Annotated in this window: 49 protein-coding genes, 3 tRNA genes and 2 pseudogenes (1 of these 54 running past the window's edge); 29 read left to right on the top strand and 25 right to left on the bottom strand. The window is 49.0% G+C overall.

The annotated features are described in order from the left end of the window. A protein-coding gene (locus tag L4C36_RS08180) for a peptidylprolyl isomerase (RefSeq protein ID WP_428477305.1) crosses the window boundary here: on the bottom strand, positions 1–363 show its 5' portion. The gene continues 135 nt to the left of window position 1, outside the view; 363 of the gene's 498 nt are visible here — the first part of the coding sequence; it begins with the start codon at positions 361–363; its stop codon lies off the left edge, out of view. A 317-nt stretch (positions 364–680) separates the two neighbouring features. Here L4C36_RS08180 and cysS point away from each other — a divergent pair, with 317 nt between their 5' ends. Next, positions 681–2,060 carry a cysteine--tRNA ligase gene (gene cysS / locus L4C36_RS08175; protein WP_428477304.1) on the top strand — a complete coding sequence of 460 codons (1,380 nt, stop codon included), beginning with the start codon at positions 681–683 and terminating at the stop codon, positions 2,058–2,060. Positions 2,061–2,148: 88 nt separating this feature from the next. Here cysS and L4C36_RS08170 read toward each other — a convergent pair whose 3' ends face one another. Then, positions 2,149–2,967 carry an ion transporter gene (locus tag L4C36_RS08170; protein WP_428477303.1) on the bottom strand — a complete coding sequence of 273 codons (819 nt, stop codon included), beginning with the start codon at positions 2,965–2,967 and terminating at the stop codon, positions 2,149–2,151. A gap of 266 nt (positions 2,968–3,233) precedes the next feature. Next, a complete protein-coding gene (locus L4C36_RS08165; protein WP_428477302.1) occupies positions 3,234–3,872 on the bottom strand; it encodes a YchE family NAAT transporter in 639 nt (212 codons plus the stop codon). Positions 3,873–4,503: 631 nt separating this feature from the next. Between L4C36_RS08165 and adhE the strand changes: the two genes are divergently transcribed. After that, positions 4,504–7,203 (top strand): bifunctional acetaldehyde-CoA/alcohol dehydrogenase, encoded by a 2,700-nt coding sequence (gene adhE, locus L4C36_RS08160; protein ID WP_428477301.1) that lies wholly within the window; start codon positions 4,504–4,506, stop codon positions 7,201–7,203. A gap of 263 nt (positions 7,204–7,466) precedes the next feature. Here adhE and L4C36_RS08155 read toward each other — a convergent pair whose 3' ends face one another. The 9 genes from L4C36_RS08155 to L4C36_RS08115 all read right to left on the bottom strand — a co-directional run bounded on the left by L4C36_RS08155 (position 7,467) and on the right by L4C36_RS08115 (position 16,711). Then, a complete protein-coding gene (locus tag L4C36_RS08155) occupies positions 7,467–8,153 on the bottom strand; it encodes an SDR family oxidoreductase (protein WP_428477300.1) in 687 nt (228 codons plus the stop codon). A 411-nt stretch (positions 8,154–8,564) separates the two neighbouring features. Continuing rightward, positions 8,565–9,071, bottom strand: a complete 507-nt coding sequence (locus L4C36_RS08150) for a VC2046/SO_2500 family protein (protein ID WP_428477299.1) — start codon at positions 9,069–9,071, stop codon at positions 8,565–8,567. A 107-nt stretch (positions 9,072–9,178) separates the two neighbouring features. Further along, positions 9,179–10,342 (bottom strand): MalY/PatB family protein, encoded by a 1,164-nt coding sequence (locus L4C36_RS08145; RefSeq protein WP_428477298.1) that lies wholly within the window; start codon positions 10,340–10,342, stop codon positions 9,179–9,181. Between the two features lie 210 nt (positions 10,343–10,552). Then, positions 10,553–11,530 (bottom strand): alpha-L-glutamate ligase-like protein, encoded by a 978-nt coding sequence (locus L4C36_RS08140; protein WP_428477297.1) that lies wholly within the window; start codon positions 11,528–11,530, stop codon positions 10,553–10,555. Between the two features lies 1 nt (position 11,531). Further along, positions 11,532–13,037, bottom strand: coding sequence for an inactive transglutaminase family protein (locus L4C36_RS08135; protein ID WP_428477296.1), 1,506 nt, complete (start codon positions 13,035–13,037; stop codon positions 11,532–11,534). A 24-nt stretch (positions 13,038–13,061) separates the two neighbouring features. Then, positions 13,062–13,835 carry an ATP-dependent zinc protease family protein gene (locus L4C36_RS08130; RefSeq protein WP_428477295.1) on the bottom strand — a complete coding sequence of 258 codons (774 nt, stop codon included), beginning with the start codon at positions 13,833–13,835 and terminating at the stop codon, positions 13,062–13,064. Between the two features lie 84 nt (positions 13,836–13,919). Continuing rightward, entirely contained in the window at positions 13,920–14,894 is a 975-nt protein-coding gene (gene cmoB, locus L4C36_RS08125) for a tRNA 5-methoxyuridine(34)/uridine 5-oxyacetic acid(34) synthase CmoB (protein ID WP_428477294.1), read from the bottom strand. 14 nt (positions 14,895–14,908) lie between these two features. Next, on the bottom strand, positions 14,909–15,637 hold the full coding sequence (gene cmoA, locus L4C36_RS08120) for a carboxy-S-adenosyl-L-methionine synthase CmoA (RefSeq protein ID WP_428477293.1): 729 nt from the start codon (positions 15,635–15,637) through the stop codon (positions 14,909–14,911). A gap of 183 nt (positions 15,638–15,820) precedes the next feature. After that, positions 15,821–16,711, bottom strand: a complete 891-nt coding sequence (locus L4C36_RS08115) for a DUF72 domain-containing protein (protein WP_428477292.1) — start codon at positions 16,709–16,711, stop codon at positions 15,821–15,823. 360 nt (positions 16,712–17,071) lie between these two features. Between L4C36_RS08115 and aspS the strand changes: the two genes are divergently transcribed. The 5 genes from aspS to ruvB all read left to right on the top strand — a co-directional run bounded on the left by aspS (position 17,072) and on the right by ruvB (position 22,225). Then, entirely contained in the window at positions 17,072–18,853 is a 1,782-nt protein-coding gene (aspS, locus tag L4C36_RS08110; protein ID WP_428477291.1) for an aspartate--tRNA ligase, read from the top strand. A gap of 197 nt (positions 18,854–19,050) precedes the next feature. Continuing rightward, complete coding sequence (locus tag L4C36_RS08105; RefSeq protein WP_428477290.1) at positions 19,051–19,794, top strand: YebC/PmpR family DNA-binding transcriptional regulator; 744 nt, start codon at positions 19,051–19,053, stop codon at positions 19,792–19,794. 120 nt (positions 19,795–19,914) lie between these two features. Further along, positions 19,915–20,436, top strand: a complete 522-nt coding sequence (gene ruvC, locus L4C36_RS08100; RefSeq protein ID WP_428477289.1) for a crossover junction endodeoxyribonuclease RuvC — start codon at positions 19,915–19,917, stop codon at positions 20,434–20,436. Between the two features lie 119 nt (positions 20,437–20,555). After that, positions 20,556–21,179, top strand: coding sequence for a Holliday junction branch migration protein RuvA (gene ruvA / locus L4C36_RS08095; RefSeq protein WP_428477288.1), 624 nt, complete (start codon positions 20,556–20,558; stop codon positions 21,177–21,179). A 26-nt stretch (positions 21,180–21,205) separates the two neighbouring features. Further along, on the top strand, positions 21,206–22,225 hold the full coding sequence (gene ruvB, locus L4C36_RS08090) for a Holliday junction branch migration DNA helicase RuvB (RefSeq protein ID WP_428477287.1): 1,020 nt from the start codon (positions 21,206–21,208) through the stop codon (positions 22,223–22,225). 99 nt (positions 22,226–22,324) lie between these two features. Here ruvB and L4C36_RS08085 read toward each other — a convergent pair whose 3' ends face one another. From L4C36_RS08085 to L4C36_RS08075, 3 genes and pseudogenes are all read right to left on the bottom strand, one after another. Then, positions 22,325–23,065, bottom strand: coding sequence for a hypothetical protein (locus L4C36_RS08085; protein ID WP_428477286.1), 741 nt, complete (start codon positions 23,063–23,065; stop codon positions 22,325–22,327). A 12-nt stretch (positions 23,066–23,077) separates the two neighbouring features. Continuing rightward, a pseudogene (locus tag L4C36_RS08080) lies at positions 23,078–23,608 on the bottom strand (lysozyme family protein); the annotation flags it as partial. Positions 23,609–23,970: 362 nt separating this feature from the next. Further along, positions 23,971–24,120: pseudogene (locus L4C36_RS08075) on the bottom strand (N-acetylneuraminate lyase); the annotation flags it as partial. Between the two features lie 1,000 nt (positions 24,121–25,120). Between L4C36_RS08075 and cydA the strand changes: the two are divergent. From cydA to ybgF, 11 genes are all read left to right on the top strand, one after another. After that, positions 25,121–26,707, top strand: a complete 1,587-nt coding sequence (gene cydA / locus L4C36_RS08070) for a cytochrome ubiquinol oxidase subunit I (protein WP_428477285.1) — start codon at positions 25,121–25,123, stop codon at positions 26,705–26,707. Between the two features lie 18 nt (positions 26,708–26,725). Further along, positions 26,726–27,862, top strand: a complete 1,137-nt coding sequence (gene cydB, locus L4C36_RS08065; protein WP_428477284.1) for a cytochrome d ubiquinol oxidase subunit II — start codon at positions 26,726–26,728, stop codon at positions 27,860–27,862. An 11-nt stretch (positions 27,863–27,873) separates the two neighbouring features. Beyond that, positions 27,874–27,984, top strand: a complete 111-nt coding sequence (cydX, locus tag L4C36_RS08060) for a cytochrome bd-I oxidase subunit CydX (RefSeq protein ID WP_428477283.1) — start codon at positions 27,874–27,876, stop codon at positions 27,982–27,984. Continuing rightward, positions 27,977–28,279 carry a cyd operon YbgE family protein gene (locus tag L4C36_RS08055; RefSeq protein ID WP_428477282.1) on the top strand — a complete coding sequence of 101 codons (303 nt, stop codon included), beginning with the start codon at positions 27,977–27,979 and terminating at the stop codon, positions 28,277–28,279. The genes cydX and L4C36_RS08055 overlap by 8 nt, the downstream gene beginning before the upstream one ends. Positions 28,280–28,576: 297 nt before the next feature. Next, a complete protein-coding gene (gene ybgC / locus L4C36_RS08050; RefSeq protein WP_428477357.1) occupies positions 28,577–28,984 on the top strand; it encodes a tol-pal system-associated acyl-CoA thioesterase in 408 nt (135 codons plus the stop codon). After that, a complete protein-coding gene (gene tolQ / locus L4C36_RS08045; RefSeq protein ID WP_428477281.1) occupies positions 28,981–29,667 on the top strand; it encodes a protein TolQ in 687 nt (228 codons plus the stop codon). The genes ybgC and tolQ overlap by 4 nt, the downstream gene beginning before the upstream one ends. A 5-nt stretch (positions 29,668–29,672) precedes the next feature. Beyond that, a complete protein-coding gene (gene tolR, locus L4C36_RS08040; protein WP_428477280.1) occupies positions 29,673–30,116 on the top strand; it encodes a protein TolR in 444 nt (147 codons plus the stop codon). A gap of 12 nt (positions 30,117–30,128) precedes the next feature. Further along, on the top strand, positions 30,129–31,193 hold the full coding sequence (tolA, locus tag L4C36_RS08035) for a cell envelope integrity protein TolA (protein WP_428477279.1): 1,065 nt from the start codon (positions 30,129–30,131) through the stop codon (positions 31,191–31,193). A 13-nt stretch (positions 31,194–31,206) separates the two neighbouring features. Then, positions 31,207–32,553, top strand: coding sequence for a Tol-Pal system beta propeller repeat protein TolB (tolB, locus tag L4C36_RS08030; RefSeq protein WP_428477278.1), 1,347 nt, complete (start codon positions 31,207–31,209; stop codon positions 32,551–32,553). A gap of 36 nt (positions 32,554–32,589) precedes the next feature. Further along, positions 32,590–33,120 (top strand): peptidoglycan-associated lipoprotein Pal, encoded by a 531-nt coding sequence (gene pal / locus L4C36_RS08025; protein ID WP_428477277.1) that lies wholly within the window; start codon positions 32,590–32,592, stop codon positions 33,118–33,120. Between the two features lie 16 nt (positions 33,121–33,136). Then, on the top strand, positions 33,137–33,883 hold the full coding sequence (gene ybgF / locus L4C36_RS08020) for a tol-pal system protein YbgF (protein ID WP_428477276.1): 747 nt from the start codon (positions 33,137–33,139) through the stop codon (positions 33,881–33,883). 71 nt (positions 33,884–33,954) lie between these two features. Here ybgF and L4C36_RS08015 read toward each other — a convergent pair whose 3' ends face one another. The 3 genes from L4C36_RS08015 to L4C36_RS08005 are packed head-to-tail and all read right to left on the bottom strand — an operon-like array spanning position 33,955 to position 37,070. After that, on the bottom strand, positions 33,955–35,094 hold the full coding sequence (locus tag L4C36_RS08015; protein ID WP_428477275.1) for a DUF4056 domain-containing protein: 1,140 nt from the start codon (positions 35,092–35,094) through the stop codon (positions 33,955–33,957). After that, positions 35,094–36,221 carry a BamA/TamA family outer membrane protein gene (locus L4C36_RS08010; protein WP_428477356.1) on the bottom strand — a complete coding sequence of 376 codons (1,128 nt, stop codon included), beginning with the start codon at positions 36,219–36,221 and terminating at the stop codon, positions 35,094–35,096. The genes L4C36_RS08015 and L4C36_RS08010 overlap by 1 nt, the downstream gene beginning before the upstream one ends. Positions 36,222–36,239: 18 nt before the next feature. Further along, a complete protein-coding gene (locus L4C36_RS08005; protein WP_428477355.1) occupies positions 36,240–37,070 on the bottom strand; it encodes a TonB-dependent receptor in 831 nt (276 codons plus the stop codon). Positions 37,071–37,348: 278 nt separating this feature from the next. Between L4C36_RS08005 and nadA the strand changes: the two genes are divergently transcribed. Further along, a complete protein-coding gene (gene nadA / locus L4C36_RS08000; protein WP_428477274.1) occupies positions 37,349–38,410 on the top strand; it encodes a quinolinate synthase NadA in 1,062 nt (353 codons plus the stop codon). Positions 38,411–38,522: 112 nt separating this feature from the next. Here the strand turns inward: nadA and L4C36_RS07995 are convergent, their stop codons facing one another. Continuing rightward, a complete protein-coding gene (locus tag L4C36_RS07995; RefSeq protein ID WP_428477273.1) occupies positions 38,523–39,098 on the bottom strand; it encodes a UPF0149 family protein in 576 nt (191 codons plus the stop codon). A gap of 259 nt (positions 39,099–39,357) precedes the next feature. Here L4C36_RS07995 and L4C36_RS07990 point away from each other — a divergent pair. From L4C36_RS07990 to L4C36_RS07965, 6 genes are all read left to right on the top strand, one after another. Beyond that, positions 39,358–39,445, top strand: a tRNA-Ser gene (locus L4C36_RS07990). A gap of 28 nt (positions 39,446–39,473) precedes the next feature. Then, positions 39,474–39,564 (top strand) — tRNA-Ser (locus L4C36_RS07985). Between the two features lie 812 nt (positions 39,565–40,376). Then, positions 40,377–40,637: a FeoA family protein gene (locus tag L4C36_RS07980; protein ID WP_428477272.1), complete on the top strand. Its 261-nt coding sequence runs from the start codon at positions 40,377–40,379 to the stop codon at positions 40,635–40,637. Positions 40,638–40,762: 125 nt separating this feature from the next. After that, positions 40,763–42,766 carry a ferrous iron transporter B gene (feoB, locus tag L4C36_RS07975; RefSeq protein ID WP_428477271.1) on the top strand — a complete coding sequence of 668 codons (2,004 nt, stop codon included), beginning with the start codon at positions 40,763–40,765 and terminating at the stop codon, positions 42,764–42,766. A gap of 9 nt (positions 42,767–42,775) precedes the next feature. Further along, positions 42,776–42,925: a FeoB-associated Cys-rich membrane protein gene (locus L4C36_RS07970; protein ID WP_428477270.1), complete on the top strand. Its 150-nt coding sequence runs from the start codon at positions 42,776–42,778 to the stop codon at positions 42,923–42,925. A 472-nt stretch (positions 42,926–43,397) separates the two neighbouring features. After that, the gene (locus tag L4C36_RS07965; RefSeq protein ID WP_428477269.1) at positions 43,398–43,904 is read left to right on the top strand and encodes a general stress protein; all 507 of its coding nucleotides are present in this window, start codon (positions 43,398–43,400) and stop codon (positions 43,902–43,904) included. A gap of 87 nt (positions 43,905–43,991) precedes the next feature. Here the strand turns inward: L4C36_RS07965 and L4C36_RS07960 are convergent, their stop codons facing one another. After that, positions 43,992–44,738 (bottom strand): BRO-N domain-containing protein, encoded by a 747-nt coding sequence (locus L4C36_RS07960; RefSeq protein WP_428477268.1) that lies wholly within the window; start codon positions 44,736–44,738, stop codon positions 43,992–43,994. A 497-nt stretch (positions 44,739–45,235) separates the two neighbouring features. On the opposite strand from L4C36_RS07960, the gene L4C36_RS07955 reads away from it, so the two are divergent. After that, positions 45,236–46,555, top strand: a complete 1,320-nt coding sequence (locus tag L4C36_RS07955; RefSeq protein WP_428477267.1) for a hypothetical protein — start codon at positions 45,236–45,238, stop codon at positions 46,553–46,555. Between the two features lie 121 nt (positions 46,556–46,676). Here L4C36_RS07955 and L4C36_RS07950 read toward each other — a convergent pair whose 3' ends face one another. The 3 genes from L4C36_RS07950 to L4C36_RS07940 all read right to left on the bottom strand — a co-directional run bounded on the left by L4C36_RS07950 (position 46,677) and on the right by L4C36_RS07940 (position 49,390). After that, complete coding sequence (locus L4C36_RS07950) at positions 46,677–47,837, bottom strand: DUF5666 domain-containing protein (protein ID WP_428477266.1); 1,161 nt, start codon at positions 47,835–47,837, stop codon at positions 46,677–46,679. A 228-nt stretch (positions 47,838–48,065) separates the two neighbouring features. Beyond that, positions 48,066–48,467: a hypothetical protein gene (locus L4C36_RS07945; protein ID WP_428477265.1), complete on the bottom strand. Its 402-nt coding sequence runs from the start codon at positions 48,465–48,467 to the stop codon at positions 48,066–48,068. Positions 48,468–48,469: 2 nt separating this feature from the next. Further along, complete coding sequence (locus L4C36_RS07940; RefSeq protein ID WP_428477264.1) at positions 48,470–49,390, bottom strand: zinc dependent phospholipase C family protein; 921 nt, start codon at positions 49,388–49,390, stop codon at positions 48,470–48,472. Positions 49,391–49,570: 180 nt separating this feature from the next. On the opposite strand from L4C36_RS07940, the gene opgC reads away from it, so the two are divergent. Continuing rightward, positions 49,571–51,163: an OpgC domain-containing protein gene (opgC, locus tag L4C36_RS07935; RefSeq protein ID WP_428477263.1), complete on the top strand. Its 1,593-nt coding sequence runs from the start codon at positions 49,571–49,573 to the stop codon at positions 51,161–51,163. A 43-nt stretch (positions 51,164–51,206) separates the two neighbouring features. On the opposite strand, the gene L4C36_RS07930 is transcribed toward opgC, so the two are convergent. After that, on the bottom strand, positions 51,207–52,556 hold the full coding sequence (locus L4C36_RS07930) for an AraC family transcriptional regulator (RefSeq protein WP_428477262.1): 1,350 nt from the start codon (positions 52,554–52,556) through the stop codon (positions 51,207–51,209). A gap of 872 nt (positions 52,557–53,428) precedes the next feature. Here L4C36_RS07930 and L4C36_RS07925 point away from each other — a divergent pair. Beyond that, positions 53,429–53,878, top strand: coding sequence for an L-alanine exporter AlaE (locus L4C36_RS07925; RefSeq protein ID WP_428477261.1), 450 nt, complete (start codon positions 53,429–53,431; stop codon positions 53,876–53,878). A 78-nt stretch (positions 53,879–53,956) separates the two neighbouring features. Here L4C36_RS07925 and mscM read toward each other — a convergent pair whose 3' ends face one another. After that, complete coding sequence (gene mscM, locus L4C36_RS07920; RefSeq protein ID WP_428477260.1) at positions 53,957–57,253, bottom strand: miniconductance mechanosensitive channel MscM; 3,297 nt, start codon at positions 57,251–57,253, stop codon at positions 53,957–53,959. Positions 57,254–57,485: 232 nt separating this feature from the next. Between mscM and L4C36_RS07915 the strand changes: the two genes are divergently transcribed. After that, positions 57,486–57,573, top strand: a tRNA-Ser gene (locus tag L4C36_RS07915). Positions 57,574–57,671 lie beyond the last annotated feature (98 nt).

Here is a 57,671-nt window from a genome sequence, read left to right as displayed (position 1 = left end):
ACAGTAGCCCCAACCATCAGGCGTCTCTGATTTGAAGTCTAGGAATTTGTTGTCGTTCACGTTGATGAAGAACTGAGAGCTTGCTGAATGCGGCTCCATTGTACGTGCCATTGCCAGTGTACCCACTTTGTTGCTTAGGCCGTTGTTCGCTTCGTTCTTGATCGGTGCACGAGATTCTTTTTCTTCCATGCCAGATGCCATGCCGCCACCTTGAACCATGAAACCGTCGATTACACGGTGGAAGATTGTGCCGTTGTAAAAACCGTCACGGCAGTACTGCAGGAAGTTTTCACAAGTTACAGGTGCTTGTTCTGTATTAAGTTGGATTTTGATGTCACCAAAAGTCGTGTGAAGCGTTACCATGAGCTTGTCCTTTAAATGGATGTTTATTGCTATAAACGTTGGATTCTATCTTACTGGTCTTAGCCGTCAATATTAACTGCTGAGTAACCCCTTTTACCGCCGAAATCGATGAAATAATCAGCGTGACGGAATGGTGAAAGCGTGCCTCGCTTCACGGCTTGGAACGATTGATCTAACTATAGATGATCACGCTGTAATACGGGCTGTCGCGGTGTAATCCGTGACCAATATATTCTCACTGAAACTGGCATCTTGAAGTGGCTTGGGTATAATGACTTTCTTATATCGTAACCCCAGAAAATGAGTATCTAAGAGACATGTTGAAGATCTATAACTCACTGACAAAACAGAAAGAGGCATTCAAACCCATCCAGCCTGGTAAAGTAGGCATGTATGTCTGTGGGGTTACCATTTACGATTTGTGTCACATCGGTCACGGTCGTACCTTCGTATCGTTTGACGTGGTATCCCGCTACTTGCGCTATGCCGGTTACGATTTGACGTTTGTACGTAATATTACCGATATCGATGACAAGATCATTAAACGCGCGGCAGAAAACGGCGAAAGCTGTGATTCACTGACAGCCCGTTTGATCGGTGAAATGCACGCTGATTTCGATGCGCTTGGCATGAAGCGCCCAGACATCGAACCGCGCGCGACCGATTACATCGCTGAAATCATCACCATGTGTGAGCGTTTGATCGAACGTGGCTTTGCGTATGTAGCCAGCAACGGCGACGTGATGTTTGAAGTGAGCAAGTTTGACGAATACGGCAAACTGTCTAAGCAAGATTTGGATCAGCTTCAGGCTGGCGCACGTGTTGATATCGACATGGCCAAACGCAGCCCACTGGACTTCGTGTTGTGGAAAATGTCTAAGCCGGGTGAACCAACATGGGAATCACCATGGGGGCCAGGTCGTCCAGGCTGGCACATTGAATGTTCTGCGATGAACTCAGCGATTTTGGGTGATCACTTTGACATCCACGGTGGCGGCTCGGATCTTCAGTTCCCGCACCACGAGAACGAAATTGCCCAGTCATGCTGTGCAACCGGTTCACAGTACGTGAACACGTGGATGCACAGTGGCATGGTGATGGTTGATCGTGAAAAGATGTCCAAGTCATTGGGTAACTTCTTCACTATCCGTGACGTATTGGCGCACTACGATGCAGAAACGGTTCGTTACTTCCTGATGTCAGGCCACTACCGTAGCCAGCTGAACTACAGCGAAGATAACCTTAAGCAAGCCCGTTCTGCGCTTGAGCGTCTGTACACCTCACTGCGCGGTTTGGACACCAACGTGGCAGCAACCGGTGGCGATGAGTTCATCACGCGCTTTACTGCTGCTATGAATGATGACTTCAACACCCCTGAAGCGTACTCGGCATTGTTTGACATGGCGCGTGAAATTAACCGCCTAAAGAATGATGACTTGGCAACTGCATCGGCATTGGGTGCGCGTATGCGTGAGTTGGCTGATATCCTTGGTCTGCTTTCACAAGAACCAGAAGCGTTCTTGCAAAGTACGGCTGATGCAGAAGACGTGGAGGAAATCGAAGCGTTGATTCAACAGCGTTTAGATGCACGAGCGGCGAAAGATTGGGCTGCGGCTGATGACGCGCGTGATAAGTTGCTGGCGATGGGTATCATCCTAGAAGATGGCCCGCAAGGCACAACGTGGCGTCGTAAGTAAGCCATCGCGAAAGCGCGAGCCATAACAGCTCAAATAAAAAAGCTCAAATAAAAAACCGGCGTTGAATACGCCGGTTTTTTTATGTCTGTTATAAATGCTCGGGCAGTTCAGTACCGCAGTTGCGGCAGTACTTGGCATCCGCCTCATGGCCGCTGGTGGAACAGTTCATGCAACGAATAAACTCTCGCTGGGTTTTCATTTCTTGGCTGAGTTCCGCGGTAATGATCCCGGTGGGTACGGCCAAAATGGAGTAACCCAACAGCATGGTTAAAGAGGCCAGTGCTTTCCCTAAATCGGTTTGCGGCACAATGTCACCGTACCCTACCGTCGTGATCGTCACAATCGCCCAGTAAATACTGATAGGAATACTGGTGAAGCCATTATTCGGTCCTTCAATGATATACAGCAGTGAGCCTAATACCGTGACGAGAATGGCGACGGTACTGAAAAAGACCAAAATCTTTCGCTGTGCCATTTTCAATGATCGCAGCAGGATATTGGAGTCTTTCAGAAAGCGCGCCAGCTTCAAAATACGGAAAATCCGCATGACACGCACCAGACGCACGATCAGCAGATAATTGGAACCGGGTAGCAAGAAAGCCAAATAGCTGGGTAGCACGGCAATCAAATCAATCATGCCATAGAAGCTTTTGGCATAGGCCCACGGTTTCGGGGAGCAATACAAACGCACGACATACTCGATGGTAAACAGCAGGGTGAAGGTCCATTCCAGCACGGTCAGCAGGGTGCTGTATTGGGATTCGACGGTTTGTACCGAAGATAAGATCAGGATCAACTCTGAGCTTAGGATCGCACCGATCAGGATGATGTCAAAATATTGTCCGGCTTTGGTTTGGGTGCCGAAAATGATCTGATAAAGCCGCTGCTTGCGGGTAAGTGTTACCACTGGTTTGCCTTTCCCCTGTTATGCGCGAAGTCAAAATGTATACGCGACGTCGAAATTGAAGCGCCATAGCATATAAAGGATTGACGAGAGGAACAATGCAAGCAAGGTGATATGCAAGGATATCGCGTGGATTCTCAGACTAATGGCACAAGATGATGGGAAAACGAGCGCAACAAAAAGAAAACCAGCCACGGGATGCGGCTGAGTTGGGGTGTCTGTCAGGAGGCTCACGTTCTGTTACTGATAGCGCGAGGCCATCAAAGGGGCTATGCCAGCCCAGGGAAAAGGGCGCGCAAGCCGTTAGCAATAAACTCAATACCTAATGCCGCCAAAATCAGACCCATGATACGGGTAATGACGTTGATCCCGGTTTGCCCGAGCACGCGAACGATTAATGGGGCGGCGCGAAACAGCAGCCAACAGCTGGTGGCAAACAGCACGATGGTCAGGGCAATGCCGACCGTACTGGCCATATCGGGGTGGCGAGAGCCATACACGATCGTGGAACTGATGGCACCCGGCCCCGCCATGAGGGGCATGGCCAGTGGCACCACACCGATTTGTTCACGGCTGATTGATTCTGATCGCTCTTCTTTATTCTGTTTATCTTCCCCCAGCTTACCGCTCATCATTGAAAACGCGATGGTCAATAGAAGTAACCCACCAGCGACGCGGAATGAATCGAGCGAAATGCTGAACATATCCAGCAGCATTTGTCCGGCTAAGAGTGAGACGGTTAAGATCACGGCCACACCGATATTGGCTGTCAGGGCGGTTTTATTCCGCTCTTCTGGGCTCATGTGACTGGTGAGCGAAACAAAGATCGGCATGATGCCGATAGGGTTCACGGCGGCGATCAAGCCGACAAAAAACTGCAAGAAGATGGCAAGTTCAAGTGATGGCATAAATAGACTGTCTGATGATGAGAAAGCACGAAAGAAAGTATCCCTACTCAACAGTGGATCCGCATGCATGACTGTTGATCGGCGATATTTTAATCTAAATGATTGAAGTAGGGCAATTAAAAATAGCCCCAGAACCGGATATTCAAAGTTATTTATGAATTACTTGTTGCTTGACTGTAAAAAGTCGAGATTTTCACGTACCCTCTATGGGGTATATATTGTGCTACACGGCGATGTACTATTCGGCGAGGGCAAAAAAATAACTGTGATTTATGTCTCATTGAGCATTAATTGTGATCGTTTATGTAGGTTTATTACGTAAAATGGAACTGTTGATGCAGCGCTGAATTACATTATTTGAGCGCAATAAAAACACCAAGCTCACAAAGCAACCATGGCTAGGCGTGTTTTTGTATGATTTAGCTCTTGTTTTTACAAAATCGATGTATCAATGGCCGAAAGTGATCCAAATCAATTTTTTTCGCGGTGTGAAAGAATATAATCAGTTTTGAAAGCAATTTACTAAGAATGTGTGTTACCGAGTTGTTTGCATTGGATGCGCCCAGGTAGCTCAAAGGATGTAAAACGTATCCTTACTAAAAAGTTTTCAATATTAAGTTAGGAGTTAACTATGGCTGTTACTAATGTAGCTGAACTAGATGCAATGATTGCACGTGTAAAAGCGGCTCAGAAAGAGTTTGCAACTTACTCACAAGAGCAAGTTGATAAGATCTTCCGTGCGGCTTCTCTTGCAGCAAACAATGCGCGTATTCCTCTAGCTCAACAAGCTGTTGCTGAATCAGGTATGGGTATTGTTGAAGATAAGGTTATCAAAAACCACTTCGCTTCAGAATTTATCTACAACAAATACAAAGACGAAAAAACATGCGGTATCTTGGAAGAGAACGAAGAGTTCGGCACCATGACCATCGCAGAACCTGTAGGTATCATCTGTGGTATCGTTCCAACAACGAACCCAACATCTACAGCGATCTTCAAATCTCTTATCTCGCTAAAAACGCGTAACGCGATCATCTTCTCTCCACACCCACGTGCGAAAAACTCAACGAACGACGCAGCGAAGCTTGTTCTTGATGCAGCCGTTGCGGCAGGCGCACCAAAAGACATCATCGGTTGGATTGACCAACCATCTGTAGAACTCTCTAACGCGCTGATGAAGCACGATGACATCAACCTGATCCTTGCGACTGGCGGTCCAGGCATGGTGAAAGCGGCTTACTCTTCAGGTAAACCTGCTATCGGTGTTGGTGCGGGTAACGTACCAGTTGTTATTGATGAAACCGCAGACGTTAAGCGTGCAGTCGCTTCTGTACTGATGTCTAAAACATTCGATAACGGTGTTGTTTGTGCTTCTGAGCAAGCAGTTATCGTTATGGATGAAGTGTATGAAGAAGTGAAAGCACGTTTTGCTTCTCACAACGGTTATGTATTGACGGCTGCTGAAGCGGACAAAGTACGTAAAATTCTGCTTATCAACGGTGCACTAAACGCAGACATCGTTGGCCAGCCAGCAACTAAGATTGCTGAAATGGCAGGCGTTAAAGTACCAGCTAACACCAAGATCCTTATCGGTGAAGGTGTTGAAGTGAAGTACGAAGATGAATTCGCTCACGAAAAACTGTCTCCAACATTGGGTATGTTCCGCGCGTCTTCTTTTGAAAACGCCGTAGACCAAGCAGTAACCATGGTTGAGATTGGCGGTATCGGTCACACCTCTGGCCTATACACTAACCAAGACGTGAACGCAGATCGTATCCGTTACTTCGGTGACAAGCTAAAAACTGCACGTATTCTTGTAAACATCCCAACCACACACGGTGGTATCGGTGACCTTTACAACTTCAACGTTGCACCTTCTCTAACTCTTGGTTGTGGCTCATGGGGTGGTAACTCTATCTCTGAGAACGTAGGTCCTAAGCACCTTATCAACAAGAAGACAGTAGCGAAGCGAGCAGAGAATATGTTGTGGCACAAACTACCAAAATCTATCTACTTCCGTCGTGGTAGCCTTCCAATCGCGCTAAGCGACCTAGAAGGTAAGAAGCGTGCATTCCTTGTGACTGACCGTTTCCTATTCAACAACGGTTATGCAGACGAAGTGGTTTCACTACTGAAAGCACAAGGCATTGAAGTACAAACATTCTTCGACGTAGAAGCGGATCCAACGCTATCTGTTGTTGAGAAAGGCGCAGAAGCAATGAAGAGCTTCCAGCCAGACGTTATCCTAGCACTAGGTGGCGGTTCTCCAATGGATGCGGCGAAGATCATGTGGGTAATGTACGAGCACCCAGAAACGCATTTCGAAGAACTAGCAATGCGCTTTATGGACATCCGTAAGCGTATCTACAAGTTCCCTAAAATGGGTAAGAAAGCTGAGCTTGTTTGTATTACAACCACATCAGGTACAGGTTCTGAAGTGACACCGTTTGCGGTTGTTACTGACGACAAGACCGGTGCAAAATACCCACTGGCTGACTACGAGCTAACACCTCACATGGCTATCGTTGATGCGAACCTTGTGATGAACATGCCTAAGTCACTGACTGCTTTCGGTGGTTACGATGCAGTAACACACGCACTAGAAGCTTACGTATCTGTTCTTGCGAACGAATACTCTGACGGTCAGGCACTTCAAGCGCTTAAGATGCTTAAAGAATACCTACCTTCAAGCTACGCGAACGGTGCAAACGACCCAATCGCACGTGAGAAAGTACACAACGCAGCAACTATCGCGGGTATCGCGTTTGCTAATGCCTTCTTGGGTGTATGTCACTCAATGGCGCACAAGTTGGGTGCAGAGTTCCACATTCCACACGGTTTGGCGAACGCACTATTGATTTCTAACGTTGTACGTTACAACGCGAATGATAACCCAACTAAGCAAACGGCATTCTCTCAGTACGCGAGCCCTCAAGCACGTCGTCGTTACGCAGAAGTGGCTGACCACCTAGGTCTGTCTCAAGCGGGTGACCGCACTGCTGAGAAGATTGAGCGTCTACTAACATGGTTGGACGAGCTGAAAGTGGCACTAGACATTCCTATGTCTATCCAAGCGGCTGGCGTACCAGAAGCAGACTTCCTAGCGAAAGTGGATACCTTGTCTGTTGAAGCGTTTGATGACCAGTGTACAGGTGCTAACCCACGCTACCCATTGATCAGCGAGCTGAAAGACGTACTAACAGCGGCTTACTACGGTAATGCTTACGTTGAAGGTGAAACGTTCGAAGGTACAACAGTGATCAAGAAGTCTGAGCCTGTTGAAGTTGCTAAGCCTGCAAAAGCAAAGAAAGCTGATAAAGCTGAAGCATAATCCTTGTTTAGCTAGCGCACTGTAAACATTTAGCCCGCCACTTTGGCGGGCTTTTTTACGTCTGGTGAAAAGAGGGAGGCGAGTTTAAAGGGACGAGTGCCGAGGAAGAGCGAAGAAAAACAGGGGTGAGTTTCCGAGGAGAGAGTATCGAGTAAAAGCGAAAGATAAGGGAAGAGAGCAGAGTGTTAAGTCAGCGCGATAGATCGATGAAACTTAGGCCTCAGTGGTGGGGTGTTGTTACACCACTGAGGAAAGGGGGGGAACTAACTGACTTCGGCTTCGATCATCCGGCCGTTGAAGTAATCGTTCGCGACAATGTATTCCGCGCTGCGAACAATTTCGTACTGCAACGGTGAGCTAATCACCGTGTGAGCCGTCATCTCGTCGTGATCGCGGGTCAAAGGGACGACGCCGCCGACGCGGATATTAAATTCGGCCAGTTCTTTGGCCCAGCTGGAGGTCAACCCAGAGACCATGGCTTTGGATCCGCTATTGAGTGACGGATGCAGGCTATCATCATTTAACGCCAAGTTGATGATCACGCCACGACAGTGATGCTGTCGCATGTAATGGGCGGTGTGTTGGCCAAACAAGAAAAACGGCGCCACGGCGTCAGCCAGTGATCGGCTGAATTGATCCACGGAGGTCGGGCTCAATAAGGCAGGTAAAGGCGTACTGAGCCAGCAGTTGAGTAGCACATCAATTTTGCCAAAGGTTTGATGAACATTGGTGATTAACGTTGCAATGGTACTCTCATCATGATCGTCGATCAGGTAAGACTGACAATGGGGCTGAATGGCCTGACATGCCATGAGCGTATTGTTGAGTGCCCGTTTGTTGTGATCCACCAGTGCCACTTGTGCACCCAGTGTTGAAAAATGCATGGCAATCGCTTTGCCTAATGGGCTGCCTGCGGCGGTAACGAGTATGACGGATTGTGCAATATTCATAACGTTTTTTATCCTTTCAGGGTGATGCCCAGGTACCGTGCATAAGGGAGGTGATGGGGAAAATCGGTATGTGTCAGGCGGTGTGTTATACCTGTCTTCATACGGTGGTGTTTTCTCCTGAAAATCGCCATAACGGCCCCATTTTTCTACTGTTTCATCTGACACTACGGGGTTGTGGCGCGAATAACTGTGAAAAAGCCCCCATTCCCTGAAGGCCCGCTATAAAATGTTAGCGAACTGTGATCATCGTGCGGGATCGTGATGACAAAGCTATGAAGGCGGTCACGAAATAAAAATACCCCTAAAGCGCATGTGTATTTCTTTGGCGTATAAATGGATTGAGAGGCTGTAGTGAGGCTATAGATGAAAGCCTAGAACGCGGAGGGTGTTGTGCGGGGGGAACGTGCAATATCAGGCGATGTACATTTCAGAGAAACGCTTGGCCTGCAGCAATGACAAGTAAAGATCTTGTGGTGAAGCGGGGACACGGGTGGTTTCGGTGGGTGGCAGCAAGCGACGTTCATGGCCTGAAAGGTTGTGGTACAGCTCTTCCGGCATACCTTTCGTGCCTTGTGGCGGGTATGAGAGTGCAGTTGGCTGCAAGCCGCTTAGCAAACGCACATCAGACAGGCCGCTGTCATGGAAGGCTTGGGCTTGTTGTGCACCGTGTTCATAACACTGTTCTGTGCTTGATAACGGGGCAGCGGGTGGCAGTTCGAAATATGCACGTAATTCACTTTCGGTTTTCCCCTGTGCTGGCGGGGTATCGAGCGGGGTCGTTTCCAGTAGATCCGGTGACAGCATGGCAAGCATTAACGCAAAGTCAGCACGACGTCCGCCTTCAACCGCATGGCTGAGGTGGCTGCCGAGCTGAACTTCGTGTATCAGCTGCGCTTTGTCTAAGGTATGGATCTGCATGTTTGCCCGTTCATCTCGTTGCTTTGCGAATGGCCTTTTGCCTTCGTATAAAGCGTATCGGTTCGAACAAACATTTCTTTAGCGCAAAGCCATCATTTTTTTCGTGCTTACGCTGGTGCCTGCTGCTTGGCCAATGTGCTTACCGCATGCGTAATACGGCGCAGTGCTTCATCCAGCACGTCGGTGTGACACGCGAAATTAAGGCGCACAAATTGCGGATTACCAAAATCAGCCCCAGGAGACAGGCCGACACCCGCTTCTTCAAAGAACTTGAAGGGGGACGTGACCGGTAGCGCACTGGCATCAATCCACGCCAAGTACGTGCCTTCAATCGGGTGTAAGGTCAAATACGGCAAGGCGTTGATGGTTTCTTCTAATTTTTGTTTATGTTGGCGAAGCACCTCAAGCTGGTCATCCAGCCATGACTGACCGTGTTCATAGGCGGCTTCGGCAGCGGTGTACGCCAACACATTCACATCCGGCACAATGCCAGCTTTGGCTTTCACGAATGCACGGCGCAGGGTCGGGTTGGGAATGATCGCCATTGACGCGCCCAAACCGGCAATGTTGAAGGTTTTGCTTGGGGCGATCAGCGTGATTGAGCGTTGCGCTGCGTCTTCGTTGATGCTGGCAAACGGAATATGCTGACATTGAGGATCCAAGATCAAATCACTGTGGATTTCATCGGAGCACACCACCAAGTCATGTTTTTCCGCAAAGTGACACACGGCTTCCAATTCATGGCGGCGGTAGACTGTGCCACCCGGATTCAGTGGGTTACAGAACAACAGTAATTGGCTGTCTGGTGTCACCGTGTCATCGTCTAGCGACAGTAACCAGCGTTGGTTATCCAGTTCAATCGGCAGGGGCTGATAGGTGCGTTCGCCCAATTTGACCGCTTGTTTAAACGGCGGATAAATCGGGGTCGGGCACAACACGCCTGCGGTAGCCTCGGTTGTCGCACGCACACTCAGGTTAATGCCGCATACCAAGCCCGGTAAATACACAATCCATTCTGGCTCAATGTGCCATTGGTAGCGATGGGCCATGCGCTCAACTAGCAGATTGGTTAGGTGTACTGGTGCGCAGCCATAGCCAAAGATCCCATGGTCAATATGGTTATGCAGAGCATCGGTAATCGCGCTGGGTACCGTAAAGTCACTGTCGGCAATCCACATAGGCAGAATGTCTTGGTCTTTGTATTTATTCCATTTAATGCTGTTACTGTTGGTGCGATCTACCGGCTGTGCAAAGCTTGGAGGAAGAGACATGATCGGATCCTTGAACGAAAAAAGTGAGCAGGGTAGAGACCCTCTAAGAGATACTCACCTATATTATGCGGTTCTCTGGCGTGACGCTATGTGAAAGCGCTGCCGAAGCGGCGGCGATGTAATGGTGGGCGAGCAGATAAGAAAAAGCCCCAACCAAAGGTCGGGGCTTGAAAGTAGCCATGAAGACGGTCATAAAACCGATAGGGGGAATTAGAACTGTGACTTGCTGCCAAATTGATCGGCCGCATACGCCACGCGCTCTTCCGGTGTCGGCGGTTTAGCCGGCACGCCGAGGTGTTCAATATGCTGGAGGCGCGGTAACAGGCCACACCCGTTGGCAATTTGAATGGCTAAACCCGGACGGGCGTTCAATTCCAGTACCATCGGGCCTTTGGACTTGTCGAGTACCATGTCAGTACCCATGTAGCCCAGTCCGGTCATTTCCCAAGCGCTGGATGCCAGCGTCAGCAGTTTGTGCCAGTTTGGCACGGATAACTCACTGAGCAAGCGATCCGTATCAGGGTGACGTTCGATCGGCTGGTTAAACTGTACCGCACGAATAGCTTTGCCGGTGGCGATATCAATACCGACCCCGACCGCGCCTTGGTGCAAGTTGGCCTTGCCATCAGAGGCCGCCGTCGAGCAGCGCATCATCGCCATCACTGGGTAGCCTTTGAAGACAATCACACGCACATCCGGCACGCCTTCATAACTGAAGCCATCGAACACATCATCAAATTGGATCAGGTTTTCGACCATGGCCACGTCATTTTTGCCCCCCAGCGAGAACAAGCCCGCCAAGGTATTGGTAATGTGACGTTCCACATCTTGTTTGTTGATCTCAGCGCCTGACGGCTTCACGTAAACGCCGTCTTTGTGGCGGACGATCACCAGAATGCCTTTACCGCCGGAGCCCTGCGCGGGCTTGATCACAAAGCCCGGCCAGTTTTTCACCATGTCGTGAATGGTTTTCACATCCACTTGGCTGCCGATAACGCCAATCAAGTCAGGAACGGTTGCTCCGGCTTGTTGGGCAAGCAACTTTGTTTTGAGCTTGTCATCAACCAATGGAAACAAATGGCGGCTGTTGTAGCGACCAATGTAGCTGTGGTTACGCTTGTTCATGCCCATGATGCCGCGTTGGTGCAGCTTCATGGGGGAGGTGAACCTGGACAGGAATGACAACATATCAATCCTCCGTTAGCGGCTTGAAGCGACGCAGTTCACTCAAGCGGTAACCGGTGTAGTTACCCAGCATTAGAATCACAGCCAAGATAATGAGCTGTATGCCGATGAAGTTGAACGTCAGGTGACGAACCAGCGGGTTGGTCATTGCCAGGTAAACAATGATCGCCGTTAAGAGCGAGCCGCCCCCTTGGATCAGCACTTCTTTCGCGCCTTCTTCTTCCCACAGAATAGACATACGCTCAATGGTCCATGACAAGATGATCATTGGGAAGAAGGTGATGCTTAAGCCCTCCACCAAGCCAATCTTAAACGCCACCACGGTGAAGACGGAGATGATCATGATCACCGTGATGATCACCGCGGATATTCGCGCCACCAGCAGCAAGTTCAGTTTCGACAAGTAACTTCGAATGATCAAACCCGTACCGACAATCAGCAAGAAGCCGAGCACGCCGGTCACCAGTTGGGTCTGTACGAAGGCCACAGCGATCAGCACGGGCATGAAGGTACCGGAGGTTTTCAGGCCGATGATGATCCGTAAGAAGACCACGATCAGCGCACCAATCGGCACCAGCATGATGGTCTTGAACATGGCTTGCTCTTCCACGGGCAAGCTGTGGATGGAGAAGTTCAGCAGATCTTCGGCTTGGACTTTCTCACGGGTCGCTTGTTGTGGTGTGATATCTTGCGCAATGATCGAGAAACTGATGTTGGAATTACGGCCGCCGACCACGTCGAGCAGTGAGTGACCTTGCTGGTTCCAGATCAGGACATTGTCCGGCTGGCCTTCTTGACCGGTTTGCAGATCAAAAAGTACCCAATGGGTGCCATCCCACACTTCCACCATCGGGGTGATGCTTTGGCGACGGCGTCCGTCTTCCAGTTGCAAGCCCCCGACAATACGCGCGTGGATTTTTTCCAGCGACAGCAGGTTAATGATCGCTTGTTCACGGCTCAGGCTATTGAGCAGCAGTGCTGCGTTCTGGTTGTTATGGTCGTTAAATTGTTTGATCAGCTCACGGGTCAAGGTGATGTTGTCAGAAGAGAGACTGCGGGCTTGATCAAGCAGTGCTTTAGCGGCGGTTTGCTGCGGGTTATCCAAGCTGACAGCCACCGTGTCGCCTTTCGGTGGCACAGGGGTGTAAGAGGCTTGGTTATCGACCAGCATTTGGGTTTTGTAATACAGGATTTGCTTACCGGTGGCTTCACGGATAGACCATTCGGCACGGCGGCCTTTGCTGGTGTCAATCAGTGCGACACCGTAGCCAGGTGAAGAGGTACTTTCATCAATCTGGGTAAACCCTTGCTGTGTCTCAGGCGCAGCCATGGATACCTTGACCGGATCGCCAATGGCATCAAATTCAATGCGGGCTTCGAGTTCCCAAAGAGCACGTTCTTCACCGGGGGTCCAAGGCACGCCGTAAACATCATGGCGGTACAGGCTAAGGGCCGACCCGACAATCACCAGCAGCGTAATAAGAAAGTAGAACGGGATTCTTGATGTCATGACATCCTCATCATTATTTTGTTATTAGTTTTTTTTGACTTGTCGTGCCTGTTGTTCATCCATGCCTTGAACAAACTTTTTACCCACATCAACGAGGGCGATGTCTTTAAAAAATTCACGGCCTAATAATACTGGATAGGTCATTTGTGTGCGATCTGCCAAGGTAAATTGCGTTTTTTCATGCAATTGACCGAGTTTAACCCAGATTTCGATCACAGGACGGCGTACCGGGTCTTCGGTGCTGGCTTGACGGATTTTCACCCAACGCACGATGGGTGCTTCAATCACACCGGCATCAGCAGGCACTTCATCATTGGTGTGGTTTAGGTGAAAACGGGCCCATTCTCTGCCGTCACGTTCAAAAATTTGGATATCCGTGGCGCTCAGTGACGAGGTGGTCGCGCCAGTATCAACCCGTGCCTTGAAGAAGGACTGCACAGTATCAAGCCACACCCATTCTTCCTCACCCAAAATGACTTTACCGTGTGCGATGCGTGGATCGGCATTGGTTTCTTCTGGGATCGGTTGGGGTTTGCTTTGTGGTACAGACGCTTGTGCCAAACGCATGGCTGCGTTGGCTTGCACTAACTGCTTAGACACAGTCGTGAGCTCTTTTTCGAGGTTGCCAATCGACGACTGTTGATCATCGATTTGTTTAATCATAGTGGCTAGTTGGAAATTGACCCGATCTTCCATGGTGTTAATCGCCAGCATAGTTTTGTCGTGTTCTTGCTGAGGGGTCATCGTACAGCCAGATAGAATAGCCAGAGTCAGTAGTGGTACACAGCGGTGAAGCATTGTCTCTCCCGAAGTACATTTTTTCTTTAAGCGGCAATATATTAACGTACAAAAAGGGATGCGAACAGCATCCCTTGTCAGTACTTAGTCAGGATTTCGAGCAACCAGAATGGCACGTCTTGGCGCAGGGTAACCTTCGATGGTTTTCGATGGATCCGCAGGGTCAAGGTACTCAGGCAACGAGTTGTTGGTCATCCAGTTGGTTGAACGTTGTTCATCTGTTGTGGTGACACACTCATCCACAATACGCACGTCCACAAGGCCGCATTTTTCCATCCACACTTTCAGCGCCTTGGCTGACGGGAAGAAGTATACGTTGTGCATTTGCGCGTAACGGTGCGTCGGTACCAGTACCGCGTTCTCGTCACCGTCAATCACCAAGGTTTCCAAAATCATTTCGCCGTCTTTGCGCAGCTGGTTCTTCAATTGAATGATGTGATCCAATGGAGAGCGGCGGTGGTACAGCACGCCCATGCTAAAGACCGTATCAAAGGCTTTCAGCTCTGGCAGTTGTTCAATGCCCAGCGGCAGCAAGTACGCACGGTCATCGCCGCCCATCAAACGCTTGATCGCTTCAAACTGGATCAAGAACAGGTTCGACGGGTCGATACCCACGGTCAGTTTCGCGCCTTCACCCAGCATACGCCACATGTGGTAGCCGTTACCGCAACCCACATCCAGTACGGAGCGGCCTTTTAACGGTGTGATATGCGGCAGTACGCGATCCCATTTCCAGTCAGAACGCCACTCGGTATCGATGTGGATATCATGCATGGTGTACGGGCCTTTACGCCATGGGTGAAGCAGACGCAGCAAGCTTTCCAGACGCTTTTGTTCGCCTTCGGCAATCGGCGTGTCGTTACACACACTGACGGCGTTTTTGATATCAATCGTATCGGGCTTGTCAGTCGGAAATTTATTCAGCGCACGCATCCAACGGGCCATGTCGCCGTGGGCTTCAGCTTCCCAGTCGCTCAATTGCTGCGGCAGGGTGTTCAGCCACGGACGTAGGGTGTCGTGCTGGGCAATGAGTTGGTAAAACTCAGAAAAACTAAACATAGAAACGGGTAACCTTATTTAATCGCAAACATCGAGCCAAAATTGAAACACTGGAACCAGACTTCAGAGCTGCTAAAGCCAATGGATGCAAAGCGTGCTTTGTGGGTGTCGATGCTATCAGGGCGCATGACATTTTCGATCGCGCTGCGTTTCTGGCTGATCTCTAATTCACTGTAGCCATTGGCGCGCTTGAAATCGTGGTGCAAATCAATCAATAGATCGTGCGCACGTTCATCGTCGAAAATGTATTTTTCAGACAGGATCAAAATGCCGCCAGGGCGTAGACCTGTATAGATTTTTTCCAACAGTTTATAGCGATCTTCGGGTACGAGAAACTGCAAGGTGAAGTTCAGCACTACGACGGAGGCGTCAGTAATGTCGATATCACGGATATCGGCTTCAATCACCTGAACAGGGGTGTCAGAGCGGTAAGCATCAATGTGCAAACGGCAGCGTTCCACCATCGCGCTGGAGTTGTCGACCGCAATGATCTCACACCCTTCTTGCTGAATATGGCGACGCATTGAGAGCGTGGCAGCCCCTAAAGAGCAACCGAGGTCGTAGACATTGGAGTGCGGTTTGGCAAAACGCTCGGCCAACATGCCAATCGCAGAAATAATGTTGCTGTAACCCGGTACGGAACGTTGGATCATGTCCGGGAACACTTCGGCCACACGCGCATCAAAGGTGAAATCACCCATCTTTTCGATAGGTGCTGCAAAAATATTGTCGTGACCTGCCATTCTCACGAACCTCATAAATGGATAAAGAACTGGGATTCCAATAATCGAGGTATGGGCATTTTAACGCTTCTTTAACGTAGCACGCATACCGGGTGATCCATCACCGCAGAAAGGTCGCGTATTGTAGTGAAAATGTGCCCATTTGTCTTTAAGGATTTTGGTTACGCTGGGTGTGTAGTCAGCTTACAGTAAGGAAAATTGTGCACTATCGGCCGGTTTGGGTAATTCTACCGTGGGCAGGGCTAAATCTGGCGCATGGCGCTGCAGTTGTTGGTACAACCGGATGGCCAATTCAGGGGCGGCATTGTTGTCTGGCGTGTGTACAAACAGATAGGGCTGTTTACCTGCGCGTAGCCACACTGGCAGGCGAGCGAGCCAGTTAGCAAAGAAGGCATCATTACTGGCGTCATCAGGGTGACCAATAAAGCGGATCATCGGTTGGTTCGCCGTCGCAATCGCATGCACCGGAACATGCGGTTTGTTTTGGTGCGCCTCAATAACGGCAGGGGTCGTCGGTGGTGCGGCAAACACAGGGCGACTGTCCATGATGATGCGATTCGCGCCGTGTTTGATAAGTAAGCGATTCAGTTGCTGCTCGTCTTCCCCTTTGGCAAAAAAAGCCGGATGACGCACTTCCACGCCGATCGGATACTGACGAGGAAAGCGGGCGAGCACACGCGCCAGGGCGGGTAAATCCGCGGGCCCAAACTGCGCCGGTAATTGAATTTTCCACAAGCCGACTTTGTGCGCCAGCGGCGACAGCGTCGTTAAAAAATCCGCCAACAGCTGATCGCAATGTTGCAGCTGCTGCTGGTGGGTGATGGTTTGCGGCAACTTGAAAGTAAACCGAAACGCCTCCGGCGTCGCTGCGTGCCAATTTTTCACCGTATGCGGGCTGGGCGTGGCATAAAACGTGGTATTGCCTTCGACGGCGTGAAACACCTCGGCATAGCGCGCCAATCGTTCACCGCTTTTACAGCCTCGACCATATAGGCTTTGTTGCCAATGCGGGTGTGACCACATGGCCAAACCGAGCTTGAGCGCGGGTGGGGAAGGGATGGCGGGTGCGGGCATAACGACGTCCTGTGCGGTGGCAATGAGGGGGCGATTATCGGCTATTGTGGCGAGTCGTTTTGGGTGCGGTCAATCTTTCTTGGGGCTTTCTGCCGGCAATAGGGTAATTTTGCTTGATCACTGACGTCGCTTTTTTCTACAGTGTTCAAACTAATCCCGCGTTTACCTGACGATGTAAGATTCATCTTCCGGTAACTTGGGTATATAATGGTTCGTTATTTTTGTCTCTCGGCCCCGTTATTACATGCTGCTGTGTGTAATTTAATCAATGCGGCCGGGAAGGATTCAGCCTGTGCGTGGTTCGGGGCCGCTTGCTCCCCATGGACTCAGGAAAGTTAGTAAACAGATCGGGAATTTCATATGCGCACCCAATATTGTGGTCACCTGAACAAGTCCCTAGCAGGGCAAACAGTAGAGTTATGCGGCTGGGTTAATCGTCGCCGCGATTTAGGCGGTCTTATCTTTATCGATATGCGAGATCGTGAAGGTATTGTTCAGGTAGTTGTTGATCCGGATATGACAGAGGTATTCGGTATTGCCAACCAACTGCGCAACGAATTCTGTATCCGTTTGGTTGGTGAAGTACGTGAACGTCCAGAAAGCCAAATCAACAAAGACATGGCAACGGGCGAAGTGGAAATTCTGGCAACTGGCCTAGAAATCATCAACCGTTCTGATGTACTGCCGCTAGACTTCAACCAGAAGAACTCTGAAGAGCAGCGTCTAAAGTACCGTTACTTGGATCTACGTCGTCCAGAAATGAGCGACCGCATCAAACTACGTGCAAAAGCATCAAGCTTTGTGCGTCGTTTCCTTGATGACCAAGCGTTCCTAGACATCGAAACACCAGTACTGACCAAAGCGACACCAGAAGGTGCTCGTGATTACTTGGTACCAAGCCGTGTACACAAAGGCAGCTTCTATGCATTGCCACAGTCACCACAGCTGTTCAAGCAGTTGCTGATGATGTCTGGCTTTGACCGTTACTACCAGATCGTAAAATGTTTCCGTGACGAAGATCTGCGTGCTGACCGTCAGCCTGAATTTACCCAGATCGATATCGAAACGTCATTCATGTCTGCTGAGCAGGTACGTGAAGTGACAGAGCGTATGATCACTGAAATGTGGAAAGAACTACTTAACGTAGACCTTGGCGCATTCCCAATCATGTCATTTGAAGAAGCGGCACGCCGTTTCGGCTCTGACAAGCCAGACCTTCGTAACCCACTAGAGCTAGTAGACGTGGCTGACATCTTGAAAGATGTTGACTTCAAAGTGTTCTCTGGCCCTGCGAACGACGAAAAAGGCCGCGTAGCCGTAATTCGCGTACCGGGCGGTGCAGCACTGTCGCGTAAGCAGATCGACGAATACACCAACTTCGTGAGCATCTACGGCGCGAAAGGCCTAGCATGGATGAAGGTGAACGACCTTGATGCAGGCTTTGAAGGCGTACAGTCTCCAGTGGCTAAGTTCCTGAACGAAGACGTGGTTGCACAGCTACTTGAGCGCACTGGCGCACAAACTGGCGACATCATCCTGTTCGGCGCAGACAGCAAGCGTGTTGTAACTGAAGCGATGGGCGCACTGCGTCTGAAGCTGGGTACTGACCTTGATCTGACTGATAAGTCAGCATGGAAACCGCTATGGGTTATCGACTTCCCAATGTTTGAAGAAGACGAAGAAGGCAACCTGCACGCGATGCACCACCCATTCACATCGCCATTGGGCCTAACGGCAGAAGAGCTAGCGGCTAACCCTGCATCAGCAAACTCAAATGCTTACGATATGGTTATCAACGGCTACGAAGTGGGCGGCGGTTCTGTACGTATTCACAACGCAGAAATGCAGTCAGCGGTATTCAGCATTCTTGGCATCGAAGAAGATGAGCAGAAAGCGAAGTTTGGCTTCCTACTTGACGCACTGAAGTTCGGTACACCACCGCACGCAGGCCTTGCATTCGGTCTAGACCGTCTAGTGATGCTACTGTGTGGTACAGATAACATTCGTGATGTTATTGCGTTCCCGAAAACAACTGCAGCGTCATGTCTACTGACGAATGCACCTAGCCTTGCTAACCCTGCATCGCTAGAAGAATTGTCAATTGCCGTTGCAATTGCCAAGAAAGAAACAAACGCAGAATAAGCCTCTTATTTTGTTGACTGGCTAGCGAAAAGTACAAGCGTGTACTGGCCGCTAGCCGGTTTTTCCATTCTGAAATATTTTTTGCCGATTCAGGCGAATACTCCCTTCTTCATTGTTTTTCTCCTTGTGCCTTTTTATCCGATGAATTGCATGTTTGAATGATGATGCAGATGGGTATTAATTAACTGGAGTATGTCATGGCTGGCCACAGTAAATTCGCTAATATTAAACACCGTAAAGCCGCGCAAGATGCCAAGCGTGGAAAAATTTTCACAAAGTTGATCCGTGAAATCGTCGTTGCGGCCAAAGAAGGTGGCGCAGAGCCTGAAAATAACCCGCGTCTTCGCGCTGCCATTGATAAGGCACTGTCGAATAACATGACGCGAGATACCGTCAACCGTGCGGTTAGCCGTGGTGCGGGTGGTGAAGGCGATGAGAACATGGAAACCGTGATCTATGAAGGTTACGGCCCTGCAGGCACTGCCGTGATGGTGGAATGTATGACCGACAACCGTAATCGCACGGTGTCAGGCGTGCGCCATGCGTTTTCAAAAGCCGGTGGTAACTTGGGTACCGATGGCAGCGTGAACTACTTGTTCGACAAAAAAGGCGTGATTTCTTACGCGCCGGGTCTGGATGAAGACGCGGTGATGGAAGCAGCACTGGAAGGCGGTGCAGATGACGTTGAAACCAACGATGACGGCTCGATGGACGTGTACACTTCGCCAGCAGAGTTCGGCGCGGTAAAAGATGCGCTTGATGCTGCAGGCTTTGAAGCGGTGAACGCAGAAGTGACATTAGTGCCTTCTACGCGCGCAGAATTGGATGCGGATACGGCACCGAAGTTGTTGCGTTTGATTGACGCGTTGGAAGACCTGGATGATGTGCAGGAAGTGTATCACAACGGTGATATTTCCGATGAGGTTGCAGCGACCCTATAGTATATAGGCTTGCTTTAATTGAGTGTTTTATCAACGTCTGACTGTGAAAGGTTTGCAGTTTGGTCGGCACCCGCAATAGAATAAATAACTGTATATTTAATCAGGTGTAACTGTTCATCTATGTCGATAATTTTAGGGATTGACCCTGGTTCACGGATCACCGGTTATGGCGTGATCCGACAGGTGGGCCGCCATCTTGAATATCTGGGGAGCGGTTGTATTCGCACCTCAGAAGCGGCAATCCCTGGGCGCCTTAAGCAGATTTATGCGGGCGTTTCAGAAGTGATCACCCAGTTTCAGCCTGATGCGTTTGCGATTGAAGAAGTCTTCATGGGTAAAAATGCCAGCTCTGCGCTGAAGTTGGGGCAAGCCCGTGGCAGTGCCATTGTGGCGGCAGTGAATGCTGACTTGCCGGTCAGTGAATACGCGGCCCGTTTGATTAAGCAAGCGGTCGTGGGTACGGGTGCAGCAGATAAAGCCCAAGTGCAGCACATGGTCTGCTCGGTATTGAAATTGCCGGGCAAACCGCAAGCGGATGCCGCCGATGCCCTTGCGGTGGCGATTTGTCATGCGCACACGCATAAAACCTTGATCGCGATGGCCGGACAGGCACGCGGTGCACGACGTGGGCGCTACCGCTAGTGTTCCTCTTCGTTAAAGCAGCCTTCTGGCTGCTTTTTTTTCAGCAAAAATAGCTGGATATACATCCAGCACTTGACTATCCTAGAGCCAATTTCGTCAATCAATAAAGAGATGTTGCTGTGATAGGCCGACTACGTGGAACAATTATAGAGAAACAACCGCCAGAGATCGTGTTAGAGGTGGGTGGCGTAGGCTATGAAGTCCAAATGCCAATGAGCTGTTTTTATGAATTGCCTGAAGTTGGTCAGGAAGCGATTATCTCTACGCACTTTGTGGTGCGTGAAGACGCCCAATTGCTGTACGGTTTCAACAAGAAAAGCGAACGCGAACTGTTCCGTGAAGTGATCAAAGCGAACGGTGTCGGGCCAAAATTAGGCTTGGCCATTTTGTCTGCCATGACCGCCAGCCAGTTTGTGCTGAGTGTAGAAAACGGCGATATCACTACACTGGTGAAAATCCCGGGCGTGGGCAAGAAAACCGCTGAACGCTTGGTCGTCGAAATGAAAGATCGCCTGAAAGGCTGGGGCGAGGGTGACTTGTTCACGCCAGCGCTGGATACCGCCGCATCAAATGCCCCTGTGCAAGATACTGCAGCCTTGGCGCGCGCTGAAGACGAAGCGGTGAGTGCCCTGATTTCTTTGGGTTACAAGCCACAACTTGCTGCGAAAGTGGTCTCGCAAATCGCCAAGCCAGATATGACCAGCGAAGCCATCATCCGTGATGCGCTGCGTTCTATGGTCTAACGTGTTGGTGTGATAGGTAAAACAGAATGATTGAAGCAGATCGCTTAATTGCCAGTGATTTCCCTTCGACCCGCGAAGAGGACATCATTGATCGTGCTATTCGCCCGAAGATGCTGGACGATTACAAAGGGCAAGATCATGTGCGTAGCCAGATGGAGATCTTCATCAAGGCCGCTAAATTGCGCCACGAAGCCTTGGATCACTTGTTGATATTTGGTCCGCCAGGACTGGGTAAAACCACGCTCGCCAACATTGTCGCCAATGAAATGGGCGTGAGTATCCGTACGACCTCCGGGCCGGTATTGGAAAAAGCCGGCGACTTGGCCGCGTTGCTGACCAATCTGGAAGAAAACGATGTGCTATTCATTGATGAGATCCACCGCTTAAGCCCGCAAGTGGAAGAAGTGTTGTATCCCGCGATGGAAGATTACCAGCTCGATATCATGATCGGCGAAGGCCCCGCGGCCCGTTCCATCAAAATTGATTTGCCGCCGTTCACCTTGATTGGCGCGACAACCCGTGCCGGTTCATTGACGTCCCCGTTGCGTGACCGTTTCGGTATTACTCAGCGCCTTGAGTATTACAAGGTGGAAGATTTGAGTGGCATTGTAAAACGCAGTGCCAATTGCCTGGGTTTGTCGATGGATGAAGCCGGTGCAATGGAAATGGCCATGCGCGCCCGCGGTACGCCGCGTATCGCCAACCGCTTGCTGCGTCGTGTGCGTGACTATGCGGAAGTGGTGGGGGACGGGCATATCTGTCCAGAAACCGCCGCGAAAGCCTTGGATATGCTCGATGTCGACAGCAGCGGGTTCGATTACATGGACCGTAAATTGTTGCTAGCCATTATCGATAAATTCATGGGCGGCCCAGTGGGCCTCGATAACCTTGCTGCCGCGATCGGTGAAGAAAGGGATACCATTGAAGATGTGTTGGAACCGTACCTGATCCAGCAAGGCTTCCTGCAGCGTACCCCGCGTGGCCGTATTGCCACCCACCGTGCGTATTTGCATTTTGGTTTTGACATGCCAGAGACCAAGGCATAAGCGTTAAGCTATATATCTGATAATAAAAAACGAGGCTCAGAGCCTCGTTTTTTTATGGTTGTATATTGCGGTGATTTTACTTGATGGTTATAGGGTATTTTAAATTTCTTCGATGACAGACCATTCACGGTTCTTATTGAATGAGAGGATGAATAATCGAAGATTGAAGTAACTGCCCCCCTCTAAACTATCACGAATGACAACGATAAGATCTTCAACCTTGTCATGATTGACATCCCCACGACCGACTATGTCTATTTCTTGATATCCACCGTCAAAATGATAAATGGCTTTACTCTCCGAAATAGATTCAAAGCGAATGATTGGCCTGATTTCACCCCAAAACGTCAATGACTCATCGTCCATTGTTCTTTTATATTCATTTGTTGAGGTTTGCAGTGCTATTTCTTTCGGTAAGGCGAGAGGTAACGCTTTGTCTAAAGGGGAGGTGGGTAAATAGGTTACCTGAGAGGGTTTAGCATCAATGAGGTATTTGGCAGCCTCACACATCACTGTAATATTGAGAAAAGGATTTATGTCATAGTAATTAACAGTAGTAAGCGGCTTTCTTTCCAAATAGTCCTGGCACGAATCAATGTTTATTACATCGTTATTTTTGTTTTTAACAGTAAAAGAACCATACCAATTAGCCGTTATAAGGTTTGGTATGTCGTTAATACTATTTAAAGTGATAGGAGATATTAACAGATTAGAAAGAGTGAATCCGGTACTCCATGTGACAGTGTTGTTGTTAATATTGTCATGGCCTACGGACGAAGTACAACCTTGCGAGGCTAAGAGTAAAAACAAAGCAATGAATTTTTTTTGTGTAATATTCATAATATTCGGCCTTTATATTTTATTTTTTGATTTATTACTTTTAGCTTTATTTAGTAGATCCCTGACATATTTATTTCTTTCTGCATTTATTGGTGGCTTTCTATTTGATTCTTTTGCTGCTACTGCCCACTCATTGTTTTTTATTGCTTTTTTGAATTTAGGCCACTTGTTGTTAAGATCGGTCATTCCAACATTAAATATTATATCAAATAATGCAAATTTCACTTCGATGGGATATGAGTTGAATTTAGGGAATAATCTTTTTAATTCACCTTCAAATGTGTCTATATGTTTTCTTGTCAGAAAATCAATGTCAGGTTCTGAGATTGTTAGGTTTGAAAATTTCTTATAATATATAGCGTAGTTACCTTTCTTTTGTTTTTTTACAGATTCAAAGGCAGATTTCACTTCATCTCTTTTTGCATGAATATTACTTATTGCTATTTTGAAGTTTAGGTTCATGGCACTTTCTATATCTTTAATTAGATGACCAACACCAATAGTCACATGTCCTTCTGTATCAAGATACATATAATTATGCTTACCTTCATACTCTTCTAGTTTTTTTTATTAGTTTCGACTTTTCTGTTGCAGTAATCATCTATATAAATCCGTTTGATTAAAATAATTGTAAAGGTATTATTTTCAATAAAACAAAATAATATTCTATTAAAACGTCATAATTGACGGATTTCTACGTCATTAATGGTTATATTTTAAAATTTGGATTTATTGTTGATTTTTATGCAACCACGAATGATTTGATACAAAGTGATGTAGGTGTGCTGAGTCTTCGCGTTGTTTATTCACGCAAAAAACATGAGTCGGAGTCAATGAAAAACGAGGCGCGAGGCCTCGTTTTGTTGTGCTGTTGTTTTTAGATACGCGCTTGGTATCTGCGCAAATTACGCTTTCAAGAAACCGGCATCACGCATGCGCGTCGCGACGATTTCTTTTTGTTCTGCCGTCAGGGCTTTCAATGGTAGGCGTGGGTCGCCCGCATTGATGTCGTGCAATGCCATTGCCGCTTTACCTGCTGCAACACCACCGTACTCTGTGCAAAGCACAGAGACAAAAAAACGAGGCATATATGCCTCGTTTTTTTATGCCCACTCGAAAGGGGAGGGCCGCATTGTGTCGTGAACATGTCGCTGTGCGTTACATGATGGTGACAATCTCAGCGGTGAATGCGACATTTTTGACGTTGAACATTGGTGTTAAGTGACATTTTTGTCGACTTATTCAGCACGTTTTAGCAATTGCTTTTAAACATTTCTGCAAAGCTAGGTTGGTAAAGTGCAATAATTTTTTCAAAAATACGAGTCATAACTACTTCCTCAAGGATCAATTCGGGTCTGGGGAAACAGCCTACAACCCGCCAAAATAATGACTTTTCTCGTCTGGGCGGCCTAATCTGTTTCTGGCGCTGATTATAGGAATTTATCGCGCACAGAAAAGCGAGATAAATTCTTTTTTCGGATTAGTTTTTGTAATGATTTTTTTGGGTGAATGACACGCGGTAGCCTGTATATCAAGGTGTTTATGTATGATAAAAGGCACGAAATCGTACTTGTCAAACATCTGAGGGCTCATTTTTCTAACGAATAATGTTCGGTGGATATGAGCATTTAAAACAGAATATGAAGTGGTGTGAAAGGCCAGATTCAGGATGTGTTAAAGGTCAGGTTTGTGCAGGCCATGCCAAGCAGGGAAAGAGACGGGTTTTGTTTGATCTACATCAATCAAAAGCGTCGGGTATAAATATTGAGCAGTGTTTTTTGATATTTATCAAAGCAAATTGTGCGATAAATCCATTGTGACTCTAGACGATTGTCAGTAATATTAGCAATGACTTTATTAGCTGTAGCTTAACAACAAATTAACTAATTTGGTACAGTCTCGCAACATATCAAGGATACCATTAATTGGCTTTAGTAATGGTAACCAGGAAGGTGACAAGTTTGCGGTAATGTTTGGTTACATTTGGCTAAGCCCAACCATTAGTACACTGCGGTGTACTGTCGCCAGTCAGCCTGGCGAAAAAAGGAGTTCTCAATGTTTACTGATATCGTCGAACTATCGCGGTTACAGTTCGCATTAACTGCGATGTATCACTTTTTGTTCGTCCCACTGACTCTAGGTATGGCATTCCTGCTTGCCATCATGGAGTCTGTTTATGTAATGACTGGAAAGCAAATCTACAAGGACATGACTAAGTTCTGGGGTAAGCTTTTCGCCATTAACTTTGCGCTAGGTGTGTCTACAGGCCTAACGATGGAGTTCCAGTTTGGTACAAACTGGGCATATTACTCTCACTACGTGGGAGACATTTTCGGCGCGCCATTGGCTATTGAAGCCTTGATTGCCTTTTTCCTTGAATCCACCCTTGTCGGCCTGATGTTCTTTGGCTGGGATCGTTTGTCTAAGCGTCAGCACTTGACTGTCACTTGGCTGGTGGCTTTGGGTTCCAACTTTTCGGCGCTATGGATTCTGGTGGCAAATGGCTGGATGCAAAACCCAGTCGGTGCTGAGTTCAATTTCGAAACCATGCGTATGGAAATGGTGAGCTTCGCGGACGTGGTACTTAACCCGGTTGCGCAGGTGAAATTTGTTCACACCGTGGCATCTGGTTACGTGACCGGCGCGATGTTCGTTCTAGGTATCAGTTCTTACTACCTATTGAAGGGCCGTGATGTGCCGTTTGCACGTCGCTCTTTTGCGATTGCAGCCGCCTTCGGTATGGCGTCTATCATCTCTGTGATCATCCTAGGTGATGAATCAGGTTACGAGCTAGGTGACGTACAGAAAACCAAACTAGCGGCCATTGAAGCAGAGTGGCACACCGAAGAGGCGCCAGCGGCGTTTACGCTGTTTGGTTTGCCAAATCAGGAAACCATGGAAACGGATTACGCGATTAAGATCCCTTATGTGATGGGTATCATTGCGACGCGTTCGCTAGACACGGAAGTAACCGGTCTGCGTGATCTGAAAGTGGAGCACGAAGCGCGTATCCGTAACGGTATGATTGCTTACGGCTTGCTAGAAAAACTGCGTGCGGGTGATAAAACACCGGAAAACATTGCAGCCTTTGATGCAGTGAAGCATGACCTTGGTTACGGTTTCTTGGTGAAGCCGTATGCTGAGAATGTGGTTGATGCTACCGATGCTGATATCGCCAAAGCCACTGACGACTCTATCCCTACGGTATGGCCGCTGTTCTGGAGCTTCCGTATCATGGTGGGTGTCGGCTTCTTGATGCTGGGTATCATTGGTGCGGCCTTCATTCAGTCTTGCCGTCATAAAATCACAGAAAAACCGTGGGTACTGAAAGCGGCATTGTACGGTATTCCATTGCCGTGGATCGCGATTGAAGCGGGTTGGTTTGTGGCAGAGTACGGCCGTCAGCCATGGGCTGTGGGTGAAGTACTGCCGGTATCGATGGCGGTATCTAACCTTCAGCCGTCAGATGTCATTACCTCACTGCTCGCGATTCTTGCGCTGTACACGGTATTCCTGATTGCTGAAATGTACCTGATGATTAAGTTCGCACGTTTAGGTCCAAGCAGCTTGAAGACAGGCCGCTACCACTTTGAAACCACCGATGCACCACAAAATGTGGTATCGCGTCAGGTTGAAGCATAATTCAGGGAGAGCTAAGCAATGTTTGAATATGAAGTATTGCGATTCATCTGGTGGGCATTGATCGGTGTGCTATGCATCGGCTTTGCGGTCACAGATGGTTTCGATATGGGCGTAGGTGTCCTGACCAAGATCATTGGTAAAACGGACAACGAACGCCGCGTGATGATTAACGCTATCGCCCCACACTGGGACGGTAACCAAGTGTGGCTAATCACCGCAGGTGGTGCCCTGTTTGCGGCATGGCCATTGGTTTATGCAACGGCATTTTCTGGTTTTTACTTTGCGATGATCATTACGCTTGCGGCGCTATGGTTACGCCCGATCGGTTTTGACTACCGTTCTAAAATTGAAAACCCACAATGGCGTGAAGCGTGGGATAAAGCGATCTTCGTGGGTAGCTTTGTACCGCCTGTGATCTTCGGTGTGGCATTTGGTAACTTGCTACAAGGTGTACCGTTTGAACTGAACGAGTTCTTGGTACCGACGTACAAGGGATCCTTCTTTGCGTTGCTTAACCCATTTGCGTTGCTATGTGGCATCGTGAGCATCCTGATGATCACGACACAGGGCGCGGCATACTTGCAGATGAAAACAACAGACGCACTGCGTGTTCGTTCACGTCGTGTTGCGATGATCACATCAGTTGCGACAGCGGTGTGTTTTGCGATTGCCGGTTTCTGGGCTCAGAGCATCGAAGGTTACTTGATCACGTCTGAGATCATTAAAGATGCACCGTCTAACCCACTAACGAAAGAAGTGGTTCGTCAAACTGGCGCGTTGTTCGCGAACTTTGATGCGTACCCACTACTGTGGATTGCACCAGCGCTAGCGGTATTTATGCCTGCGCTAACCGTATTGGCTTCACGTGCTGACCGTGGTGCATGGGCGTTCATTACATCAAGCTTGACCATGGCGGGTGTGATTCTGACGGCAGGTTTTGCGTTGTTCCCATTCATCATGCCGTCAAGCTTGGTGCCGAACCACAGCTTGACCATGTGGGATGCAACGTCATCTGAGCTAACACTGAATATCATGACGGGTGTGGCAGCAGTGATGGTGCCTATCATCTTGGCTTACACCTCTTGGTGTTACTACAAAATGTTTGGCCGTCTTGATACGCAACATATCGAAGACAACAAGAACTCACTGTACTAAGGAGACAAACTATGTGGTATTTCGCTTGGATCCTGGGTGTGCTTCTGGCTTGCTCATTCGGTATCATCAATGCGCTGTGGCTAGAAGCTACTGAGAACATGGATAAAGAGAACGTTGAGTAAGCTTAATCACTGGGTAGAGCGTGTTCACCAGTGGATAGACTACCGTCTACTCCGTTGGGTTGCGCTGGCAATGTCACTCGCAACCACCGGGCTGGTGGTATGGGATCCGACACACTTTGCTCAGATGATTGGCGGATTCGGACCGATTATCTCGCCAGCCATGATATGGGCAACCTGTGCGTCAATGGTCTTTGGTGTGGGCTTTGTGCCTCGCCGATGGTTCACGCAGTTACTGCTGACACCGTATGTGGCCTTGCCGATCCTTGTCTATATCTTGAGTTTACGCTTACTGTGACATCCCGCTATCGCGTGTAACGTGATTAGCCAAAGGATGACAACACACTGAAAAAGCCCCGGGCAGTCTGCTCGGGGCTTTTTTTATACGCAGGTTATCTCATTGATCAGGTTGAATTTACCCCGCATAGCAAAGTTTTGGCATAGGCACAGTGAGATACGCGGCAAAAAAGTGAATGTTTGTGTAACAGAACTTATTGTGTGATTCCAATCTAGTGGACAAGTTAGGTATAGTAAGCCCCTGAGAATCTGTCGGTATCCGGGTATACCGACCACTGATTGATAAATGGGACAAACCATGACCGAAGACAATGCCTTTGAATGGCCGATCACGGTGTATTACGAAGATACTGATGTGGGTGGCTTGGTTTATCATGCTAATTACATTAAGTTTTTTGAGCGTTCGAGGACGGAACTCTTCCGCAGCCTCGGTGTCAGTCTTAATGACTTGTTTGCAGATAAGGTCAGCTTTGTTGTTCGCCGAATTGAAGCGGACTACCTCAAAGGCGCGAAATTGGACGATCAACTCATCGTCAAAACCTGGCCACAAAGCTGGCGCCGCGCCTCTATCGAATTCTGTCAGGTTTTAGTAAACACTCATGGGCAAACCTTGTGCAAAGCCGTTATTCAGGTAGCCTGTGTCCACCCTGACACCCTAAAACCCATTAAAATTCCAGAAAATATTATGTCGGAGATAACGAAGTGACCGCTGAACTTTCCATTTTAGATCTGTTTTTGCAGGCCAGCCTGCTCGTTAAGATCGTGATGCTGATCCTATTGGGGATGTCAGTGGCCTCGTGGACCATGATCATCAAACGCTCCCAAGTGTTGTCGCAGGCAAAAGCCAAAGCGACCCGCTTTGAAGATCGCTTCTGGTCAGGTGTAGATCTGTCTCAGTTGTTCCAAGAAGTGCAGGCCCGCAAAGACAGCCTGACCGGCAGCGAGCAAATCTTCTATGCAGGCTTTAAAGAATTTGCCCGTTTACACCGCAACAATGGCAAGGCGCCGGCAGCGGTGATGGAAGGGTCAGGGCGTGCCATGCGTGTGGCGCTGTCTCGTGAAGTCGAAGAGCTGGAAACCAGCCTGCCGTTTTTGGCGACAGTGGGTTCAATTACGCCGTATATCGGTTTGTTCGGTACGGTATGGGGCATTATGCATGCCTTTATCGCACTGGGTGCGGTGAAGCAAGCCACGTTGGCCATGGTTGCGCCGGGTATCGCAGAAGCCCTTGTCGCCACCGCGATGGGTCTGTTTGCCGCGATCCCTGCGGTGATGTTCTATAACAAACTGACCAACCAAGTGTCGAAGCTAGAGCACAATTACGCGACCTTTATGGAAGAGTTTTCAAGCATCTTGCACCGCCAGGCATTTGCTTCTGAACAGGAGTAAGTCAGATGGCTTATCAACCTAAAAAACGCAAAATGACGGCGGAAATTAACGTCGTCCCTTACATTGACGTGATGTTGGTGTTGCTCATCATCTTTATGGTGACGGCGCCGTTCGTGACGCAAGGGGTCGACGTTGAGCTCCCTTCAACGGTTAATGCCAAGCCGGCAGCCGAGCTGAATGAAAACAATGATCGTGCACCGATCATTGTGGAAGTAAGCCAAGATGGTCACCTCGGATTGAGTGTGGACAATCAGGACATGGTACGCGGACTGGGCGTGAACGAGTTATTGACCCGCGTGCGTGCAGAGTTGCAACTGAATCCGAACTCGTCAGTGATGGTGGGTGGCGACTCGCGTGCGCCTTACGCCTATATCATTGAAACACTGGATGCGCTGAATCAGGCGGGTGTGAGCTCAGTAGGCTTAATGACTGAACCGTTAGAGCAGTAGGTGGCGAGCAGGATGAAAAACAACAATTATACCGCTGCGATCATCATTTCGTTACTGTTGCATGGTTTACTGGTAGCGGCGTTGTTGTGGGGGACGGATTTCTCCATGAACAAATCACCAACGGCCGGTAATACGATCAAAGCGGTGGTGGTGGATCCTGCCCTCGTGAATCAGCAAGCGCAGCGTATTCGTCAGCAGCGAGAAGCGGCCAAACAAGCCGAACAAGATCGCCTGCGCCGTCTTGAGCGCCAAGCGGAATCGTTAGAAAAACAGCGTCAGGAAGAAGAACGCCGTTTACGCCAACTGAAAGCCGACAAGCTGAAAGCGGAAAAAGCCACCCGTGAGGCAGAGAAAGAACGCCAGCGCGTGGCGCAAGAACGTAAAGTGGCGGCAGAAGAGAAACGCAAGGCGGATGAAGCCGCGCGTGTTGCGCGTGAACAAGCCGCCAAGGCGGAAGCGGATCGTAAAGTGAAGCAAGAGGCGGCACGTAAAGCAGAAGTCGAGCGTCAAAAGCAAGTCGCCGAGCAGCGCAAAGCGGAAGAAGCCAAACGCCAAGCCGAAGCGGCCAAGCGTAAAGCGCAAGAAGACGCCAAGCGTGCAGAAGAAGAACGTCTAGCGAAAGTGGCAGCAAAGAAAAAAGCGGAAGCCGAAGCCCGTAAAGCAGAAGCTGCACGTAAAGAAGCCGAACGTAAAGCCGCAGAAGCCCGTGAACTGCAACGCCAACAAGAAGCCGCATTGAACGATATGTTTGCGGGGTTGGAAGCGGAAACGGAACAACGTGGTGGCGCGAAAGGTCAGTTCATTGCCGATGAAACCGCCCGTTATGGTGCTATTTTTAAAGGCATGATTGAGCAGAACTTGCTGGTCGAGCAAAGCTTTATCGGTAAACAGTGTCAGATCCGCATGCGCTTATCAGCCAATGGACTGTTGCTGGATGCGTTTGAAGATGGGGGTGACAGCAACTTGTGCCGCGCAGCGAAAGCGGCGGTCGTGAAAGTGAGTCAGTTCCCGATGCCAGATGATCCGGCCGTCGTGGAAAAGCTCCGTGATATTCGACTGATTGTCAGCCCACAATAATAAAGGAGTCAGAATGAAAAAGTGGTTAATGGGAGTGTGTATTGCGCTGATGAGTTTCACTCAGCTTGCACACGCCGAATTAGAATTAGTGATCACCGAAGGGGTGGACTCCGCACGTCCTATCGGTGTTGTGCCGTTTAAATGGGAAGGGCCAGGGCAACTGCCGACTGACATTTCGTCGGTCATTGCATCTGACTTGCGCCGCAGCGGTAAATTCTCGCCAGTGGCGACCAGTAAAATGCCACAAACGCCGTTTAATGAAACGGAAGTGGATTACAACGCATGGACTTCAATGGGCGTCGATGCGTTGGTGACGGGCAGCGTAACCCTGAATGCTGAAGGCCATTATGTGATCCACTATCAATTGGTGGATGTGGTGCGCGGTCAGTTGACCAGCGGCCAAAGCAAAGGCTTGGCAAACGGTGAGTTAGTACTGACTAAAGATCACCTGTTGATCAACAACCAAGCGACCGTGAAAGCGGATCGCCTGCGTCAGTATGCACACCGTATCTCGGATGTGGTGTACCAAGAACTGACTGGTGAGCGTGGCGCGTTTCTGACCCGTATCGCGTATGTCGTGATTGACGATAAAGCCAAGTTCCCTTACCAGTTGCGTGTGGCCGATTACGATGGTTACAACGAGCGTTTGGTGCTGAAATCGCAGCAGCCGTTGATGTCACCATCTTGGTCGCCAGATGGCAGCAAGTTGGCGTATGTGAGCTTTGAAAACAAGCAAGCGCAAATATTTATCATGGATATCTACAAAGGTACCCGTGAAATGGTGTCGTCATTCCCACGTCACAATGGCAGTCCGCGCTTTTCACCGGATGGCACCAAGCTTGCGATGGTGTTATCGAAAAGTGGCAGCTTGCAAATTTATGTAAAAGATTTGCAAACCAAGAAATTGACACAAATTACCCGTGGCCGTTCCAATAATACAGAAGCGTTTTGGGATCCTAACGGTGACTCTTTAATCTTTACCTCAGACAGAGGTGGTAAACCACAGATATATCGAGTAAATTTAGCTGACGGTTCGACTAACCGCCTGACGTGGCAGGGCAGTCAGAACCTCGGTGGTCAATTGACGCCAGATGGACGATTCTTGGTGATGGTCAATAAATCAGAGCAAGGTTACAACATAGCTAAGCAAGATTTAAAAACCGGTGCCGTTCAGGTTTTAACCAAAACATTTCTGGATGAGTCACCGAGCATCGCACCAAACGGTGGCATGGTGATTTACAGCTCAGTGAATAATAAATCAAACGAGCTGTCATTAGTGTCGATTGATGGACGCTTTAAAGCACGATTACCTGCAACTAACGGTCGAGTAAGGGCTCCTTCTTGGGGACCCTTCCTATAACGTGGCTGCATATTAGCGATTAGAAAGGAAAAATAAATGCAACTTAACAAAGTTTTGAAGGGGCTGGCAATTGCGCTGCCAATGTTTACCCTAGCGGCATGTAGTTCAAGCGATAGCACTGAAAATTCAGCGGCGACAGAAACCAACACGACGCCAACCACTGAGCAAACCACAGTGGTAACGCCGGTTGAGCCTGCAGCGCCAGCACTGTCTGAGCAAGAGCTTCGTAACCAGCAGCTACGTCAAGAGCAAACCATTTACTTTGCGTTTGATACCGCTGAAATTCAGCCTGATTACCAGGACATGCTAGCGGCACACGCGGCTTACCTGCGTGACAACGCGAACGTGAACGTGATCGTTGAAGGTCATGCTGACGAACGCGGTACGCCAGAGTACAACATCGCACTGGGCGAGCGTCGTGCAAATGCCGTTGCTAAGTACCTACAGGCGTTGGGTGTATCATCAAGCCAAATCTCTCTTGTTAGCTACGGTGAAGAAAAGCCACTTGTGCTTGGTCACAGCGAAGCTGACTACGCGAAGAACCGTCGTTCGGTTCTAGTTTACTAATTAATAGGTAAACATTATGAACAGTAACACAATGCGAAAGCTCGCATTAACGTTGCTGGTTGGTGCGGCGACCCAAGTGGTCGCCGCACCTGCTCCTGTTACTGAACTCAATGGAAGTAGCAGTGCGCAGGGCGGTAGCCTAGAACGTCTGGAAAGGATGATTGAGGCCCGTAACCAGGTGCAGCTGGATATGCAGCGACAACTGGACCAGCTTGCAACCGAAATGGATGATCTACGTGGGATCGTCGAACGCAATAGTTATGACCTCAGCCAGATGCTAGAGCGTCAGCGTGAACTCTACCGTGAAGTGGATGCGCTGAGCCGTCAGCCCAAAGCCCCCGCGACGACACCAGAGACAAGCAGTACCTCAACGGAAAGTTATGCGGCTAACGTCAACGAAAATGAAGCCTATGAAACCGCAGTGAATCTGATCTTGAAAGAGAAGAATTACGCCGGTGCCATTACTGCCTTTAAAGGCTTCCTTACGACCTATCCGGAGTCGGTGTATAAAGCCAATGCGCATTATTGGTTAGGTCAGCTGTATTTCACGCAGAACCAATTGGCAGATGCAACGGTGCACTTCCAAGCCGTGGCGAGCGAGAAAGATTCCAATAAGCGAGCAGATGCATTGCTCAAGCTGGGGATCATTGCTGAGCGTGATAAGAATGTGGAGCAGGCGAAGAAATTGTACCAAGAGGTGATTTCTACCTATCCGGAGTCGACCAGTTCACAGCAAGCACAGAAGAACCTCAAGCAGCTATAAGTGGTTCTTAAAAGATTACGATGCCGCGCATTGCTTTGGTTAGCAATGAGCGGCATTTTCGTACCTAGAACCTAGCGCTGCGCCTTCATGGTGGCTAATGCTTGACGGTCTTGCTGTTGGGCAAAGTCTGCCAACGGTTGGAACTGTTCAACCGTCCACACGGCGTCTTGCAGCAACGCGTTTGGTAAGTCGGCAAAGGCGGCTTCTTCTTTTGCTGCATGCAGTTCGATACGTACCCAATTTTCAATGGCTTCACCGTTGACGGACTGCGCCGACAAGGTAAGGGGAGTGGTCGCCCCAGGGTAGTGTGGGGTTAATGTTAAACCAAAATGGTAGTCACGAAAGAGTACCGTCCACTTGTCCGGTAAACGCTTGCTACTGTCCCACCATACTCCGTCTAACGCGGTAATTTTTGCATCTGCCACGGCGGCAGGTTGCACGCCTAATACGGTGAGTTGCTTATCTAATGCGTTATCCATCGCTCGCCCAAACTCGGCCACGGTCAGATCTGGCTGCGCCAATAAAATGCCATTCGCCAGCTTGGCGCCGAGCATATTGGAATACAGATCTTCGGACGAAAACGCGGAGGCTAACTCTTTAAAGCCGCTGACTGACACCATGCCAAACCATTGGGCTATTTCATGCCATTGCGCCAAGCGAAACGCCAGCAACGCGGCCGCATCGGCACTGAACTGAATACGTTCTTCTGCGGTCAACGGTGTGGTATGGGCTTGCCATTGAATGCGGCGTAGGCGCAGTTCAGCCGGTAAATCCATCGTATAGTCAGTGCCTAAACGCTGCTGCATGTGTCGGAACAAGTAGTAGGTATAGTCAGCAGTATCACGGACATGGGCGGTATCAATAAAGCCGCCTTGCGTGGTAAACAACAGGCCATTTTTTTCCCCGCTTAAGCCAAGGAAATTGACGGCAACCGGGCTGGAACCGTCGTTATAGCGATGCTGGCCAATGTCGTCGGCTGCGAGAATATTACCGACCGAAACAAACGGCACGGGAATAGTGCCAACCTGTGCTTTCAGATCTTTACCAAACGCACAGCAGGGGCGTACACCGACCGGTGCTCGGGGGGCGGCTGTTTTCGTGGTCGGGTAGTCTTTTGAAAAAGGGTTCACCAATATTTCGGCATTGGCCGCATGGGTCACCACGCTGAACATCAGCGTAAAAATAACGGATAAACGGAACATGCGGACCATTAAAATGCTTCATTAACGTGRAAATAGAAACCGGTACTGTCTTTACCGACGCCAAGATCCACCCGAACATTGATACGGGCTTTAAAGGCAAAGCGGTAGCCGACACCGATGGTCGGTAGCCAGGTTTCGTCAAAAATCGCGTCCACTGCGGGGGCGACATTACCCGCCCCAATCCATGCCACCATGCCGTGGCGATGGGTAAAGCTATGTCGGACCTCTAATTGCGTCGACAACTGTGCACGATCGCGGTATTGGCCTTCATAGTAGCCGCGCATACGTTGCGCACTGCCCATTTCACTGTAGCCATACCAGGGCACATCGCCCTCCACCGCTTGGCCATAACCTTCGACAGCGATAATGGTTTGTGGACTAAAACGCCAGTAGTGACGGGCATTCACCGTCCAACGGTCAAAATCGAAATCACTGCCAAAATGCGGGCGGTACGTGACCCATTCTACGCTCAACAGGCTACCCGACTGAGGGTTCGGCTCGAAATCACGGCTGTCGTATTCCAGTGCGGTGATCAGGCCGCTTAATTGGCTGTCCGATAAATCTTGTGACGTAAAAACGCCAACCTCGGGATCCAATTTAGACACGGATTGGTAGCGCCAACCGGCACTGATGTAGGTACTGTCAAACACTTGCAGTGCCACTTTGGGCGCTAAGCGAATAATTTGGGCTTCATACTGGGTTTTATTGGCCTCATTGTCGGCCGCATCACGACCGATCCCCCAGTAATAGCCAGGGGTGTGGCTGATCCCACCATCTACCAGCAAACGGATCGTATCATCAGCGAGGTAGGTACGGTTTTCGACCCCCAAGCCGAACGAGCCGGATGTTGACGCATACGACGTTAAGGTTAACGTTGAGAAGTGGTCGCCTTGCGTCCAATCGTATGGGGTGTATAAACCCACCGCCGCGACACCAATCCCGAGCCCTTGTTCCGGGTTCACAAATGGGCCGGGCAGCACACCCCAGTCGATTAACTTGCTGGTATCGACGGTATCGCTTGAACCCAGTGAGACCAGCAGTTGGTCAACCCAGCCTTTTTCTTGCTCATCGGCGGATGCCGCGGCGAAGGCACTGGTTGAGGCCAGTGTCGCCAATAGCCAAGGTAATGAACGCATCATACGAATCCGCACTCCTTAGAATCGACGTTCCAGTGACACAAACAGGCTCTGGCGATCGCCAAGGCCGACTTCACCCAGAAGATTCCAGTCTCTATTCACCGTATATTGCATGCCGAGAAGAGGATTCCATGGCGTAGTCAAATGTTGCTCCACATGGAACGTGGCGTCTTTAGGGATCAGAAAATCGAGTTTATCTAACTTAGCAACGTCAGACATTTTTCCAGAAAGTGACTGCTCTACGTCTTGGTACATGGCTCCGGCCCAGACGCGCAGAGGCATTCCGTGTGAGGCAAAGTCGTAACCGATACGTGGGGAGATCACCCAAGCATTAATTTCACCGTCAATCACGGTTAAGGTGCTTTGCGAAAAACTGGCATCGACCAAACCAAACCATTGTTCATGGCCGCCCGCTAAAACGATACCCACGCCTTTGGTGTAGCCTTCGAGGTCTAGTTTGAATGGGAAGGAGACGTTCAAAGGTTCGCCTTTCCTTGTTGGTGTCACATCAACTTGTGAATAGCCATCAAGTTTTCCTACCATCGCATAGACATTTAGAAACGGAAATAACCACATATCCGCACGAAACGACAGGACATCCGTTTTTTGCATCCCTTTATCGGCTTCCATGCCGATTTTTAAAAAGTCGAGTACTGGTGCGTCTTGTAAATGGATCGAATCCACATTGATCCCTTGTTCCATGCTCATGTAACCGAGGCTAAAACCGATCGGCTTGGGTAATTCATACCCCAGTGCTTCGGCTTTTTCTTTCCAAATCGGCAGGGAAAACGAGGTCGCGTTGGCGCTCGATGACAAGGCAGCGAGTAGCAATAATAAATAGCGTTTCATGGGGGATATGAGCAACAAAGATGGTTTCAGATGAATAATTTGCGTCATCATACACAGGCTATTTTATAAGTAAACTCAAGAGTGTACTTATGTGCAAATAAATAATGCGTAATAGGTATTCACGGTAGAAAAGGCATGAAAATGGCGATTAGAGGTAAAAACGTGCTTGTAACGTGCGAGATCGTCGAGCGTAATAACGGCGATTATTGCGCCATGAAATTTGCCGGTAGGCGGTGTATAATGCGCCAATACAAGGACAGCAATAGAGCAAGCGAGCGATGAGTCTAACATTTGACCCTTCAGAAATGGTGTATCCATTTCCTCCAAAGCCAGCACCGTTAACGGTGGATCAGCAGCACGCCCACAAAGCGAACATCAAAGCATTATTAAAGGATAAAAATGCCGTGCTGATCGCCCACTACTATACCGATCCCGACATCCAAGCCTTAGCCGAAGAAACCGGCGGCTTTGTCGGTGACTCCCTTGAAATGGCCAAATTTGGTAATCAACACCCTGCCGAGACGTTAGTGATCTGCGGGGTACGCTTCATGGGGGAATCCGCCAAAATCCTTACACCCGACAAGCATGTATTGATGCCGACATTGGAAGCCGAGTGTTCGTTGGATCTCGGTTGCCCGGCCGATAAGTTCACGGAATTCTGTGATGCCCACCCTGATCATACGGTCGTGGTGTATGCCAACACCTCGGCGGCGGTGAAAGCCCGTGCCGATTGGGTGGTGACGTCCAGTATTGCCCTTGAAATTGTTGAGCACCTCGACAGTGAAGACAAGAAAATCATCTGGGGCCCTGATCGCCATTTAGGCTCGTACATTCAAAAGCACACGGGCGCGGACATGCTACTGTGGCAAGGTGAGTGTGTCGTCCATGATGAGTTTTCGGCCAAAGCGCTGCGAGACATGAAGCACCTGTATCCGGATGCGGCCATCTTGGTGCACCCTGAGTCACCGGCCAGTGTGGTGGCGTTGGCGGATGCGGTTGGCTCAACCAGCCAGTTGATCAAAGCCGCGAAGACCCTGCCGCAGCAAAAGCTGATTGTCGCAACCGATAAAGGCATTTTCTTCAAAATGCAGCAGATGGTGCCCGAGAAAGAACTGGTGGAAGCCCCAACGGCGGGTGCCGGCGCGACATGCCGAAGTTGTGCGCATTGCCCGTGGATGGCCATGAACGGGTTATTGGCCATTGAAACCGCGCTAGCAGAAGGCGGTGAGCAGCATGAAGTGTTTGTGGACGACAGTTTGCGTGAAAAATCGCTGATCCCACTGAACCGTATGCTGGATTTCGCGGCGCAGTTACAACTGCAAGTGAAAGGCAATGCTTAACCGATAATCTGAGCATGAAAAAAGCGACGTAGAGGCCATCTCACGTCGCTTTTTTGTTGTCGTTTTTTTGTTTTTGCCGCGATGTCACCTAACTGTCTGCAAGTGCAATCAGTTAGTCAGCATTCACCAACTCATAAGCACGCATGCTCAGGCCACACAGCATGGTCGGTACAGACGCGAAGATTTCTTCAAACTGTGCCAAACCATCAGCGCCTTCTTGTGCAAGCGCCTCAATGGCGTTTTCAGGATCGAACAGCAGGCTGAAGCAAAGCAGCACGCCACCCAATAGGGCGTTGTTTTCGCTTTCTTCTGGCATCACGGTTTCCCAGTCATCGCGGGATAGCTGCCAGCCTTGCAGTAGACCTTCAGAAAACTCACGCGTTTGCTCGGTCACTAATTCTTTGTCATCCAATGCGCAGTCTTCTGGCCATTGCCATGTGCCCGTCAGCAGTGACTCACGGCTTTCGTTCCACATATTGACGACAGCATTGGCATAGGCTTCGAGTTCTTCTTGGCTGGTAAATGGCGAGGTTTCTTCGCCGCCCCATAAGAAAGCGAGCCATTCTGCTGGATCAAGCAGGTGGGGTGCCGCCGCCATCGCGGTGACAAAGCCGCGGGTTTGCGCTTCAGAGAGCAGTTGCTCCGCCAGTTGTGGATTGGCTAGCAGATCACGTAAGGGTGAAGACATAAGACTCTCTCACTTAAGGAATTAATTAGGCAATATATAAATAGGGTGATGCCCGGGTTGCCGGAGCTTGCGGGTAAACCCAGTGTTGTGGCTATTGTAGCAGGGCGATAGAAACAGTGTCAGTAGTCGTGGGGGATAATCGTGGGATGGTGAAAAAGTCATCGCTTGAGTTTGATTATCAAGATTTTTTATTGACCTGTCTGCGAAGTGCCCTTATAGTAGCGACCCTGTTGAGGCGATAGCCTTGACAGAACAATGTGGTGAGTTGTCCGAGTGGCTGAAGGAGCACGCCTGGAAAGTGTGTATACGGCAACGTATCGAGAGTTCGAATCTCTCACTCACCGCCATATCTCTTTTAAAGAGATATAAAAATTAGGAGAGATGGCTGAGTGGTTTAAAGCACCGGTCTTGAAAACCGGCGTGGGTTTATAGCCCACCTAGGGTTCAAATCCCTATCTCTCCGCCACATTCAAAGAAGCCGCTGTTTTTACAGCGGCTTTTTTACGTCTGGTGTTTTTGTGGCAACGGGATTTCAAATCCCCCTATACCTCGGTCTGGCTCCACCACATTCAAAGAAACCGCTACGCTGTTAGCGGTTTTTTTACGTTTGGTGTTTCGGTGTCGTCCGTCGCTGTGCTTAACCCTATTGGTGGACAGGCATACTTTGTGTGAATGTCATTATTTACGCACATAGTTAACGTGTTGGACTTTGGCGCGTTCACGCTGCTGAGGGCTAACATAGATATAAATAGCATGTTTGATAGTTATGACTTCCTTAAAAAACTGCTAATTCAATAAACTAAGCCTCCCTAAGATATAGCCTTCCGATATAAAGAATTATATTCATATACCAACATCTAAATATTTGAGGGTGTAAAACATGAAGCCCAATACAGTCTGGCTATTTATCCGTGGTTTTCAGCTGTAAATTGATTTCGCGCAACTTTTGCAATGCGATATTCAGGGAAAATTAAAGCTTAATAACAATGATTATCATTTTGCGTGTCCGTTACGATGATGTGGACTCTGCGTTAAGTGAGTGGGTGAGTAAAACGGTCACATTCCCGCACCTCAAAGTGCTAATCATTGTTTTTAACGAGCATCATCGATGGTACGCCATGAGAATCCTGAGCACGTTTACCTTCATGTTGACTTGCAGGTTGGGTTTCTCATTTCACCCTTCGATTATTCTCAAAGAGTAATAATTATTATTCAGGATGCATGCGGTTGGCCTTCAAGGGCATCCGTGCGTCCTGAACCATTGAGGAACGTGGACAGATGTTTGGTTTTTTTAGAAAAAGTAAAACACAGCACAACGATTGTCATTCGCTGATCAGCGCCACAATCAATCAAGAATACACCATCAAAAGCATTGGCCAAGATGACAAAGAAATGGCGCATTTCCTCAATACATTAGGGTGTTATGCGGGCGAGCCGATCACTGTCGTTTCTGTACTGTCTGATACGTATGTCATTTCAGTGAAAGATGCGCGTTACAGCATTGATTCCGATTTAGCGAAAACTGTCCTTCTGAATTAAACCGTTTTTATATTAATCACCCATTTTACCCTCGGTACAGAGTGACAGACACTCAGTAACCTGGCGCGACACAAGCCGGCACATTGCAAGTACGTGAGGGGATCTTTTGGCATGGAGATAGATCTGTGAAAATTTCATTAGCGGGTAACCCGAATAGCGGTAAAACGACCCTATTCAATGCCCTCAGTGGTAAGCAAGAACGCGTCGGTAACTGGGCAGGTGTGACCATCAGCAAAAAAGAAGCCCCGTTGAAAAAAGAGTTGAGCGGGACTCATGGCGAGGTCACCGTGGTTGACTTGCCGGGTGCTTATTCCATGTCACCGTTTACGCTGGAAGAGACCATCACACGCGACTATGTGAAAAGCGAAAATCCCGATGTCATTGTGAACGTTGTGGATGCGACAAACCTGAATCGAAGCCTCTTTTTTACCACGCAACTTTTAGAATTGGGTATTCCTGTCGTTGTCGCGTTGAACAAGTGTGACTTGAACAAAAGCAAGAAACTGACGGTAGATGCGGCACAACTGAGCCAGCTATTGGGTTGTCCGGTGGTTGAAACCGTGGCTGCAGATGCGCGCAATGCGTCGCTATCGACGCTTGTGGCTAAAGCTGCAGAAATGAAAGGGCAGCCGCAAACGGCACCGTTTACTCAGCAATACGATGACATTAAAGATGCCGAATCGGTACAGGCGATGGATGCGGATCGTTTCGCGTTCGTTAAGCAGCTTGTCGCGAAGATTGAAACGCGCCAAGTCAGCAGTGCTGAGCCAACGATTCACGACAAAGTGGATACCGTGCTGGCGCATAAGTGGCTGGGTTTACCGATTTTTGCCTTGATCATGTGGGGCGTATTCTCGATTTCACAAACCTATGTGGGTCCGCTGTTTGCCGACACGCTTGTTGGCTGGATTGATAGCTTCTATGGCGCCGTAGAAGGGGCGATGGGAGCGGATGTATCACCGCTGCTGAGCGCACTGTTATTGGACGGTATCATCGGCGGTGTGGGTGCCGTTGTTGGCTTCCTGCCATTGATCATGGTGTTGTTCTTCCTATTAGCATTGCTGGAAGACAGTGGCTACATGGCGCGTGTTGCTATCATCATGGACCGTTTCTTTAAAAAAGTGGGCTTGTCAGGTAAATCCATCATCCCAATGATCATCGGTACCGGTTGTGCGATTCCAGGCATCATGGCTACACGTACTATCCAGAATGAGCGCCAGCGCCGTACAACGGCGATGCTGACACCGTTCATGCCGTGTGGCGCAAAACTGCCCGTTATTGCTTTGTTTGCCGGCGTCTTTTTCCAAGATGCAGCATGGGTAGGCACCAGCATGTACTTTGCTGGTATTGGCCTGATTATTCTGGGCGCATTGCTTATCGTCCGAATTACCGGTGAAAAGAGCACGCGTTCATTCTTCATTCTTGAACTGCCTGAATACCGCGTACCGAGCGTGAAACTGGCGCTGAACACAACGTTGTCACGTGGTAAAGCGTTCATCATCAAAGCGGGTACCATCATCTTGCTGTGTAATGCTGTGATTCAAATTATGCAGACATTCACATGGCAGTTTGACATTGTGGCGGAAGGCGCAGAGAGCACCAGTATTCTTGCGGGTCTGGCTTCACCGTTCGCCTTCGTACTTATCCCACTGGGCTTTGGTGTCTGGCAGTTGGCTGCCGCTGCAATCACGGGCTTTATCGCGAAAGAAAACGTAGTCGGTACGTTGGCTGTGGTGTATGGCATCACTAACTTTATCGATACCGAAGAGCTTGCGTTGGTATCGGGCAGTGCAGACGTGGCAACGGTGATGGGCTTATCTTCTGTCGCGGCACTGGCATACTTGGTGTTTAACCTGTTCACACCACCATGTTTTGCGGCGATCGGTGCGATGAATGCCGAGTTGGAAAACAAAAAATGGTTGCTGGGTGGTATTAGCTTACAACTGGGCATTGCATACGTTTGTGCGTTTACCATCTACCAAGTGGGTACCTTTGCCACAACAGGCGCGTTGGGCGAAGGCTTTGTTTATGGTTTGGCTGTCTGTCTCGCGTTGATAGGCTTCCTGTTTAGCCTACTGAGAAAAGGTTCGCTCAAAGAGCAGCAGAAACTGGGCTTAAGCCTACAGTAAGGAGTCGAAATGACGAACATACTTGTGTCGCTATGCATACTGATTATTTTGGCTTTAGCGATTTATAAATTAGTCGCGATGAAGCGTAAGGGTGGGGCATGCGCGGGTTGTTCGCAAAGTAGCGGATGTTCTTCTTCTAAGAAGAAAAACCAGTGTTAGCCTAACACCTCATTTTTTCAATACAAAGCCCAGCCGACCCGCTGGGCTTTTTTCTTTTTTGATATCATGATTTGCTCTCTAAATGCGAAATTGCTTATATTTCACTCAGTCTTTTTGTTGGTTTTCCTGTGTCACCATCGTCAACTGAGTGACATTGTTTGTTTTTATCGTGCAAAAATGGGCATATAACAGGATAAACACGCCTGCATGATTATTCATAATGCGCAGTTATGTGGCTTTCCCCTCTCTATATTCATCGCAATCACGTGCCATTAAGTGCGCCTGTTTGCATATTTTTTTATTTACCTTTATCTGCTTAGTTATTTGCTGGTGGAATAATTGCCCCTGTTGTTATCGCTCAAAAGAGTAAACCTAGTAACCAATTCTGGTGGTAGGCACGAAAAAAAAGAAGGCATAACATCAAACCAGCGAATAAAAATAAACAAATCAGTTTTCAAAATGGGGATGTATTATGAAAGAGCAAGAGAAAATAATCACAATCGTAAATACTCATACAGAAGCAGAGGCCGTGATTAAGACGCTACAAAATGCGGAATTCGATGTCTCTAAAATCTCAATTTTGGGTAAAGGCTATCACAGCGAAGAAAACGTCGCGGGTTTCTATAATACCGGCGATCGCGTTAAAACATGGGGTACCACCGGCGCATTGTGGGGCGGTGTATGGGGTGCACTATTTGGTGCCGGTTTGTTCTGGCTACCGGGTGTGGGTGCCATGATGGTCGCAGGTCCAATCGTATCTACCGTTGTCGGTGCGATTGAAGGTGCGGTCGTGACCGGCGGTTTGGGTGCGGTAGGCGGTGCATTAGCCAGCATCGGTATTCCAAAAGACAGCATCGTGAAATACAACGCTGCGATTAAAGCCGATAAATTCCTTGTGATTGTTCACGGTGACGCAGAAGAAATGGTAAAAGCGAAAGCGATTCTTGCTGATCAAGAGATCGAGCATGTTCAGGGCTAATAGACTGAATGATTACAGCTAAATAAAAGGTAACATCTATCCGTTTTGATGTTACCTTTATTACTTCAGTTGATCTTCTTAAAGATCTTAAACTGTTTTAGATTTTATTCTGTTACTATGCCAAATATTGTATGCTTCATCGATGATATGTGACTTGAATGCTCTGTTAAATTGGCTAGAAGACTTTATTTTTTGTGAATCACCACTGGAGCAAATGTTAGTACACCAAATAAAAACCTCATACATTACGTCATGTGGTAATGATTGAGTTATTGAATAATTTTCAACAGAATAAAATTCTTGTTTATCTTCGAGTGATTGTACGCGACCTTTTAATCCTGATACATCAGTTCTAATTTCAGCTTCCGCTCTTTCTCTATCTTCCATTCCCTTTAAGAATAGCTTGGTAAGCGTTACTATATCAGAGTCACTATTTTGGATTGGTAAGTTGTATTGTCCTGTTTCCATAATAGCAGGTAATACGTCATCTAAAACCCATTTCTGAAATTTACGACAGGCAGGGCTTTTATCTTGGAGTATAACCCTAAATAATCCAGCTTTAGTGACATAGCTTTCACGGTGAGGCTCATCAATATTTTTAGGTAAGCTCTGAGGTATATATATTTCATCAGGTAAAAGATGAGTAGCATGAGCTTTTAAAAGTCCAATGAGTCTTTTGCTGGGAAGTTCTGGAGCTAAAATTCTATTCTCTGTAGATATTGCTTTTGTTACATCAAATAGTGAAAAGTAAAGCTCGCCATCAATTGTTTGTGTTCTAACTGGCGCTTGGCCAGCTTCACTGTTGTATGACAGTACTAATTCAGACAGATTCACGACATATTCCACGACAAAAAAACAGTCGAAAATGTAGCATATCAATCAGTTGCCTATCAAATTGTATTCACTAAAAAAGCGAATATAGACGCCAATATTTCCTACTTGGCGTTCAAGGATCCCATTTCATCGACAAATCAGTGAGCGATCATCATACCGATGGCAATGCCACGCCCCAGTTCGACTGGGGCACGACATAACAAACCCTTATTCCTCTTTTTGCTTCACGCCTTGGAAGCGAATAATCAGATCTTGCAGACCTTTCGCTTTCGTTTATTTCTGTGTTTGCTCAAACAGTGGCCGACGCTGGAGAGAGGTTATCCTTGTTATTTGAAATCATATAATCGAGCTGATGCGAGATCTCTCACCGTATTTTATCTGGCTATCGCGTATGTTGAGGGCAATTTTTCTACGGATAGACCTGAAACATGAAGATCAGCAACATACAATTTTTTGATAGTACGAACCGATGCTTTACTGATATTGAGAGCATTGAGGTGGAACGTCTTGATCGGGATGGCGCGAGTCTCGCTGGCGAACTCGTTGATGGCGGCTATCTGATCCCCGCACTGACCGATATTCACACCCACAGTGATTTCTATTTTGATTCAGATACCGCCAATCAGTTCGCCAAGAACATGGGCGTGGCGGCTCAGGTGGGAGGATTGTGTGGATTTCACGCGGTGTTTGATGAAACACAGGTCACACGAGAAGCCTTTGAAGAATACGCGGCCTTCCTTGGCACCAAAGGCTCGATTTTCACCAGCTTTGATGCGCTGTTTGCCGCGGCTGAAAACGCTGGCAGGGTGCATGCCCAGCTGTTGGGGCTGAACGCCTATCTGTTTTCGTATCCGGTCACTGAGCAGACCGATCTGGATGCCTACGTTGACACGCTAGCGGCTGTTTTTGAGGCGTATCCGTTTGCGGGGATCAGCGTAGGGCTCGCGTATCATCCGTTGAAAACCCTGCCAGAAGCGGTGTTCCAAACACTGCTGCGTAAGCTGGTGGCCAGAATTCCTACCGTGTACAACTACCATATCCGTAATCAGAATGCGCAAGTGTTTGAATCACTCGACGAAGTCTTTGCGTGTCACCGAGGGGCCAATGCCCACTGCCACATCAGCCATTTGAAGTTTGCAGGGGCGACGCATATCGGTCAGGTGAAAGATCGCTTTGCCCGTTTTCAGACTTTGATTGAGCAACAGGATTTTCCGGTAACGTGGGATGTGTATCCGTTCAGTTTTGCCTGTACCACCCTGAGCCAGTTCCTGCCGGAGAGTGATTCATGGAGCAAGATGACGCAAGCGGAAGTGATCGCATACCTTGAGCAGAACCCGCCGTATGACTTTGCCAATGTGGTGATTGCCTGTCGTATTCCTGCTTACAATGGCTTGCAATTACACGAGATAGCAACGAATAAAGGGATGTCTGTCGAGCAAGCGTACTATGAGGTGGTACGTGAGCTGGAAGGCATTGGCGCGTATTTCCGCCAGTTCTGTACCGATGCGGATTTGGCTGAGTTGGTGTTTGCCAAAGACGCCATTATTGCCTCTGACAGTTTCGGGGTAGAGAACGTGCATCCCCGTTGTACCCATACTTTTACCAAAGCCTTGGCGTGTGCGCATCAATTGGGTGACGCTGCTTTTACTGACATGGTATGCAAACTGGTGGAAGGCCCGCAACGGGTATTCCCTGATTTATCGGCACCGAAGGCGTATTTGTATATTGCGTTTGATCCGGATATGACGGTGGATTTAAGCAGTCCAGAAGCGCTGATTGATCAGAAAATCACGCAGTGTGTGTTGGTGACATTGTAGTGATACGGTCTGATTTGTAGGGGGAATTATCTACGGCTAACACGAAGGGCTGAAAAAATGCACCACTGCGGATAATAGCAGTGGTGCGTTTTCATGTTAAAGCGATGACGCGTGACGAGGATTAATCGTCTGCATCTTCGATCTCAATTGAACGGGCGATGCGTTTACCGTCAATCCACATGCCTTCGACTTCGACGTATTCTTGGTTTATGTTGCCGAAGTTTGCACCGTCTTCGTATTCTGTGCGTGCATCAGTGTGAATGGTGATGTCGTTAATGGTGAAGGTCTTGTTGCCGTAGTGGTAATCACCCACATAACCTTCGATTTCAAACTCCAGCGCGTCCCAATCACCATTGTCATCATCACGGCCTTCAAATTCGATTTCTTCGGCGATCAGCTTGTTCTGGTTGTTACGCAGTTCGACTTCTACCCATGCGCCCGGCTTCAAATCGTTTTTGTTGCCGTCATCAAACTCGGTCGCACCGTTCACTTTAATTTGCGCGCGGTAGTTGAGTTCAAACGCTTTTTTGTTTTTGGCAACCCACGTCACGATCCCTTCAATTTCACCATCATGAGTGATGTGAGAGTAATCTTCATGGGTGATCGTTTCTGCACTCAGCTCTGGATCGTGTTCTGAGTCATTGAATGACCCCATCACTTCGACCCACATGCCGTTACGCAGTGTGTCGAATTTATTGACATCAAATCGCACAAGTAACGAGTGGCCAATTTTGAAGGTGCCGTTATTCTCGTTCAGTTCGCTAATACGACCTTCAGCTTCTGCTAGCTGGCCAAATTCATTGTTGAATTCAATCACAGACAGCACTTTGTAACCGGCATTGGCGGTTGGCAGAGCAGACACCATGACCCAGTCACCGTTTTCAATATTCTTCGACAGGCGGTCAAATTCCAGCTCAACACCGTTCACTAAGAAACGGTGAGGTTTTTCTGGCGTGGGTGGGGCAAACATGATTTGGCCGGTAAACGTTGGCTCAAGCTCAACCTGCATACCGCCACGGCGACTGTTGTCACTGCCAAGGCGTACCATCATGTTTTCTTTGCCAGCAAGGAAGGAAACCGACTCTGATAGGCCTTGGTAGTTAACCGCATCAACCGGGTATTCTTTGCCGTTGACCACAATGCCCGTCTCTGTCACACGTTCAATCGTGCCTTCTACTGAATAAGCCGTAGATGGAGAGGTGGTCTCACCGCCATCGCTGCTGCCGCCACCACAGCCAACCATTGCTAAAGAGAACAGAGGAAGCATTGCGTATCGTTTCATTGTTATGCCTATTTTTAAAAGACTGCCCCATTGGCGAAGCGGAAAATAGCATAGGTGTTTAGCGGGAAAATCTGGCGAATGTCAGGAAAATGCAAAGCATGATCTTGCTTCAAGTAATGCTTTTTAGTCACAGGTAAAGGGTAACGAAATGTAAGAATTGTCAGGCTCTCTGGGCAGTATATGCCCAGAGAGTCCGGCTTGGCCGTTTGCGACCTCAAGCGGTGATGTTTACTCTGGGCAAACCGTTTGGGCATCTAAACGTACGGAGCAGGTGTCGCTTTTGGGATCTTGCCAATACGGCGTGTCGAAAGCGGCATTGCAGCCTGCATCTTCCATCAATGCCACATCGTTATCACACAGCAGCATCACCGCATGGTCGCCTTGAATGGCAAGCTGAAGTTGATAAGGTTTGAGCGCGTCGAGTTTTTGCGGATCAGACGCCATGGCTTGCTGGATGATCTGTGCGTGCGTGAGGTTAGCGATATCACCGAACTTGATTTCCCCATCGACAGCTTGAGAGACATCTTTCAGGTGGGAAGCCACGTCATACATGGTTTCATCGGAATAGGGGGCGCGCGCCATGCAGGCGGTGAGTAGCAATGTGGTGATAAAGAGAATACATCCTTTCATGTTCAGCTCCATGCGGTGAGTTGACCATCTTCACAGTGGCCGGTATCGAGGTTCCAGTTTTTAAAGGCGGTTAAGGGTGCATCGTCATACACGGCAGCGGCCACCTGTTCCCACAGTTGATGAATGGTGCCAATGGCGCGCTCAAAGATGGCGTCATAGTGTTGCGTGCCCTCTGGGGTCGCTAAGTCTTGAATAAACGCCATGTCGACTTCATCGGATTGCGGATACGTCAGGCCGAGCTTGGCGGCCACATGACGTGCCCAAGCAAAAAGGTTGTCTGACTCTTCTGCAAGATCAACCACAAACAGAAACCCGTGATGCCACGCGTTGATATTGGGAGGCGTTGTTTGGGCAACGTCGGCATGTACCTTTGATAGCGCTGTTGCCCAAATGTGGCACAGGGTGGGATCCAGCGCTTCCTCATCGTTTGGATCGCTACAGGTGCCGATGTTGGCTTTTACCCTGTCGGCATAACCCAACTCGCCAAGGTTCATGTGTTTGACCCACACATAGGCGTCCTGATGCATCTCGCAGATCCGGTGGTCGTTTTTGTTTTCTGCATAAGGTCCGACTTTCAGCTCCACCACCGGATGAATGGTAATGTCGGCCGCGACATGGGCGACGAAACCACACAGCCAAGCAAAGGCTTTGTCTTTTTCTTTCGCATCACAGGCTCTCACCTGTTCTACCAATTCAGCCAGTAACTCGCCGACGGCGTCATAGTGCATGCGATCGGCCCACAGGCTTTGCGTGGTGTCGGTGACGGTTAAATAGGGGTAGTCCGGACTGACGCTGCCCAGTTCGATATATTTTTTGTGTTGCGACAACACGCGTTTGGCCGCTCTGGGCATGTTGAGGGTTCTCAGGGCTGAGTTCGCGGCTGCGACATTCACCGCCGTGATGTGAGCAAAAGCACCGGGCATAGTCATCTCCTTGTATATACCCCGTGCATTCTACACAGAGGGCCAAGGGCGTTTTGCGAGTGATCACGCTGTCTGCGGGTTGATTTTGCTGAGCCCGTGAGAGGGGGAGAGCACATACGGTCAGATCTGGGTCGGTGAGTTACGCCACAATAAGGCAATTTCGTTATGAAGGAACTCACCATGAAAAGGATACCTGCGTTAGACAGTTTACGAGGCGTATTACTGTTATTAATGACGTTCAACCACCTCATTTGGATCAGTGGCGGCTCGACCTTTTTGCAAGGCTTCACGCTACAGCCATTCGGCCAGTTTGGGGCGGCAGAAGGTTTTGTGTTTATTTCCGGGCTGTTAGCTGGTGCGATTTACAGTCGTCCAGCGCATTCTAATCAAGAACTACGGCAAAAAGCCCATCACCGCGCCTTAACCATCTATGGCTATCACCTCGTGTGTTTGGGCGTGATTGTGGTGTGGTTAGCATTGGCGTATGCCTTCTCCCCCATGGCATACGGTGTACTGAGTGCCAATGCCAGTGGGTTAGTCAGCGATCCGTTGCCCGCGCTGTTGCTGAGCGTGTTATTGATCAACAAGCCTTTTTATCTCGATATATTGCCGCTGTACGTGATGTTTATGTTGTTGCTGCCGTTGTTGATTGCGGCGTACCGACGGGGCTGGATGCTACTTGTGGTGGCGGTCAGTGTCGGCTGTTGGTTGATGAGCGATTGGGCCAGTGATGTCATGCTGGTGCCGTTATACGCATGGATGGCGCCGAGTTTGACGGTACAAACGGGCTTTTTTGATCCGATTGCGTGGCAGCTACTCTTTGTGCTGAGCAGTGCGTTGGGCTTTGCCTGTCAGAACCGTACGTTCCGGTGGCAGCATCCAGCCCTGACGGTGCTTTGCGTATTTATCGCCGGCTTTATCATGGCGGCGCAAAACGGATTATTCTGGGATTGGGGGCTGAAACCTCAAACACTCTATCAGTTAGGGAATAAGACGGAGCTTGCGTGGATCCGATTGTTGAGTCTGGGTGTGTGGGTCTATTTGTTCGCCGTGGTGATCCAGCGCTTTCCGCGCGCCTTAGTGTGGCATCCACTGAGTTATATCGGCCGTTATTCATTGCAGGTGTTCAGCTTTCAGACCGTGTTAATTTATCTCTGTGCCCCCATGCTCTTTTCTTTGCGTGCAGAGGGGATGTATTTGCCTGTTGTCGCACTATGTTGTGCGTCATTGTGGTTGCCGGCATGGTATTTGGCCGCGCGTCAGCAGCCTGATGTGAAGCCGATATTGGCACGGAATATCAAGAGGGGGATATGTGCTGCTGGTGTGTGCGCAGTGGTGGTCGCCATGAGTGTGCTGCCGAAAAATGATGTGAGTGAACTTGAAAATCTGGCACACAATACTGCTGAGGGACATTATCCATTGATGATACAAGTCAACGGGGTACGTGATGCCGATGCGCCTGTGGTGGTGGCGGTGTATGCCGAAACGGATAATTTAATGGGAGCGGCCAGTGTGCATGAACAGGCCTACTCACCCGCGCAAGTGAGCGAAGGCATTATGCTTGAAGGCTTAGCCCGTGGACACTATGCCGTGTTTGTCTATCAAGACAGTAATGGTGATCAGGCCCTGACCAGAGACAGCAATGGGATGCCAAAAGAAGGCATGGGGTATTCGAATAATCCCATCTTGTCGGGACCACCGTCGATGCCGCAGGTGAAATTTGCCCATACGCAAGCCCAGCGACAAACCTTACGGCTGGCGTATTTTCAGTAATCGCTCTCTTAGAGTGAGATGATCATTGACGGATAGACGACGTTTATCCTCCTCGACGAGATTTCACCGGGGTGAGCAACTCAAACGCAATCTGATCATTCTCGATGGTCAGATTGCGGATTAATTCAGGCCCTGGCGCATAATAAAAATGCGGGTCATGGTGCATTGCGCCGTAAAAGCGCTCTATGGCGTTTTCTAATTCAAAAATGTTTTTTCCTTCCCATACCGTCCGCAAAAAAGTCCCGCCAATGTTAAGAGGACGCGTGCTTAGATGATCAGGCGGTGTTTGCGTGGTTTGTCCTTCCGCTGTTTCACTAAATGCCACACGATATTGCTGATTTGGATCCGCTGCGGGATCCCCAAAGGCGATCAGTCGGGATGAGCATTCCGCTTTCATCAGTCTCTTAATCTGTTTTGTGTAATCCGACCATAAGGTATGCAGACGGCGTGTGCCTGCCCATTTACTGCGAGGCAAGGTATGCCAGTGGACGGGAACGGTTGATGGCGGAAGATGAACGAGCTCTGGCTGAGAGTGGGATGCAGGTATGGCGGTGTCATGAAGACCAAAGTTGGCATGAAAAGTACGCTTGTCATCACTGTAGTGCCAGAGAGTGGGTGCTTCGATCCGTTGAAGAGCGGGATCGGTGCCCATTCGCACGGCTAAGTGATAATACAGCGCGGGAATATAATCGATCGAGGGCATCGAGATATGCAGTTCCATGCGAGCAGGTTGGTGAACCTCAAACATGACGCTGGGCAAGGGGGTATCGGCGTTCACAGCAAAAGCGATGGCTAATGGAAAGGTGGAACTGGCGTATTGGTGATGCTCATTCAATTCCATGATCACGTACGGAAAAGCCATGAAGGGTTGGGCAAAAGGTTGGCGAAAAAAGGCCTCGACCCCTTGTTGAACGTCATGTGCCATACGTGGCGTGCGGTGTAGATTATCTTGTCGGATCGCATAGCAGGCCCAGCGACGAGCTGGGGCTGGGTGGATGTTAGCGGGACAGTCTCTAAGAACGGCTAATTGGTGCAACAGTGCCGCATCTAAGCGAGAAAAAAGCAAGCGTTCAGCCCAGACTGGCTGTTGGCGCAGATTTTTAGGGGCGACAAAGGCAAAACGCTTAAAAGCGCGGGCAAAGGCTTCTTGCGATTCAAAACCGGCTTCCACGGCAATATCTAAGATCCGCTGGTCACTTTCTCCCAGCTGTTTGGCTGCCAAGCTGAGCAAACGGCAACGCTGGTACTGACTGATCGATAACCCTGTCGCATGTTTAAACTGACGATGCAGATAGTGGCGGCTGTATCCGCACCGCTGGGCGATGGTTTCCACACTGACGTTTTCTGTTAGGTGAGATTCTATAACATCAATAACGGCGAGGATCTTATCCATGTTGGTTCATGCGTTCCTTCGCAGGTGAGAATGTAGAGTAAAGCGATTGATTACTATGCGAAATCTACAGCGAAAGATAAAGAGGTGTCGGCATGTAATACCTGTTTTGTGCGTGATCTCACCGGAGCGTGGTGCTCAACGACCCCGAGAGCAAGGTGATAAAGCATGAAAGGTATTGAGATTAACGGGTGATGATGTTTTTAGCATTTAAAACTGGATTTAGTCTAGAGTGTGGAGTTTAGCTCTGTTGTGTTTATTGTCTTCGATGGTGTTTTAGCGTCAATGAACGATTTTTAGTGTTCGGATTGCGCGGTGTTTCTTTGTCTTATTACTTTCTATCCCTACTTTTGAATCTAAATCAACATAAAGGCATATTAACCCGTGTGATAAAGAGGGTTTTATGACGATGAGATGGCTATTTTTTAGAGTTGGATAATATGGGTAGGATTGTGGCTTGGGTTTAAGTTAGTGATTATTATGCATTTGTTTTTATTGTATGCTTTGTGTTGATTGATTTGTTTCATTAACTGCCCATTTTTCCATGTAAGTTGGGGATATGATTATCACTATATGAAATGGATGCTTAACTCTATTGATAAGGCCATTTTTACGTGAGTAACCTTCCTTTTTTAGAGTGGGGGGATGTCGAGATTTTACATTGTGGCACGAAAAGTGCGCCTTGGTAGCGGTTTTCACCAGAAATCGAACTAAAAGCAGTAGTAATATTACAAACATGGTTGTTTTTCGGTGGGTAATTCCGAATGAAAGCTGTTCTAATACGCACATTAACTAGTCAGTGTTAATCATTAAGTTTATCTGACTGCTTTCATCTATCCCTTTGGTTGTATTTACTGTGATTCGAGGTGTTCGCTATGTCTGTTAAGGGCCCATTTAACGTAAGAAGTGCTGCGGCTGATACGTTTGCCATGGTGGTTTTTAGTTTTATTACAGGCATGCTGATTGAAGTGTTTGTATCGGGTATGACGTTAGAGCAGTCATTGGCTTCGCGTACATTATCGATTCCAGTGAACATTGCGATTGCATGGCCATACGGGATGTTCCGCGACATGATGATCCGTCAAGGGACGCGTTTGTCAGACAGTCGTTGGATGAAGGGCCTATCAGATATGGTGGCGTATGTGATGTTCCAGTCTCCGGCCTATGCGTGTATTTTGCTGGTGGTCGGTGCCGATATCGACCAAATCATTACAGCCGTTACAAGTAACGCCTTTGTTTCTGGTGCGTTGGGCGTGGTATACGGCCAATTCCTTGAAATGTGTCGCCGTATGTTCCGCGTACCGGGATATTACCAGCAAGCGTAATCTCTTCCGCCTATCGCGGGCTGAAAAAGTGGCAGAATAAAGAAAGCCCCTGAGTGTGAACTCAGGGGCTTTTGCGTTTTAGGCGGGGCGTACTTGTGGGCGACGTTTCATTTGCACTTCTAACTGTGGCGCGGCAATGTCAATGCCGTGATGGTTGAACTTCTGTTTGATCCGGTTATGCAAGTCATGGGTCAGGCTCAGACGGTGCGCCGTTTCGGCCGCGTAAGCCCGTACTTCAAAGTTTTGGCTGTCGGCAGTCAGGCTCAAGAAGAACACTTCTGGATCCGGGGTATCCAGCACCAAATCGCACTCGTCGGCCGCTTCAAACAGCAGTTTCGTCACCAAATCCACATTGGCCGCATAATGCACGCTGATCGACAAGGTCACACGGGTGATAGGGTCAGACAGCGACCAGTTCACGAACTGCTCGGTGACAAAGGCTTTGTTCGGCACAATCACCTCTTTACGGTCGAAATCGACAATCGTGGTGGCACGGGTTTGAATTTTCGCGATGATCCCGGTCAGGTTACGAATGGTCACGGTGTCCCCAATCCGGATCGGCTTTTCAAATAAGATGATCAAGCCTGAAATGAAGTTGGCGAAAATCTCCTGCATCCCAAAGCCTAACCCGACACCCAGTGCGGCGACCAACCATTGCAGCTTTGACCAGTCAAAACCAATTAAGCCTGAACCGATAATGATACCGAGGAAAATGGCCAGATAGCGGGTCAGTGATGTAATGGCATAACCGGTGCCTGGCGAGAGGTCGATATGCTGCAAGACCAGCAATTCCATCGCACCGGGTAAGTCGCGCGCCAAAATGGCGGTGACCCAAAAGGCGATGATCGACAGCAGAATGTTCTTCAGCGAAATCGCACTGAGTTCTTCAATCCCATCAATGGTGCTCGGCACACTCCACAGGGTAATGTCACCGAGGTAAGAGATGGCCTGATAAAGATCAGCCCATACCACAGACAAGAAAGACAGGTATACGATCAACAGCAGTGAGCGCAATAAGCGCAGCGACTGGGCGCTGATTTTATCCAGATCCACTTCTGGTTCTTCGATCTCAATCAGGGTTTCATTACTGCCGACCGCGTCTTCTTTGTCTTCCTCCATTTCTGCGATCCGCTGGGCGATGATCTCCTGTCGCTTGGCTTTGGCTCGCTCAAAGGCTAAACGACGTTTTTGGATCAGCATTAAGCGTTTCGTCAGGTAGTAGACAAGGATGGTGAGCACCCCAATCACGGAAGAAAACTCCAGCTTTTCCATGACCGCTTGCGACGATGACAAATAACCATTGAGGGTGGTGTAGTTCAGCCCTTGCGGGATCATAATGAGCGCCCACCAGAACAGGTGATGGCCCAGGTGGGCTTTCCCCTCCGGAAGATTACCGTAGGTCATGGGGAGCTTTTCTTTGTACATCCGCCAGAGGAAATAACTGATAGCGACATTACTGATCAGAAACGCCAAGCGGCCTAGAGTGGCATTCACATCAATGTCGCTATACAGGTGGGCAAACTGCTGAATCACCATCATAGGTAAATACACCCACATTAAGCGACGGTAATGGCCAAACGCACGGGCGACAAGGTCGGGATGCCATTCAAAATGACTGATCAGTAATCCGTTGGGGCGCACCAGTTCGCGAATGAAGCAGAACATCAGTAGCGACATGGGCACCGTTAATGCTTGGCCAAAGTGGTGCACAAAGGGGTATTGCCAAGCGGCAGAAAAAATTAACCCAGCCAGACCCACCATGAGCGGAATCGGCCAGGCGAGACAGAAGGCGAAAAAGACGTTGCTATAACTAAAGCGGAATTTATCTTGGGTGACTTTGCCGATTTTTTTGCTGGTGTCGTCGAGGAAACGCTTCCAGTAACGGCGGCATAAACGTAAGCCTCCAAGGAGAATGGCGATCCCGCCCAAGGCAACAAACAGCGGTGTTTTCTCTATAGAAGAGGGGAACGCGATAAAGCCGATCCATTGATACGGGGAGAAGAACCATTTGAGTTTTTCCCACGTCGAGAGTGCCAGATTCAGGCTTAATGCATTGGTATCCGGTGCCCAGAAGAGTTGTTTGTTGGCCTGTACTTTTAGATCGTTGAGGTTGCTGTTCAGGCGTTCATACGACACTTTCAAGGTGGCTTGCTGGTAGATCAGGGTGTCAGTCTGGTCGATCAGTTGCGTGAGCAATTTGAGGTTGCTGGCCATCAAGGTTTTGGCCTGTTGCTGTTCGTTGTCATTCAGGGCGAGATCGAGCGGTAAGCTCGCGCGTTCACGCAAGGTATCGTGCAGTTGTTGATATTCGTATTTTTTTATTTGGTTCTGCGCGATGTCTTTATCTAACGTGGTGATCGGCGGGTTGGCCGGCAAGCGGTTGATACGGGTGCGCAGGTTTTCACTGAAAGCGGGGCTCAGTTTTAGCCATTCTGCCATGGTGTTGAGATCGGCGGCGGTTTTATCCACCACCTGAATGTGCTCTTTGGTGGTGCTGAGTTGTTGCTGTACCTGCGCCGTTTGGCGTGTGATTGCCTTGAGGAAAGACTGGTAACGCTGGTTATTGAGCGTTAACTGGCGAAGGGCTTGTGGCTGTTCACTCTCATCTGACGTGGGTGACGTGGGGGCGGGTGTGGCTTCCGTTTCACTGCGGATCTCACGGGCGAGTTCACGCTGTAAGTTATTGCGGTAGGCTTGGCGCGCATCTATCTCGAGGTTATTGAGTTGAATCTGTTGTTTGACCAAGGTGCGTCGGTTGCCAGCACTGAGTTGTTGCGCTTCCAGCATCGCCAATTGGCTGAGCAGGTATTGCTGGGTGATTTGATGGATCAGTGCGTTGTCGTTGTCATCGTGCTGGTTGCTCATTAACTGTAGCGCCAGCTCTTCTTTTTTTATCCGCTCGCGCAGTTGAGAGGAAAGATAGGAGAACTCATCAATCCCGCGTTCTATGTCGAGCAGTTCATTTTTGCTGGTACTGCGGGTTTGCTCCAGTTGCTTGAGGATGCGATCTTCATCGGCAATAGCCAGTGTGAGCGCATCGTGATCCATTTGGCTGAAATCGGGAAAGGTGGTGACGGCAAAATGGGCAATGCGTTGTTTCAGCTCGGCGGTGCGTGTTGGAAAGGTCTCGACCAGTTGGCGATAATGTTGTGTGAGTTGCTCAAACTCGGCGGTTTTCTCTAGCTCGTCTTGCGCATTGAGCAGGAGATCGAGCTGTTTGAGGATCTCTGGAGTATTGGTTTGTGCCTGCAGGGCTTCAATGCGATCCGTGAGCAGTGTTGCTCGAGCCGCGTTCTCTGCTTCTTGTGCGAAAGCGGGGGGACCCAGTAAAGGTAAGAGCGTCAGGAAGACGGTCAGTAAAAGCCGAATGATCATAAAACTCCATGATGTTGGCGTAATAAGCTGAACGAAGAGAGGATCAATGAAAGCGGAAAGGGTAACCCTTCTGCTACCCTATGGGTACCGAATACCAATAGGTTGATGTAGATTGCCACAAATCGGATCATTACTCACCACTTGAATGGTTTTTCAAGAAAAGCACTTGACCCTGATGGACGTAATGATTACATTAGCCGCCGTTGAGACGCACAGCGTTCAACAACAATGTGGTGAGTTGTCCGAGTGGCTGAAGGAGCACGCCTGGAAAGTGTGTATACGGCAACGTATCGAGAGTTCGAATCTCTCACTCACCGCCATATCTCTTTTAAAGAGATATAAAAATTAGGAGAGATGGCTGAGTGGTTTAAAGCACCGGTCTTGAAAACCGGCGTGGGTTTATAGCCCACCTAGGGTT

The organism is Photobacterium japonica (assembly GCF_050337005.1).
Classification (GTDB): Bacteria; Pseudomonadota; Gammaproteobacteria; order Enterobacterales; family Vibrionaceae; genus Photobacterium; species Photobacterium japonica.
The sequence above is the reverse complement of the archived record's forward strand: the minus strand, read 5'-3'. Positions and strand labels throughout refer to the sequence as shown.

Coding starts and splice junctions, on each gene's coding strand:
- cysS (WP_428477304.1), top strand. CDS start 681: ATGTTGAAGATCTATAACTCACTGACAAAACAGAAAGAGGCATTCAAA.
- L4C36_RS08165 (WP_428477302.1), bottom strand. CDS start 3,872: ATGCCATCACTTGAACTTGCCATCTTCTTGCAGTTTTTTGTCGGCTTG.
- adhE (WP_428477301.1), top strand. CDS start 4,504: ATGGCTGTTACTAATGTAGCTGAACTAGATGCAATGATTGCACGTGTA.
- L4C36_RS08155 (WP_428477300.1), bottom strand. CDS start 8,153: ATGAATATTGCACAATCCGTCATACTCGTTACCGCCGCAGGCAGCCCA.
- L4C36_RS08150 (WP_428477299.1), bottom strand. CDS start 9,071: ATGCAGATCCATACCTTAGACAAAGCGCAGCTGATACACGAAGTTCAG.
- L4C36_RS08145 (WP_428477298.1), bottom strand. CDS start 10,342: ATGTCTCTTCCTCCAAGCTTTGCACAGCCGGTAGATCGCACCAACAGT.
- L4C36_RS08140 (WP_428477297.1), bottom strand. CDS start 11,530: ATGTTGTCATTCCTGTCCAGGTTCACCTCCCCCATGAAGCTGCACCAA.
- L4C36_RS08135 (WP_428477296.1), bottom strand. CDS start 13,037: ATGACATCAAGAATCCCGTTCTACTTTCTTATTACGCTGCTGGTGATT.
- L4C36_RS08130 (WP_428477295.1), bottom strand. CDS start 13,835: ATGCTTCACCGCTGTGTACCACTACTGACTCTGGCTATTCTATCTGGC.
- cmoB (WP_428477294.1), bottom strand. CDS start 14,894: ATGTTTAGTTTTTCTGAGTTTTACCAACTCATTGCCCAGCACGACACC.
- cmoA (WP_428477293.1), bottom strand. CDS start 15,637: ATGGCAGGTCACGACAATATTTTTGCAGCACCTATCGAAAAGATGGGT.
- L4C36_RS08115 (WP_428477292.1), bottom strand. CDS start 16,711: ATGCCCGCACCCGCCATCCCTTCCCCACCCGCGCTCAAGCTCGGTTTG.
- aspS (WP_428477291.1), top strand. CDS start 17,072: ATGCGCACCCAATATTGTGGTCACCTGAACAAGTCCCTAGCAGGGCAA.
- L4C36_RS08105 (WP_428477290.1), top strand. CDS start 19,051: ATGGCTGGCCACAGTAAATTCGCTAATATTAAACACCGTAAAGCCGCG.
- ruvC (WP_428477289.1), top strand. CDS start 19,915: ATGTCGATAATTTTAGGGATTGACCCTGGTTCACGGATCACCGGTTAT.
- ruvB (WP_428477287.1), top strand. CDS start 21,206: ATGATTGAAGCAGATCGCTTAATTGCCAGTGATTTCCCTTCGACCCGC.
- L4C36_RS08085 (WP_428477286.1), bottom strand. CDS start 23,065: ATGAATATTACACAAAAAAAATTCATTGCTTTGTTTTTACTCTTAGCC.
- cydA (WP_428477285.1), top strand. CDS start 25,121: ATGTTTACTGATATCGTCGAACTATCGCGGTTACAGTTCGCATTAACT.
- cydB (WP_428477284.1), top strand. CDS start 26,726: ATGTTTGAATATGAAGTATTGCGATTCATCTGGTGGGCATTGATCGGT.
- cydX (WP_428477283.1), top strand. CDS start 27,874: ATGTGGTATTTCGCTTGGATCCTGGGTGTGCTTCTGGCTTGCTCATTC.
- ybgC (WP_428477357.1), top strand. CDS start 28,577: ATGACCGAAGACAATGCCTTTGAATGGCCGATCACGGTGTATTACGAA.
- tolR (WP_428477280.1), top strand. CDS start 29,673: ATGGCTTATCAACCTAAAAAACGCAAAATGACGGCGGAAATTAACGTC.
- tolA (WP_428477279.1), top strand. CDS start 30,129: ATGAAAAACAACAATTATACCGCTGCGATCATCATTTCGTTACTGTTG.
- tolB (WP_428477278.1), top strand. CDS start 31,207: ATGAAAAAGTGGTTAATGGGAGTGTGTATTGCGCTGATGAGTTTCACT.
- pal (WP_428477277.1), top strand. CDS start 32,590: ATGCAACTTAACAAAGTTTTGAAGGGGCTGGCAATTGCGCTGCCAATG.
- ybgF (WP_428477276.1), top strand. CDS start 33,137: ATGAACAGTAACACAATGCGAAAGCTCGCATTAACGTTGCTGGTTGGT.
- L4C36_RS08015 (WP_428477275.1), bottom strand. CDS start 35,094: ATGGTCCGCATGTTCCGTTTATCCGTTATTTTTACGCTGATGTTCAGC.
- L4C36_RS08005 (WP_428477355.1), bottom strand. CDS start 37,070: ATGAAACGCTATTTATTATTGCTACTCGCTGCCTTGTCATCGAGCGCC.
- nadA (WP_428477274.1), top strand. CDS start 37,349: ATGAGTCTAACATTTGACCCTTCAGAAATGGTGTATCCATTTCCTCCA.
- L4C36_RS07995 (WP_428477273.1), bottom strand. CDS start 39,098: ATGTCTTCACCCTTACGTGATCTGCTAGCCAATCCACAACTGGCGGAG.
- L4C36_RS07980 (WP_428477272.1), top strand. CDS start 40,377: ATGTTTGGTTTTTTTAGAAAAAGTAAAACACAGCACAACGATTGTCAT.
- L4C36_RS07970 (WP_428477270.1), top strand. CDS start 42,776: ATGACGAACATACTTGTGTCGCTATGCATACTGATTATTTTGGCTTTA.
- L4C36_RS07965 (WP_428477269.1), top strand. CDS start 43,398: ATGAAAGAGCAAGAGAAAATAATCACAATCGTAAATACTCATACAGAA.
- L4C36_RS07950 (WP_428477266.1), bottom strand. CDS start 47,837: ATGAAACGATACGCAATGCTTCCTCTGTTCTCTTTAGCAATGGTTGGC.
- L4C36_RS07945 (WP_428477265.1), bottom strand. CDS start 48,467: ATGAAAGGATGTATTCTCTTTATCACCACATTGCTACTCACCGCCTGC.
- L4C36_RS07940 (WP_428477264.1), bottom strand. CDS start 49,390: ATGCCCGGTGCTTTTGCTCACATCACGGCGGTGAATGTCGCAGCCGCG.
- opgC (WP_428477263.1), top strand. CDS start 49,571: ATGAAAAGGATACCTGCGTTAGACAGTTTACGAGGCGTATTACTGTTA.
- L4C36_RS07930 (WP_428477262.1), bottom strand. CDS start 52,556: ATGGATAAGATCCTCGCCGTTATTGATGTTATAGAATCTCACCTAACA.
- L4C36_RS07925 (WP_428477261.1), top strand. CDS start 53,429: ATGTCTGTTAAGGGCCCATTTAACGTAAGAAGTGCTGCGGCTGATACG.
- mscM (WP_428477260.1), bottom strand. CDS start 57,253: ATGATCATTCGGCTTTTACTGACCGTCTTCCTGACGCTCTTACCTTTA.